Source organism: Lentzea sp. CC55 (genome assembly GCF_021056325.1).
GTDB lineage: Bacteria > Actinomycetota > Actinomycetes > Mycobacteriales > Pseudonocardiaceae > Lentzea > Lentzea jiangxiensis.
The window spans coordinates 1-54993 of sequence record NZ_JAJCXE010000029.1 but is presented as its reverse complement, the minus strand read 5'-3'; the positions used below and the strand labels follow the sequence as shown (position 1 = coordinate 54993).

The 54993-nt window shown below is 69.4% G+C and carries 53 protein-coding genes, 4 tRNA genes and 1 pseudogene; 31 read left to right on the top strand and 27 right to left on the bottom strand.

The window, feature by feature from the left end; translation table 11 throughout:
• Positions 1-10 precede the first annotated feature (10 nt).
• On the bottom strand, positions 11-679 hold the full coding sequence (locus L6E10_RS24585) for a hypothetical protein (RefSeq protein ID WP_236221893.1): 669 nt from the start codon (positions 677-679) through the stop codon (positions 11-13).
• A 5-nt stretch (positions 680-684) separates the two neighbouring features.
• Complete coding sequence (locus L6E10_RS24580; RefSeq protein WP_236221892.1) at positions 685-1062, bottom strand: helix-turn-helix domain-containing protein; 378 nt, start codon at positions 1060-1062, stop codon at positions 685-687.
• A gap of 117 nt (positions 1063-1179) precedes the next feature.
• On the opposite strand from L6E10_RS24580, the gene L6E10_RS24575 reads away from it, so the two are divergent.
• Complete coding sequence (locus tag L6E10_RS24575) at positions 1180-2247, top strand: methyltransferase domain-containing protein (protein ID WP_236221891.1); 1068 nt, start codon at positions 1180-1182, stop codon at positions 2245-2247.
• Positions 2248-2319: 72 nt separating this feature from the next.
• The gene (locus tag L6E10_RS24570; protein WP_236221890.1) at positions 2320-4347 is read left to right on the top strand and encodes an NACHT domain-containing NTPase; all 2028 of its coding nucleotides are present in this window, start codon (positions 2320-2322) and stop codon (positions 4345-4347) included.
• Here the strand turns inward: L6E10_RS24570 and L6E10_RS24565 are convergent.
• From L6E10_RS24565 to L6E10_RS24555, 3 genes are read right to left on the bottom strand one after another with little or no spacing between them, the layout of a single operon-like run.
• A complete protein-coding gene (locus L6E10_RS24565; RefSeq protein WP_236221889.1) occupies positions 4283-6520 on the bottom strand; it encodes an ABC transporter permease in 2238 nt (745 codons plus the stop codon). The two genes, L6E10_RS24570 and L6E10_RS24565, sit on opposite strands and share 65 nt — an antisense overlap.
• Entirely contained in the window at positions 6517-7191 is a 675-nt protein-coding gene (locus L6E10_RS24560; RefSeq protein WP_236221888.1) for an ABC transporter ATP-binding protein, read from the bottom strand. Before L6E10_RS24560 ends, L6E10_RS24565 begins: the two co-directional genes overlap by 4 nt.
• Positions 7188-7712: a PadR family transcriptional regulator gene (locus tag L6E10_RS24555; RefSeq protein WP_236221887.1), complete on the bottom strand. Its 525-nt coding sequence runs from the start codon at positions 7710-7712 to the stop codon at positions 7188-7190. The genes L6E10_RS24560 and L6E10_RS24555 overlap by 4 nt, the downstream gene beginning before the upstream one ends.
• Before the next feature lie 19 nt (positions 7713-7731).
• On the opposite strand from L6E10_RS24555, the gene L6E10_RS24550 reads away from it, so the two are divergent.
• Complete coding sequence (locus tag L6E10_RS24550) at positions 7732-8283, top strand: CGNR zinc finger domain-containing protein (RefSeq protein ID WP_236221886.1); 552 nt, start codon at positions 7732-7734, stop codon at positions 8281-8283.
• Here the strand turns inward: L6E10_RS24550 and L6E10_RS24545 are convergent.
• The gene (locus L6E10_RS24545; protein ID WP_374237435.1) at positions 8256-9512 is read right to left on the bottom strand and encodes a DUF445 domain-containing protein; all 1257 of its coding nucleotides are present in this window, start codon (positions 9510-9512) and stop codon (positions 8256-8258) included. The genes L6E10_RS24550 and L6E10_RS24545 overlap by 28 nt on opposite strands.
• A 239-nt stretch (positions 9513-9751) precedes the next feature.
• On the opposite strand from L6E10_RS24545, the gene L6E10_RS24540 reads away from it, so the two are divergent.
• From L6E10_RS24540 to L6E10_RS24520, 5 genes are all read left to right on the top strand, one after another.
• A complete protein-coding gene (locus L6E10_RS24540) occupies positions 9752-10915 on the top strand; it encodes a pyridoxal phosphate-dependent aminotransferase (protein ID WP_236221885.1) in 1164 nt (387 codons plus the stop codon).
• Positions 10916-11011: 96 nt separating this feature from the next.
• Positions 11012-11542 (top strand): RNA polymerase sigma factor, encoded by a 531-nt coding sequence (locus L6E10_RS24535; RefSeq protein ID WP_236221884.1) that lies wholly within the window; start codon positions 11012-11014, stop codon positions 11540-11542.
• Positions 11539-11898 (top strand): hypothetical protein, encoded by a 360-nt coding sequence (locus L6E10_RS24530; RefSeq protein WP_236221883.1) that lies wholly within the window; start codon positions 11539-11541, stop codon positions 11896-11898. The genes L6E10_RS24535 and L6E10_RS24530 overlap by 4 nt, the downstream gene beginning before the upstream one ends.
• Entirely contained in the window at positions 11895-14144 is a 2250-nt protein-coding gene (locus L6E10_RS40930) for a CHAT domain-containing protein (protein ID WP_236221882.1), read from the top strand. Before L6E10_RS24530 ends, L6E10_RS40930 begins: the two co-directional genes overlap by 4 nt.
• An 810-nt stretch (positions 14145-14954) precedes the next feature.
• The gene (locus L6E10_RS24520) at positions 14955-15809 is read left to right on the top strand and encodes a hypothetical protein (RefSeq protein WP_236221881.1); all 855 of its coding nucleotides are present in this window, start codon (positions 14955-14957) and stop codon (positions 15807-15809) included.
• Between the two features lie 296 nt (positions 15810-16105).
• Here the strand turns inward: L6E10_RS24520 and L6E10_RS24515 are convergent, their stop codons facing one another.
• Positions 16106-17548, bottom strand: a complete 1443-nt coding sequence (locus tag L6E10_RS24515) for a PLP-dependent aminotransferase family protein (RefSeq protein WP_236221880.1) — start codon at positions 17546-17548, stop codon at positions 16106-16108.
• A 61-nt stretch (positions 17549-17609) separates the two neighbouring features.
• Between L6E10_RS24515 and L6E10_RS24510 the strand changes: the two genes are divergently transcribed.
• Positions 17610-18263, top strand: a complete 654-nt coding sequence (locus tag L6E10_RS24510; protein ID WP_236221879.1) for a YitT family protein — start codon at positions 17610-17612, stop codon at positions 18261-18263.
• On the opposite strand, the gene L6E10_RS24505 is transcribed toward L6E10_RS24510, so the two are convergent.
• Positions 18214-18741, bottom strand: coding sequence for a Clp protease N-terminal domain-containing protein (locus L6E10_RS24505; protein WP_236221878.1), 528 nt, complete (start codon positions 18739-18741; stop codon positions 18214-18216). The two genes, L6E10_RS24510 and L6E10_RS24505, sit on opposite strands and share 50 nt — an antisense overlap.
• Positions 18738-18947 carry a helix-turn-helix domain-containing protein gene (locus L6E10_RS24500; RefSeq protein ID WP_236221877.1) on the bottom strand — a complete coding sequence of 70 codons (210 nt, stop codon included), beginning with the start codon at positions 18945-18947 and terminating at the stop codon, positions 18738-18740. The genes L6E10_RS24505 and L6E10_RS24500 overlap by 4 nt, the downstream gene beginning before the upstream one ends.
• A gap of 61 nt (positions 18948-19008) precedes the next feature.
• On the opposite strand from L6E10_RS24500, the gene L6E10_RS24495 reads away from it, so the two are divergent.
• Entirely contained in the window at positions 19009-19719 is a 711-nt protein-coding gene (locus tag L6E10_RS24495) for a protein phosphatase 2C domain-containing protein (RefSeq protein ID WP_236221876.1), read from the top strand.
• A 46-nt stretch (positions 19720-19765) separates the two neighbouring features.
• On the opposite strand, the gene L6E10_RS24490 is transcribed toward L6E10_RS24495, so the two are convergent.
• From L6E10_RS24490 to L6E10_RS24470, 5 genes are all read right to left on the bottom strand, one after another.
• Positions 19766-19839, bottom strand: a tRNA-Phe gene (locus L6E10_RS24490).
• Between the two features lie 14 nt (positions 19840-19853).
• Positions 19854-19927 (bottom strand) — tRNA-Asp (locus L6E10_RS24485).
• A 38-nt stretch (positions 19928-19965) separates the two neighbouring features.
• Positions 19966-20038: transfer RNA gene (locus tag L6E10_RS24480), tRNA-Glu, on the bottom strand.
• 149 nt (positions 20039-20187) lie between these two features.
• On the bottom strand, positions 20188-20817 hold the full coding sequence (locus L6E10_RS24475) for a ScbR family autoregulator-binding transcription factor (protein ID WP_236221875.1): 630 nt from the start codon (positions 20815-20817) through the stop codon (positions 20188-20190).
• Positions 20818-20942: 125 nt separating this feature from the next.
• Entirely contained in the window at positions 20943-21188 is a 246-nt protein-coding gene (locus L6E10_RS24470) for a hypothetical protein (protein ID WP_236221874.1), read from the bottom strand.
• Positions 21189-21341: 153 nt separating this feature from the next.
• On the opposite strand from L6E10_RS24470, the gene L6E10_RS24465 reads away from it, so the two are divergent.
• From L6E10_RS24465 to L6E10_RS24450, 4 genes are all read left to right on the top strand, one after another.
• Positions 21342-21605 carry a hypothetical protein gene (locus tag L6E10_RS24465; RefSeq protein ID WP_090094546.1) on the top strand — a complete coding sequence of 88 codons (264 nt, stop codon included), beginning with the start codon at positions 21342-21344 and terminating at the stop codon, positions 21603-21605.
• Between the two features lie 55 nt (positions 21606-21660).
• Positions 21661-21867, top strand: a complete 207-nt coding sequence (locus L6E10_RS24460; protein ID WP_236221873.1) for a heavy-metal-associated domain-containing protein — start codon at positions 21661-21663, stop codon at positions 21865-21867.
• Complete coding sequence (locus tag L6E10_RS24455; RefSeq protein WP_236221872.1) at positions 21864-24047, top strand: cation-translocating P-type ATPase; 2184 nt, start codon at positions 21864-21866, stop codon at positions 24045-24047. Before L6E10_RS24460 ends, L6E10_RS24455 begins: the two co-directional genes overlap by 4 nt.
• Positions 24048-24279: 232 nt before the next feature.
• On the top strand, positions 24280-24582 hold the full coding sequence (locus tag L6E10_RS24450) for a hypothetical protein (RefSeq protein WP_236221871.1): 303 nt from the start codon (positions 24280-24282) through the stop codon (positions 24580-24582).
• A gap of 94 nt (positions 24583-24676) precedes the next feature.
• Here L6E10_RS24450 and L6E10_RS24445 read toward each other — a convergent pair whose 3' ends face one another.
• Positions 24677-24880, bottom strand: a complete 204-nt coding sequence (locus L6E10_RS24445) for a cold-shock protein (RefSeq protein WP_030477903.1) — start codon at positions 24878-24880, stop codon at positions 24677-24679.
• A gap of 324 nt (positions 24881-25204) precedes the next feature.
• Here L6E10_RS24445 and L6E10_RS24440 point away from each other — a divergent pair, with 324 nt between their 5' ends.
• Positions 25205-26377: an Ig-like domain-containing protein gene (locus tag L6E10_RS24440; RefSeq protein ID WP_236221870.1), complete on the top strand. Its 1173-nt coding sequence runs from the start codon at positions 25205-25207 to the stop codon at positions 26375-26377.
• Here L6E10_RS24440 and L6E10_RS24435 read toward each other — a convergent pair.
• Positions 26374-27189 carry a glutamate ABC transporter substrate-binding protein gene (locus L6E10_RS24435; RefSeq protein WP_236221914.1) on the bottom strand — a complete coding sequence of 272 codons (816 nt, stop codon included), beginning with the start codon at positions 27187-27189 and terminating at the stop codon, positions 26374-26376. The two genes, L6E10_RS24440 and L6E10_RS24435, sit on opposite strands and share 4 nt — an antisense overlap.
• 82 nt (positions 27190-27271) lie before the next feature.
• On the bottom strand, positions 27272-28084 hold the full coding sequence (locus tag L6E10_RS24430) for an oxygenase MpaB family protein (RefSeq protein WP_236221869.1): 813 nt from the start codon (positions 28082-28084) through the stop codon (positions 27272-27274).
• On the opposite strand from L6E10_RS24430, the gene L6E10_RS24425 reads away from it, so the two are divergent.
• Together L6E10_RS24425 and L6E10_RS24420 are read left to right on the top strand one after the other, a co-directional pair.
• Positions 28083-28529 carry a PPOX class F420-dependent oxidoreductase gene (locus tag L6E10_RS24425; RefSeq protein WP_236221868.1) on the top strand — a complete coding sequence of 149 codons (447 nt, stop codon included), beginning with the start codon at positions 28083-28085 and terminating at the stop codon, positions 28527-28529. The genes L6E10_RS24430 and L6E10_RS24425 overlap by 2 nt on opposite strands.
• Before the next feature lie 86 nt (positions 28530-28615).
• Complete coding sequence (locus L6E10_RS24420; protein ID WP_236221917.1) at positions 28616-29134, top strand: hypothetical protein; 519 nt, start codon at positions 28616-28618, stop codon at positions 29132-29134.
• On the opposite strand, the gene L6E10_RS24415 is transcribed toward L6E10_RS24420, so the two are convergent.
• Genes L6E10_RS24415 through L6E10_RS24405 form a run of 3 tightly spaced genes read right to left on the bottom strand, consistent with a single transcriptional unit; the run spans position 29131 to position 36018 of the window.
• A complete protein-coding gene (locus tag L6E10_RS24415) occupies positions 29131-33567 on the bottom strand; it encodes a DNA repair ATPase (RefSeq protein ID WP_236221867.1) in 4437 nt (1478 codons plus the stop codon). The genes L6E10_RS24420 and L6E10_RS24415 overlap by 4 nt on opposite strands.
• Positions 33564-35489, bottom strand: a complete 1926-nt coding sequence (locus tag L6E10_RS24410; protein ID WP_236221866.1) for a flotillin family protein — start codon at positions 35487-35489, stop codon at positions 33564-33566. Before L6E10_RS24410 ends, L6E10_RS24415 begins: the two co-directional genes overlap by 4 nt.
• 1 nt (position 35490) lies before the next feature.
• Positions 35491-36018, bottom strand: coding sequence for a hypothetical protein (locus L6E10_RS24405; protein ID WP_236221865.1), 528 nt, complete (start codon positions 36016-36018; stop codon positions 35491-35493).
• 91 nt (positions 36019-36109) lie between these two features.
• On the opposite strand from L6E10_RS24405, the gene L6E10_RS24400 reads away from it, so the two are divergent.
• Both L6E10_RS24400 and L6E10_RS24395 read left to right on the top strand, forming a co-directional pair.
• Positions 36110-36907 (top strand): LLM class F420-dependent oxidoreductase, encoded by a 798-nt coding sequence (locus L6E10_RS24400; protein WP_236221864.1) that lies wholly within the window; start codon positions 36110-36112, stop codon positions 36905-36907.
• 11 nt (positions 36908-36918) lie between these two features.
• Positions 36919-37827 (top strand): GTP-binding protein, encoded by a 909-nt coding sequence (locus L6E10_RS24395; protein WP_236221863.1) that lies wholly within the window; start codon positions 36919-36921, stop codon positions 37825-37827.
• Between the two features lie 5 nt (positions 37828-37832).
• Here L6E10_RS24395 and L6E10_RS24390 read toward each other — a convergent pair whose 3' ends face one another.
• Positions 37833-38852 (bottom strand): serine hydrolase, encoded by a 1020-nt coding sequence (locus L6E10_RS24390; protein WP_236221862.1) that lies wholly within the window; start codon positions 38850-38852, stop codon positions 37833-37835.
• The gene (locus L6E10_RS24385; RefSeq protein WP_236221861.1) at positions 38849-39967 is read right to left on the bottom strand and encodes a serine hydrolase; all 1119 of its coding nucleotides are present in this window, start codon (positions 39965-39967) and stop codon (positions 38849-38851) included. The genes L6E10_RS24390 and L6E10_RS24385 overlap by 4 nt, the downstream gene beginning before the upstream one ends.
• Positions 39968-40228: 261 nt before the next feature.
• Between L6E10_RS24385 and L6E10_RS24380 the strand changes: the two genes are divergently transcribed.
• A tRNA-Lys gene (locus tag L6E10_RS24380) sits at positions 40229-40304 on the top strand.
• A 74-nt stretch (positions 40305-40378) separates the two neighbouring features.
• Here the strand turns inward: L6E10_RS24380 and L6E10_RS24375 are convergent.
• Positions 40379-40606 (bottom strand): hypothetical protein, encoded by a 228-nt coding sequence (locus L6E10_RS24375; protein ID WP_308102869.1) that lies wholly within the window; start codon positions 40604-40606, stop codon positions 40379-40381.
• 227 nt (positions 40607-40833) lie between these two features.
• Between L6E10_RS24375 and L6E10_RS24370 the strand changes: the two genes are divergently transcribed.
• From L6E10_RS24370 to L6E10_RS24360, 3 genes are all read left to right on the top strand, one after another.
• A complete protein-coding gene (locus L6E10_RS24370; RefSeq protein ID WP_236221860.1) occupies positions 40834-41163 on the top strand; it encodes a hypothetical protein in 330 nt (109 codons plus the stop codon).
• 923 nt (positions 41164-42086) lie between these two features.
• Positions 42087-43004: a DUF6346 domain-containing protein gene (locus tag L6E10_RS24365; RefSeq protein ID WP_236221859.1), complete on the top strand. Its 918-nt coding sequence runs from the start codon at positions 42087-42089 to the stop codon at positions 43002-43004.
• A gap of 223 nt (positions 43005-43227) precedes the next feature.
• The gene (locus L6E10_RS24360) at positions 43228-43959 is read left to right on the top strand and encodes a hypothetical protein (protein WP_236221858.1); all 732 of its coding nucleotides are present in this window, start codon (positions 43228-43230) and stop codon (positions 43957-43959) included.
• 460 nt (positions 43960-44419) lie between these two features.
• On the opposite strand, the gene L6E10_RS24355 is transcribed toward L6E10_RS24360, so the two are convergent.
• Entirely contained in the window at positions 44420-45862 is a 1443-nt protein-coding gene (locus tag L6E10_RS24355) for an MDR family MFS transporter (protein ID WP_236221857.1), read from the bottom strand.
• Between the two features lie 229 nt (positions 45863-46091).
• Complete coding sequence (locus L6E10_RS24350; protein ID WP_236221856.1) at positions 46092-47054, bottom strand: NAD(P)-dependent alcohol dehydrogenase; 963 nt, start codon at positions 47052-47054, stop codon at positions 46092-46094.
• A gap of 157 nt (positions 47055-47211) precedes the next feature.
• On the opposite strand from L6E10_RS24350, the gene L6E10_RS24345 reads away from it, so the two are divergent.
• On the top strand, positions 47212-47907 hold the full coding sequence (locus L6E10_RS24345; RefSeq protein WP_236221855.1) for a hypothetical protein: 696 nt from the start codon (positions 47212-47214) through the stop codon (positions 47905-47907).
• On the opposite strand, the gene L6E10_RS24340 is transcribed toward L6E10_RS24345, so the two are convergent.
• Both L6E10_RS24340 and L6E10_RS24335 read right to left on the bottom strand, forming a co-directional pair.
• Positions 47872-48348 carry a DUF6328 family protein gene (locus L6E10_RS24340; RefSeq protein ID WP_236221854.1) on the bottom strand — a complete coding sequence of 159 codons (477 nt, stop codon included), beginning with the start codon at positions 48346-48348 and terminating at the stop codon, positions 47872-47874. The two genes, L6E10_RS24345 and L6E10_RS24340, sit on opposite strands and share 36 nt — an antisense overlap.
• 209 nt (positions 48349-48557) lie before the next feature.
• Positions 48558-49238, bottom strand: coding sequence for a DUF4241 domain-containing protein (locus L6E10_RS24335; RefSeq protein ID WP_236221853.1), 681 nt, complete (start codon positions 49236-49238; stop codon positions 48558-48560).
• Between the two features lie 122 nt (positions 49239-49360).
• Between L6E10_RS24335 and L6E10_RS24330 the strand changes: the two genes are divergently transcribed.
• From L6E10_RS24330 to L6E10_RS24300, 7 genes and pseudogenes are all read left to right on the top strand, one after another.
• Positions 49361-49882, top strand: coding sequence for a macro domain-containing protein (locus L6E10_RS24330; protein WP_236221852.1), 522 nt, complete (start codon positions 49361-49363; stop codon positions 49880-49882).
• Between the two features lie 76 nt (positions 49883-49958).
• Positions 49959-50216, top strand: a pseudogene (locus L6E10_RS24325) (tRNA-dihydrouridine synthase); the annotation flags it as partial.
• 117 nt (positions 50217-50333) lie between these two features.
• A complete protein-coding gene (locus L6E10_RS24320; protein WP_236221851.1) occupies positions 50334-51743 on the top strand; it encodes an AAA family ATPase in 1410 nt (469 codons plus the stop codon).
• Positions 51740-52390: a DUF4276 family protein gene (locus tag L6E10_RS24315; RefSeq protein ID WP_236221850.1), complete on the top strand. Its 651-nt coding sequence runs from the start codon at positions 51740-51742 to the stop codon at positions 52388-52390. The genes L6E10_RS24320 and L6E10_RS24315 overlap by 4 nt, the downstream gene beginning before the upstream one ends.
• A gap of 42 nt (positions 52391-52432) precedes the next feature.
• Positions 52433-53557 carry a tRNA dihydrouridine synthase DusB gene (gene dusB / locus L6E10_RS24310; RefSeq protein WP_374237419.1) on the top strand — a complete coding sequence of 375 codons (1125 nt, stop codon included), beginning with the start codon at positions 52433-52435 and terminating at the stop codon, positions 53555-53557.
• Positions 53550-54002 carry a hypothetical protein gene (locus L6E10_RS24305; protein WP_236221849.1) on the top strand — a complete coding sequence of 151 codons (453 nt, stop codon included), beginning with the start codon at positions 53550-53552 and terminating at the stop codon, positions 54000-54002. The genes dusB and L6E10_RS24305 overlap by 8 nt, the downstream gene beginning before the upstream one ends.
• Positions 54003-54143: 141 nt before the next feature.
• Positions 54144-54989: a GGDEF domain-containing protein gene (locus L6E10_RS24300; RefSeq protein WP_236221848.1), complete on the top strand. Its 846-nt coding sequence runs from the start codon at positions 54144-54146 to the stop codon at positions 54987-54989.
• Positions 54990-54993: the final 4 nt, after the last annotated feature.

The window sequence follows — 54993 nt, the reverse complement described above, 5'->3', positions numbered from 1 at the left end:
CCTCAGCGCGTCACTTGGTGGTGTCCGGCGTGGTCTTCTTCGCGGCCGGGGTCGTGGCGGTGGTGGTGGCGCGAGTCGCCGCCGGCTTGCGCGGCGCGGTGCGGGCAGCGGCCTTGCGGGTGGTGCTGCGGACCTCGTGCGCGGCCTCGCCACCGACCTCGACGATCTCCTCGGCCAGCTTCTCGGCGGCGTCCTCGACCTCGTGGGCGACCTTCTCGCCGACCGAGCGGGTGCGGCGGGTCACCTTGCCGAGGACGTCGTCCGCGAGCACCTTGGCGTCGGCGGCGGCGGTCCCGGCGCGCTTCTGCGCGGCCCCGACGGCCTGCTCGACCTGCTCCACGGCCTGCTTGAGCTGCGGCTGGGCCTTGATCTGCTCCAGCGTCTGCTCGCCCTGGTCGGCGAGGTAGGTGTACAGGTTCACCGCGGAGGCGGTGTAGGCGTCGACCAGCTTCTTGAGCTCGGCCGGCTGCAGCTTCTCGCGCAGGTCCTTGAGCTCGGCCGGGAGGTCGACGCCCTGGGTGCGGGCCTCCTCGGCGCGATCCTTGGCCTTGCCGAGGGCCTCGACGACCGCCTTGGCGGCGAGGTCACCGGCACCGAGCGCGGCGAGCAGCGCCTGGCGTGCGGCGTGGGCGGCCTGCTCGGCGCCCTTGCGAACGTCGTCCTGGGTGAGCTTCGGCATGGGGATCAGTCCTCCTGTTGTTTGGCGGAGTTCTCCCGCCTGAAAGATTCGTAGACGTCGAGCAGCACCTGCTTCTGCCGCTCGGTCAGATCGGTCGCGGCGACGATGGCGTCCGCCAGCGCACCGCCTTCGCGTTGCTGGAGGATCCCGGCCTCGACGTAGAGCGCCTCGGCCGAGATGCGCAGCCCCTTGGCGATCTGCTGCAGGATCTCCGCGCTGGGCTTGCGCAGTCCTCGCTCGATCTGGCTCAGGTAGGGGTTGGAGACACCCGCCTGCTTCGCCAGCTCCCGCAAGGAGATCTTGGCGGTGTTGCGCTGCTCGCGGATGTACTCACCGATGTTGCGGCCGAGGTCCGCGACTGCTTTGTCGATGGACTTGTCCACTGTTCCCGCTCCCGTTCCTCGTGCCACCGACCACGTTAGCGAGGAGTGCTAGCAGTTGCAAGCACCCTGCTAGCAACCGCTGCGTGGGCTCCGCCACAGGGCTACCGTGGAGGCGACATGGACGACGCCGGGGCTTTGCGCGCCGAGCTGGCGGACCAGCTGCTCGGCGACGGCGTGCTGCACGAACCCAGGTGGCTCAAGGCTTTCCGGGAGGTGCCGCGGCACGAGTTCCTGCCGCGCTTCTACCGGCGGCGGCGCGACGGCGACTGGGAGGTGATCACCTCCGAGCACCCGGACTGGCTCGGGCTCGTCTACTCCGACCACGTCTGGGTTACCCAGTTCGACGGCGACGACACGGTGACCGGTGGCACACCGACGTGCTCGTCGAGCATGCCCACGATCATGGCGATCATGCTGGAGGCACTGGACGTCCGCCCAGGGCACCGGGTCCTCGAGGTGGGCACCGGCACCGGCTACAACGCCGCTCTGCTGTGCTACGCCGTGGGTTCGGAGAACGTGACGACGGTCGACGTGGACCCGAACCTCTCGCGGCGAGCGCGGGAACGCCTGCACCGCAACGGTTTCCACCCGGTGTGCGAGACGGCTGACGGCGCGCTCGGGCACCCGGGGCGGGCACCGTTCGACCGCTTGCTGGCCACCTGCTCCGTCGCGACCGTGCCGCCCGCCTGGCTGGAGCAGACGAGACCCGGCGGCCTGGTGGTCACGACGCTGCACCGCCCGATCGGCGCCGGGCTCGTGCGCATCACGTCGAACGGCGACGGCACCGGCGAGGGCCGCGTGCTCGGCGAGGACGGGCGGTTCATGCCGTTGCGCGCGCACGCCCGGCCCCCGGCGCTCGCCGGGACCGGCGCGTTCGACCGGCGCACCACCACCCTGCGGTTCCGGACCGTCGCGGACCCGGCCAGCCCCTTCGAGTTCTTCGCCGGAACGGCCCTGCCGGGTGTGGCGGCCGGACGGGACGTGCTCGCCCATCCGGACGGTTCCTGGGTGCGCCACCACGGCTCGCACGTCGACCAGGGCGGTCCCCGCCGGCTGTGGGACCTCGCCGAGAACGCCGTCGCCGAGTGGCACGACCTGGGCGAACCCCGCCGCCACGACTTCGGGGTCGCCATCGCGGCCGACGGCACGTTCCTCACCCTGGGCGGCCTGAGGTGGCGGCTGTGATCAACAACGAAACGTCACGACACGGGTCACCGAACCGACTTCACACGGATGCGGTGCGTCATGATGCGACGCATGTCCAGATTCCGTCAGCAGGCGTTGCTGACCGGCTGCGTGCTGACCGCGCTGCTCACCGCGGCCGGGCTGTTCGTGACCGACGACGGCATCAACCCGGACCTGTGGCTGGTCGTCCTCGCGGTGGCGTTCCTGGGCTTCCTGGCGCTGCTCGACCCGTGGGTCCGGCGCAGGCACAACGCCGAGCTGAGCACCGACGAGCACCTCGACGCGGCCCGCCGGGCGCTCGCCACCGGCCTGCAGGCGCAGTGGAACGAGGAGGTGCACTCGCGCGGCCTCACCGATCCGGACGTGCTCGACCTGCACTGGGTCGCACCGGAGCTGGACGTGAGCGACGAGCCGGCCGCGCCGCCAGGACGCAGCGACGCCGTGGTGCGCGCGTTCTCCCGGCAGGTCAACCGCCGCATGGTGTTCATCGGCGAGGCGGGCACCGGCAAGACGACGGTCGCGATGCTGCTGACGTGCGGCTTGCTCGACCGCTACGACGGCGGCATGCTGCCCGTGCTGCTGCCCCTGTCGACGTGGAACCCGGCGGTCGAGGACATCCGCACGTGGCTCACGCGCAGGCTCTACGAGGACCACCCCGCGTTGCGCAACACCGAGCTGTACGGCAGCTACGCGGGTGACCTGCTGGTCGAGCAGCACCTGGTCCTGCCCGTGCTGGACGGCCTCGACGACCTCCCCGCGCACCAACGCGCGGACGCGCTCGCACGGATCTCGAAAGCCTTCGGCGCGAACCGCCCGCTGGTGCTGACGTGCCGCAGCGCCGAGTACGCCCAGGCCGTGCACCAGGCCGGTCCGCTGCCCGGCGCGGACGTCGTCGAACTGGCCCCGCTCGACCTGGAGGAGGTCGCCGCCTACCTGCGGGCGAGCGCCGACAGCTGGGCGGCGGCCCGCTGGGAGCCGGTGTTCATCCAGCTGCGCGGGGAACCGGACGGCAGGCTCGCGGACGCCCTGTGCACGCCGCTCACGATGTGGCTGGCCAGCATCGTCTACTCCGACAGCGAGGCCGAGCCGACCGAACTGCTCGACCGCGCCCGGTTCCCCGACGCGCGGGCGATCTCCGACCACCTCTGCGACGAGCTGGTGTCGCGGGCGTACGGGAACAGGGCGTTCGCGCACCACGCCAGGGCCACGCAGGTCTGGCCGCGCGACCGTGCGCGCAAGTACCTCGAGTTCCTCGCCCACGAGATGCGCGAGCGGGGCATCCGCGAGCTCGCCTGGTGGGAGCTGCGCCGCTCGGTGGGCAGCACGTGGCTCGCGGTGCTCGGCGCGCTGGTGCTGGGCGCGATCGGCGGGTTCGGCGTCGCCTGGCTGATGGCGTACTCGATCACGCCGTCGCTCGCCCCGATCACCGGCCTGGTCGCGGGCATCGGCGTCGGCGCGGCCGCCCTGACGGCGTCGCAGGAGCGCAAGGCCAAGCCGCGCCTGGGGATCTGGCGCAGCCTGCTGCTCGTGCCCGGCGTGCTCGGGCTCGCCGCGGGGCTCGTGTTCGGTGCGCTGTACGGGCTTTCCGCCGGTCTCGTCGTCGGCCTGGGTCTCGCCGTGGCCATCGCGCTGCGGTTCGCCCTGTCGAGCGCCACCGAGCTGTCCCAGGCTTCCAGTCCTCAGTGGACGATGTCGCGCGACAGGGTCGCGGTGTGGACGGGATCTCTCGTGCTGGCCGTGGTGTTCGGTTCCGCGGCGGCGCTGGTGTTCGGTCCCGCCCAGACCGGCATGGTCGGGCTGGGGCTCGCGTCCGGGCTGATGCTCGGGTTCGCGCTCGCCGTGCTGCACCTGCGCTGGTGGTGGTTCACCGTCGCGCGGATCTGGCTGGCGCTGCGCGGGAAGCTGCCGTGGGAGCTCATGGTCTTCTTCGAGGACTCGCGCAAGCTCGGCGTGCTCTGCCGGGCGGGGGCCTGCTACCAGTTCCGGCACGGACTGGTGCAGGACCGCCTGGCGGAGCACGAGGCGACGGCGCGGACTACTCGGTCCGCAGGCCAAGTGCTCCGGTCGCCCTTCGCAGCGAAGGCAGAGTCAGAGCGGTGACCAGCACGACCATGCCCACCGAGATGCCGGTGACGATCCCGATACCCGTCCAGTCGTAGGCCACCTCCCCGTCGAACACCCGTGTCACCAGGACGCCCAGCAGGATGCCGGTGCCCACCGACACCACCGTGGAAATCACCAGCGGGATGGCGTTCTGCCACACGAGCGACCGGGCGAGGGTGCCGCGCGGCACGCCGCTCGCCGCCATGACGGCGAGCGGACGGCGGCGTTCCCGCACCTGCTCCAGGCCCACGACCAGCAGCGACGCCCCTGCGAGCAACAACGTCAGCAGCGCGGCCGCGTACAGCGCCCTGCGCACCGCGAAGAACACCTGCTCGATCTCGGCCGAGTCGTCCTGGCCGACGTAGTAGCTGTACACCCGCCAGGAGTGGAACGCGATGGCGTTGCGCGCGTGCTCCGCGGCGTCCGGCAGCGCCGTGTCCAGCTCGGCCTGCACCTCGGTGGTCGCCTCGGCGAGGCTCATGCCCCTGGCCGCGGCCGGGGTGAGGTAGAGGCCGGGGCGGCTCCCCGCCGACGGCTCCAGCCTGGGCACCGTCCAAGGGCTGTCGCTCTTCTCGATCCCGAGCACGTCGCCTGCCTCGGCGTTGTCACGGCTCTCCTCGGACGGCACGATGAAAGCCTTGCCGTCCGAGCAGTCCGGGACTTCCGCCACCGACTCGAGCGCGGCACACGAACCGACTGCGATGGCGACGTAACCGTTGTCGGGCAACGTCCCATAAGCGCGCGTCAGTTCCTGCACGCTCACCACTCCCGGCGCCTTGGCCAGCACGCCGGTCAGCTCCGGGACGTCGACGGCCTCGTGCGCCAAAACGGCGAGGTAGCGGTAGTTCGCCTCCGCCGCCTCGTCGGCCCTCACCTCGTGCTCGACGCCCGCGAGGGTCATCTGCAGCGTCACGGTGCCGGCGAGCACCACCGCCACCCCGCCGACGACCCGCGCCGCCGTGCCCGCGTCGAGCTGCAGACGGCGCACCGCCAGCTGCAACGCGGGCGTGGCGCCGCGCATCCGGTGGACGACCCGTTCGACCAGCCACGGCAACAACACCGGGATGGCGAACATCAGCAGCACCACGCCGGCCACGATCGGCCACTGGGCGGGCTCCGACGTCTCGTCGACCTTGCCGAACTGGCTCGCCAGCAGCGCCGCACCCGCCAGTGCCGGGAAGACCCGCCACCACAGCCTGCGCCGCACGGGCTTCTGCTCGCGCACCACGCCGAGCGGTTCGATGATCGTCCGGCGCATGGCGAACACCGAGGTCAGCACGGCCAGCACCGGCACCGCGACACCGACGGTGAGCGTCAACGGCAGCGTCGGCGTGAGATCGGCCGGGAACACCGCGAGCTCGGGGATCGGGATGTCGTCGGCGAACGGCCGGAGGGCGAACATCAGCCCGAACCCGATCACCAGTCCCACCAGCGCGCCGGCCAGCGCCTCACCGGACGCGATCAGCCGAACCCGGACCGCACCCGCGCCGACCAGCCGCAACGCCGCCAGCCTGCGATCGCGCTGAGCCGCGGCGAGCCTGGTCGCGACGCCGACGAAGACCAGCACCGGGAACAGCAGCACGACCGCGCCGACGATGCTGAGCATCGACAGGATCGGCGGCAGGCCGCCGGCGGGGCCCGTCCTGCCGAACGCGTGGACCCGGTTGCCGGAGCTCGGCTCGATCTTCCCGTCGCCCGCGAGGAACCGCAGGTCCTGAGGCCCGTCCAGGCCTTCCTCCGCGAACGTTCCGATGATCTTCTGCGGGAACCGGGGCCGCAGCAGCTCGCCTTCCGGACTCGCCAGCAACGCCGCGAGCCGGGGCGACACGAAGATCTCGCCGTCGGCCGGCAACCGCTGCACACCGGGCGGCTTGGGTGCGTCCGGCGTGAGTGCGCGCACGTAGTCGCCGCTGATGTGGTGGGAGCGGAACGGCATCGAACCGTGCTCCAGCAGCAGCGGCGCGGGCCCGGCGCCCTCGCTGACGACATCGCGTCCGTTCCCGCGCAGTTCGCGGTTGCCGAACGCCGTCGGGATGGACGCGGCGAGCAGCAGCACCGCCACGCACATCCCGATGCCCACACCCTGGAGTGCGAGCCGCACCCAGGACTTCCGGCCACCCCCGACAGCCAGCCGGACGCCCAGGGCGAGGTCGCTGAGGACGCGGTTCACCTGACGAACTCCACGTCCCGCGACCGGCCGTCGCGCACCACGACCTCGCGGTCCGAGTACGCGGCTACGCGCGGCTCGTGCGTGACGAGCACGACCGCGGCACCGGTCTCCCGTGCGGCCGTCGTGAGCAGGTGCATCACCCGCTCGCCGTTGAGCGAGTCGAGCGCGCCGGTCGGTTCGTCGGCGAAGACCACCTTCGGGCCGGTGACCAGCGCACGGGCGATCGCCACGCGCTGCCCCTGACCGCCGGAGGTCTCGCCGGGCCGCTGGTCCGCGACCCCGTCGACCTCCAGCTTCGCCATCCACTCCCTCGCGGCCCGTTCGGCGTCCCTGCGCTTCACGCCGCTCAGGCGCAGCGGCAGCGCGACGTTCTCGAGGCAGGTCAGCTCCGGCACGAGCTGGCCGAACTGGAAGACGAACCCGAACTCGGTGCGCCGCAACTCGCTGCGGACGCTGTCGGACATCGCGGTCAGCTCGCGGTCGCGGTAGGTCACCGTGCCGGAGTCCGGCGGCAGGATGCCCGCGACGCAGTGCAGCAGCGTGGACTTGCCGGAGCCGGACGGGCCCATCACCGCGACGATCTCGCCCGCGCGGATGGTGAGGCCGGCGCCTTCGAGAGCGCGCGTCCTGCCGAACGACTTGTGCAGGTCCTGCGCGACCAACAGGCTCATTTCGCGATCTCCTCGGCGAGTTCGTCGAGGCGCGCCGCGGTCAGTTCGAGCCACCGCAGGTCGGCTTCGAGGTGGAAGAGCGCGAAGTCGCAGATGAGCTGGTCGGCGAGGTCGCCGTTCGACTTGCGCCGGGTGAGGTCGCGCATCGTCGCGAGGTGCGCGGACCGTTGCGCGTCGAGCACCTCCGTGGCGCTGCGCCCGGACAGCAGGGCCAGCACGACCTTGGCGTACAGGGTGTTCTGGAGGTACGGCTCCGGCTTCTCGGGGGTGCCGAGCCAGCGCTCCACGTCGGTGACGCCGGCGTCCGTGATCGCGTACCGCTTGCGCTCCGGACCGTCGCCCGCCTCCACGCCCGCCTCGGTCACGAAGCCGTTCTTCAGCAGCCTCGACAGGGTCGAGTACACCTGCCCGTAGTGCAGCGGCCGGTCCTGGCCGAAGCGCTCGTCGTAAGCGCGCTTGAGGTCGTAACCATGCCGTGGACCGCGTTCCAGCAGCCCCAGCAGTGCGTGTCCGATCGACATGGGAGGCACTATACACACGATGTATACACCCGGTGTATTCCTCGTTGTCCTGACGCGCAACCGCCGTGACGCCTACAGTGGTGGGGTGACTGGTCTGACTGTCGGCTGGGATCACGACGTCGAGCTGCTGCTCGACTTCCTGAACACTCGACACGTACTGGACAGTGAAGCCTCCTGGCGCGCGTGGGTGACCGAGCGCGGCCTCGGGCGGAGCAGCGAAATCGCGAAGGCGCGCGCGGCCCGTGCGGCGCTGCGGTCGTCCATCGAGGGGTCGTCAGGGCCCCAGACGGCAGCGGGCGTCGTCCACATCGAGCTCACCGACGGCGTTCCGGTGCTGTCGAGCTCGGACGCGCTGGGCGCGGTGCTCGCCGCGTCCGCCCGCCTCGCGGTGCTGGGTTCGTGGGAACGCTTCAAGATCTGTCCGGCCGATGATTGCCAACGGGCGTTCTTCGACCGTTCGCGCAACCGCTCGCGCACCTGGTGCTCGATGCAGGTGTGCGGGAACCGCGAGAAGGCCCGCACCTTCCGAAAACGCTCCCGGGCTCAGAACAGCAGGTTGGCCACGGTGTAGATCACCAGGCCGGCGAGCGCGCCGACCACGGTGCCGTTGATCCGGATGAACTGCAGGTCCCTGCCGACCTGCAGCTCGATCTTGCGCGAGGTCTCCTCCGCGTCCCACCGCTCGACGGTGTCCGTGATCAGCGTGGTGATCTCCGCGCGGTAGTTGCCGACCACGTACCCGGCGGCCTGCTCCAGCCAACCGTCGACCTTGGCCCGCAGCTCCGGGTCGTCGGTCAGGTTCGTGCCGAGCGTGACCAGCCCCTGCGTGACCCGCCTGCGCAGCTCGCTCGACGGGTCCTCGGCGGCGTCGAGCAGCATCTTCTTCGCCGTGCCCCAGGCCGAGCTGATCACCTTCTGCACGTCCGGGTGGTTGATGACCTGCTGCTTGACCTGCTCGGCCTTCTGCATCGTCGACGGATCGGTCTGCATGTCGGCCGAGAACTCGATCATGAACTGGTCCACGGCCAGCCGCATCGGGTGGTTGACGTCGGTCTTCACCGCCCACGCGAAGTTGACCAGCTCGGTGTAGACCTTGTCGCCGAGCATCGCGTCGACGAACCTCGGCGACCACGTCGGCGCGCGGTCCGTGACGATCAGGCTGACCTTGTCGTAGTTGTCGCGCACCCACTCGTAGGCGCGGTCGCACATGAGGTCGACGAGCTTGTGGTGCGCGCCGTCCGTGAGCACCTGGTTGAGCAGCTTGCCCAGCGGCGGTCCCCACGGCTTCTCCGTGACGCGCTTCACGATCGCCTGCTCGAGGACGGCCTGCACCTCCTCGTCCTTGAGGACCGTGATCGCGCCCTTGAGGACGTTCGACAGCTCGGTGGTGATCCGCTCGGCGTTCTCCGGCTGCTTGACCCACGCCCCGGCGCGCTGCGCGATGCCCGCCCGGCGCAGCTTGTCCTGCACGATCTCGGGACTCAGGAAGTTGACGCCCACGAAGTCCCCGAGCGTCTGGCCGAACATGTTCTTGCGCTCGGGGATGATCGCGGTGTGCGGGATCGGCAGGCCCAGCGGCCTGCGGAACAGCGCGGTGACGGCGAACCAGTCCGCCAGCGCGCCGACCATGCCGGCCTCCGCGGCGGCCCGGACGTAGCCCACCCAGGCGCCCTCGAACAGGTGCGTGCCGAAGAAGATGACCGTCGCGCCTATCAGGAAACTCGTCGCGACGAGCTTCATCTTGCGCAGGTCGGTGCGCTTCTGCTGGTCAGCGGCGGTCAGTTGCTCCACGGGGTCCATTGTCCGTCAACTTCTCGACCTGGGGGCCGCGCGAGCGCGCGGTTCGTCGAGATCACGTTCTCCGTCCGCCACCGGCCGCGGTGGCCGGGCCGCATCGACCGGCCGCCTCGGGCAGTTGGTCCGGGCACGCTGACAGGTCGTCCAGATCGACACGACCCTCGTCGTCGCCACAGTGATTTGTCCCGGCGTCACCGGGCCGGGCTTCCCTCGGCGCGGGATTCGGGTGAAGATCCTGCGTTGTGCGGGTACCAGCGCTAGTTCACCGGTTGCAGCCGTTCACGTCGACCATCTTCGCGGAGATGACGGCGCTGGCCGTGCAGCACGACGCCGTCAACCTCGGTCAGGGCTTCCCCGACACCGACGGTCCGGCCTCGATGCTCGCGGCGGCCCAGTCGGCCATCGCGTCGGGCGTGAACCAGTACCCGCCCGGTCCGGGCATGCCGGTGCTGCGCCGTGCCGTGGCCGCGCACCGCTCGCGGTACGGGCTCTCGTACGACCCGGACGCCGAGGTCCTGGTGACCGTCGGCGCGACCGAGGCGATCGCGGCGTCGTTGCTGGCGCTGGTCGAGGCCGGTGACGAGGTCATCCTCATCGAGCCCTACTACGACTCGTACGCGGCGTCCGTGGCGATGGCCGGGGCGACGCGCGTGACCGTGGGCCTGCGCGAGGACGCCTCGGGGCGGCTCGCGCTGGACGTGGACGCCCTGCGCGCGGCCGTGACGCCGCGGACGCGGGCCGTCCTCGTCAACTCGCCGCACAACCCCACCGGCACCGTGTTCCGCTTGGAGGAACTCCAAGCGATCGCCGCGTTGTGCGTCGAGCACGACCTGCTGGCGATCACCGACGAGGTCTACGAGCACCTGGTGTTCGACGGGCTCGTCCACATCCCGCTGGCCTCGCTGCCCGGCATGGCGCAGCGGACGCTGTCGATCTCCGGCGCCGGCAAGACGTTCAACTGCACGGGCTGGAAGATCGGCTGGGTCTGCGGGCCCGCCGAGCTGGTCTCGTCCGTGCGCGCGGCCAAGCAGTTCATGACCTTCGTGGGCGGGGCGCCGTTCCAGCCCGCCGTCGCCCACGCCCTGACCGCCGAGCTGGACTGGGTCGGCGAGTTGCGGGACTCGTTGGCGTCGAAGCGCGCGCGTCTGGCCGAGGGGTTGCGTGCGGCCGGTTTCGAGGTGCGGTCGTCTGAGGGCACGTACTTCATCTGTGCCGACGTACGGCCGTTGGGATACACGGACGGCCTCGCGCTCTGCCGCGACCTGCCCGCCCGCATCGGCGTCGCGGCCGTGCCGGTCCAGGTGTTCACGGACCGCCCGGACGACTGGAAGCACCTGATCCGCTTCGCGTTCTGCAAGCAGGACGCCGTGATCGACGAAGCCGTGGAGCGCCTCCACAAGCTTTAGTTGTCCACAACTGTGGATGAGTTCGTCCACAACTGTGGACAAATCACTTTCGGGTGAGGCGTGGAGCCTCGGCACCGGAGTTCGACTCCAAACGGCATGGACTCGAACACGGAGGTTCTCCACGCCTGGCACGCCGGCACCGGCGGCTGGGACGCCCTGGTCGACCGCTACTCCCGGCTCGTCTGGTCGGTGCCCAGATCGTTCCGCCTGGCCCACGCCGACGCCGCCGACGTCTACCAGTGCACGTGGCTCTGCCTGGCAGAACACCTGAGCAGGATCCAGCGCCCCGAGCACCTCGGCACGTGGCTGGTCCGTACCGCCACCCGCCACTCCATCACCGTGCTGCGCACCCGCGGCCGCGAGGTGGCGTACGACCTGTGGGAGCCGGAGTCGACGCTGCCCGCGCCCGACGAGGTGGCCATCACCAACGACCGGCAGCGGCGGCTGTGGTCGGCGCTGATGACGTTGAACGAGCGGTGCCAGCGGCTGCTGAGGATCGCCGCCCACAGCCCCGAGCTGAGTTATGCACAGGTTGCCGCCGCCCTGGGGATAAAGCTGGGGAGCGTTGGTTCCACGCGCACCCGGTGTCTCGCTGAGCTGCGGCGGAAGGTGGAGGGCCTGCGATGAGGGACCCGCTGCTCGACGAGCTCGCCGCCCTGTTCGGCTCCGACACGCCCCCGCCCGTCCCGGCCCCGCGCCCGACCGGCCTCCGCCCGATGCGGGCTGTGGACGAACCGGTCCGCGGCCCCTCCCGCCAGCTCGTCTTCCACGCCGGTGCCGGCCGCCTGCACCTGCAGGTCGACCCCGGCCGCCTGACCGGGCTGCTGGACGACAGGGGCGTCACGGTCGAGGTCCACTCGCCGGCGGCCGTCCTCGTGCTCCGGCCGGACGCCGAGGGCTGGTTCCGCACCGTCATCGGGTCCGGGCCGGTGTGCGTGGCCGTGCCGGAGCTGGGGCTGACGACGGGCTGGTTCGTCGCGTGAGCGCCAGCGCCGACCCGCGGGCCACCATCGCGGCGACCGAGGTGCGCGGCACCAAGGCCCAGCGCGCCGATGCCCTGCACGACCTCAGCGTCGCCCACGTCGAGCTCGGTCACCTCGACGTCGCTGCCCGGTTCGCGCGGCGCGGGCTGCGGCTGACCGGGGAGGCGCGGTTCCACCTCGCGCTGGCGTGGATCGACCTCGACCGCGGCCGGCGCAGGCAGAGCCTGCGGCACCTCGACCTCGCGACGCCCCACCTCCGCGGTGGCGAGCTGGCCAGGGCGCGGTGCCTGCGCGGGCTGCACCTCTGCCAGACGGCCGAGCCGCGGCTCGCGGTCGCCGAGCTCACGGCGGTCGTGAGGGAGCTGCGCCGGTACGGCGACGAACGCTGGCTGGCCAACGCCTTGATCGGGCGCGGGATCGCCCGGTGCAACGCCACGCAGCTCGCCAGGGCCGAGGCCGACTTCGCCGCCGCGCAGACGGTGCTGCTCGCCATCGGTGAGCAGGGGCGGGCGGCGATGTGCCTGCACAACAGGGGGTTCGTCGCGATGCTCGCGGGCGACCTGCCGCTCGCGCTCCGCCGGTACGAGGAGGCCGCGAAGGCCGGACTCGACTCGGCGAGCAGGCCGGAGGCACTCGTCGACCGGGCCGAGGCGCTCCTCGCGGCCGGGCTGACCGCCGAGGCCCGCCGGGTGCTGGCGCCCGCGCTCGAGCTGCTGCGGCGGTGCAACCGGCACGTGCCCGAGCTGGCGGTGCTGAGCGCGCGATGTGCGTTGCGCGACGGGGATCCGGGGCCCGCTCGCGCACTCGGCGGCTCGGACCCGGAGTTCATGCTGGCCGCCGGGCAGCTCGACGCCGTCGCGGCGCACCGGTTCCGCGGGCCGGTGCGGACGCGGGCGCTCGGGTGGCTCGCCCAGGCCCGCAGATCGGACAGGAGAGGTGCGCTGGCGGCGTGCCGGGCGGGGCTCAAGCTGCTCGACGAACACCACGGCGACTGGCCGCGCCGCGCACTGACCGGGCACGCCCTCGGCCTCGCCCGCACGGCACGGGAGGTCCTGCACTGGTCGGAGCGGCACCGCGCCTCGACGCCGTTGCCCCCCAACGAACCCGAGCTGGCGAAAGCGCTCACGAACCTGAGGCGGGCGAGAGCCTTCGGCCTGCCGCTGGAAGCCCTGGAACGAGATGTCCGCAGGCTCACCCTGGCCGGCGCCCAACGCGGAAAACGTGCGGCCACAGCGGATCCGGGTCTGCCGCTGGTCAGCTTCATCGTCCACGAGGGACGGATGACGGCGGTCACCCTGGTCGGCGGCCGTGCCCGCATGCGCGAAGTCCGGGACGCCGCCGACCAGGTCAGCACGGCCAGGCTGGCGCTGAGGGCGGGTCGCACCGCCACCACCGACCTGCTGCCGGAGGCCGACGAGGTCGTCGTGGTCCCGGACGGCGTGCTCCACGACATGCCGTGGGCGGCGTTCGGCCGGACGGTGCACGTCCTGCCCTCGCTGGGGCACTGGCGGACCGGGACGCCCATCGGCGGCCACCGGGTGTGGGTGAGCGGGCCGAAGCTGCGGAACGAGGCGAAAGCACTCCAGCGGGAGCACGGCGGCAGGGTCACCGCGCCCACCGTGGAGGCGGCGCTGGCCGGACTGGAAGGCGCGGGCATCGCCCACATCGCGGCCCACGGCCACGTCCACCCGGGCAACCCGCTGTTCTCCCACCTCGACCTCGCCGACGGCCCGCTGTACGGCTACGACATCGCCCGGCTGGAGAACCCGCCGGAGGTCGTCGTCCTGTCGGCCTGCGAGTCGGGGCTCGCCCGCGCGTTCCTCGACGCCGGCACCCGAGCCGTGATCGCGAGCGTCCTGCCGGTGCCGGACGCGCGGGTCGGTGCCGCCATGGCCGAGGTGCACCGCCGGATCGCCCACCCCGCCGACGCCGCCAGGGCCGTCGCGCACCTCGGGTTCAGCTGCTACGGCACCGGGACCAGGGTGGCGGCGTGCAGCGCGGCCGCGAACGACGTGCCGGTGCAGAGGAGCTGGCACGTGCCCACGGTCGCGGGCACGTCGACGCCCGGGACGACCACGTCCACCCACGGCCCGTGCCCGGAGAACTCGTCGGGGGTGCCCACCGCCGTCACCGCGGGCAGCGCGGCAGGCCACCACGGGCGCGCGGAGCCGCCGTTGCCCGCCGCCGCGACGACGTTGCCACCGCAGGAGGCCAGCACCGGCGGGCACGTGTCGTCGAACGAGTAGGTGCCGGACGCGACCAGCACCACCGGCACGTCACGGGTGGCGTGCAGGCTCGCCGCGAGGGTCAGGTCGTCGCCGAAGCCGGTAGGGGTCAGCACCGGGAACGGGCGCACCGCGGCGCCGTGGTGTCGCAGCACTCCGGCGACCAACGAGCCGTGCGGGGCGTCGAGAGAGGTGTCGAGCAACGCGACCGTGCCCTCACCGAGCAGGTCCGGCAGGCGCTCACCGACGACCGGGCGGGAGGTGCCGATCATGATGGGGCACGAGAGGTGCACGTGGTTCGGGCTCGCGCCGACCTCCACCGCGATATCGGCGACACGGTCCCGTTCGGACGCTTTCAGGTACATGCGGACGGCATCCGCGACGAGTTCCTCGTGCGAATAGACCCCTCGCAAACGCTTGCGCACAGCGTGTGCGTCCGTCGGCAGGACCACCAGTTCCCCTGAACGGAGCAAGCACTCGTTCGGCCCCGCCGGATCATGCACCAGTACGGGGCCGAGCGCACGCGACGCGTGATCGGCCAGCTCAGAGAGGCTGTTCACTTGAATGGGCGCGTCCACATCGGACACCATCCCGCGCCGCGAAGCGGTCCACACGGGACCAAGGCGCAAAGTCACTCGATCCGATGACGACACTGACGGTGTTCGCACCTGATCAGGGCGACACGGACAGCCGCACGGAACCGCCCTTCCGGGTGTTTAGCGCCGAGTTTGTTCGCAAAGCGACTCTCCGGTGCTAGACATAGCCGTACGTCGACCTCTGACGGCGCTGTGGCGTTGGCGGCGACCTGCACGGTGGACGGGTGGTGATCCTGTGGCGAGTGGTGGAGCTGGCGCACTGCTGCTGCGGGCCGCTGCGCTCGGCGGGCTGACCGCCGCCGCCTGGCTGCTGGGCGGGACGTCCGCGTCCGCCGAGCCGGAGCAGCCCCCTGCCGTCGAGATCACCGTCGAGACCCCCGCGCGGGCCGAGCACCCGGCGCGGGCCGAGTTCGCCTCGCCGGTGGAAGTCTCCGCACCGGCCCAGGCCCTGGCGCTGTCCGAGGACCCCGCCGCGTGGGTGCAGGCGTTCACCGCGTCGGTCGTCGAGAAGCACCAGCCGGCCGAGTTCGTGCCGCTGGTCGCCACCAGGCCCGACGAGGACGAGCCCTGGGAGGAAGAAGACCCGGGCCCCGTGCTCGACTTCAGCGGCGGCTCGCACGGCGACGTGCGGTCGGGTTCCATCTCCAACGAGGCGCCGCCCGAGGTGGTCCAGGCCAAGGCCCAGCTCCGCGCCGCCAGGAAGGCAGCGAGGCTCGCCGCCGCGCTGCCACCACCGCCCGCCCCTCCGGCGCCTCCGGCCCCCGTCGTCGTGACGAAGACGGTCGTGCCGCTGCTGCCCGACCTCCCGGCGCCCGCTCCCGTGAAGGCGGAGCCCGCGCCGGTCAGTGACCTCAACTGGTCCACCCCCGGACCCGACGTGCCGCGGCCCGCGCCGCAGCCCGCACCCGTGGTCGCCACGGCCTCCGCGTCGTCCGGCCACACCGACAACTCCGGCGGCACGCGCGGCGTGCTGGCCTTTCTGACGTCGCACGACTCGCTCTTCCCGCCCACCACGTGGTCGGTCGAGGAGCGTCGCGACGGCACCTCTCCGGGCAGTGTTCCCGGCCTTCCCAGCACGTCACCCGACTGAGTCCGACAGGACAAGTCTGCCCTCTGCGCGATTTGTGACCGTTCAGTTCCGTCGCGCCAGTAACTCCTCCTGCTGATTCCCGTTGTACGCAAGGAACCCCAGTCTTCCTGACCTGCCAACCGCGCCCTGGCAGGTCGGGTCTGGTCCGAGTGCCGCGCTGCCCCCGCAGTCTCGGACCACACGGGAAACCTGCGGACGGGGGACGTCAATCCCTGGGACGTTCCCCGCCGCAGGCCTCTCGTTGGCAAGTTCGTCGGCCCGGTCTCCACCGCTGCGGGAGACCGGGCCGACGTGTCTCACGCGACGGGCAGCGACAGGTCGCCGTCCACCGGAAACCCCGTACCGGCAACGGAAGCAGCCACCACACCCAAACGGCCCACCGCCTCGCGCAGCACTTCGGGCGGCTGCGTGTACGGCACTCGGAGCATCTGCTCGCACCCCCCGTGCACCGCGAACCGGGGACCGGGGACGAGCCGCAGGCCGTGGTTCTGCGCGACCACCGCGACGCGGGTGCTGATCGGCCCGTCGAGCGCGCACCAGATGCCGAGCCCACCGGCCGGCACGTTGAAGCTCCACTGTGGACAATGCTCGCGCAACGCCGCGACCGCCACGTCCCGCTGCGCCCGCGCCTCCTCGCGCCGTTGCCGCAGAACCGTCTCCGGAGACTCGAGCAACGCGGCCAGCACCAGCTGCTCGAACACCGGCGTTCCCAGGTCGATCGCGGCCCGCGTCGACAGCAGGCGGTGCACGAGGTCCGCGGACGCCCTGATCCAGCCTATCCTCAGCCCACCCCAGTGCGACTTGCTCGCGGACCCCAGCGTCACGACGGAGTCGCCGCCGAACGCGGCCAGCGGCGGCGGCGCCGGCGAGTCGTCCAGCGCGAGCTCGACCAGCGTTTCGTCGACGACCGAGGGCGTGCGCGTCCTGCGCAGCACGGCCGAGAGCTGCTCCCGCGTCTCGGACGACATGCGCAGTCCGGTGGGGTTCTGGAAGTCGGGGATCAGGTAGGCCAGCCGGGGACCCGCCTGCCGCAACGCCGCCTCGAACCCGTCGACGTCCCAGCCGTCCGCCAGCATCGGCACGGGCACCGGGAGGCCGAACGACGCCCGCACGGCCTCCAGCGCGTTGGGGTAGCTCGGCTGCTCCACCAGCACCCGGTCACCCGGCCCGACGAAGAGCCGCAGCACCAGCGCCCACGCGTGCTGCGCGCCCGAGGTCACCACGATCTGGTCGGGTGAGGTCGGCAGGCCCCTGGCGGTGTACCGGTCGGCGATCCGCTGCCTCAGGACCAGCAGTCCTCGCTCGTCGTACCCGTGGGACGCGAGGTGCTCCGGCATCTGGCCCATCGCGAGCTCCATCGCGAGCCGCACCGACGGCAGCGCGGGAGGCGCGGCGCGGGACAGGTCGATCATCCCGTCGTCGGCGACACCGGTGATGCCGCCACCGCCGGCCCCGACGGGCCCGTTGATCCACGACCCCGCCCCGCGCCGCGACTGGACGACCCCCTCGGCCCGCAACTGGTCCAGCGCTGCGGAGATGGTGGTGCGGCTCACAGGCAGCGCCTCGGTCAGCTCGCGCTCGGACGGCAACCGCGTCCCGACCGGCAGCCGTCCGTCCGCGACCAGCAGTTTCAGCGCCGCGACGAGGTCCACGACGCACTGCCTCGGCCCGCCGCGACGCCACTCACCGAGCAGCCGGGCGAGGCGGGCACCGGATATACGTCCACCTGGTGGGAGCATGAAGCCAATTATGACGAATTGGCTATGGATTACCAGGCCAATCCAGGCGCAACATGGCCACATGGCCTCCACGACCGCACTCCACCAGGTCTCCGTCCGGATCTCACCCGCCCGCCGCCTCCCGCAGCTCTTCGCAGGGCTGTGGCTCTACGGCGCGAGCATGGCGTTGCAGATCCGCGCGACGCTCGGCCTGAACCCGTGGGACGTGCTGCACGAGGGCCTCACGAAGCTCACCGGTCTGAGCTTCGGCCTGATCACCGCCATCACCGGCGTGCTGGTGCTCCTGGCGTGGATTCCTCTCAGGCAGAAGCCCGGCGTCGGCACGATCGCGAACGTCGTGCTCATCGCGATCAGCGTCGACGTGACGCTCGCGATCCTGCCCGCACCGGAAGGACTTCTGCCCAGGATCGTGTTCCTGACCCTGGGCATCGTCCTCAACGCCGTGGCGTTCGCCGCGTACGTCGGCTCCCGGCTCGGACCGGGCCCGCGCGACGGTCTGGTCACCGGGTTCTGCCGCCGCACCGGCATCTCCCTGCGCCTCACGCGGACCGCGCTCGAGGTGCTCGTGCTCGGCACCGGCTGGCTGCTCGGCGGCACGGTCGGCATCGGCACGGTCCTCTACGCGCTCGGCATCGGCCCGCTCGCGCAGCTGTTCCTGCCCGCGCTCACCTGGCGCGAGCGCTCGCGGCCCGCTTGCGGATCTCCGCGTACGTGACGTCCCGCTCGTTCAGCACCTCGGCCACGATTCCCCCGCCCTGCAACAGAGCCAGCAGGACGTGCTCCACACCCAGGTAGTTGTGGCCGAGGTCGCGGGACTCGCGCAACGAGTTCTCGAGCGCCTTCTTGAAGTCCGGTTCGAGCGGCATGCCGAACCACCGCCGACGCGGACCCGGCCGCAGCACACCCCTGCCGAGCGACTGCTCGACCGAGTCGATCACCTGGTCGACGTCGATCCCCAAGCCCCGCAACGCTTCCGCGTCGGCCTTGGTCAGCCCGCCCTTGCGCCGGTACTCCCGGAACGCCGCCTCCAGCTCGCCGCGCGGCAGGTCGAACCCGGCCAGCACCGGCGCGTCGAGCAGCGCGAGCATCAGGTGCTCCACACCGACCTCGGCCGCGTGCACCTCTTCCGCCTCCCGCACCGCGGCCTTGACCGCCTCACGGGCTTCCTTGGTGAACCGCTCCGCGATCATCATCGCCCCCCGTGCTTCTTGTGGACCGCCTGGCGGGAGACCCCGAGCTCCGCCGCTATGTCCTGCCACGACCACCCCTGTGCCCGCGCACTGCGGACCTGGGCGGACTCCAGGTGTTCCAGCAGTCGCCGCAACGCGCTGACGGCCCGCAACCCGATCTTCGGGTCGCGATCCCCAGCCGCTGTGGCGAGATCCGTCGCTTCCGTCATGCTGTCAACGTACGTTGACAATCGCGGTTCGTCAACCGAGGTTGACACGTACGGTGGGCTCGTGAAGATCGAGACCGCCGAGCAGGGTGCTCCGGGACGAGTCACCGAGGACCGGATCAGGGTCCTGCCCAACGCCGTCGTCGTCCTCGACGGCGTGACGTCGCGAACGAGGCCGCCGGATCGCAACGGCGGTTGGTACGCGACGAAGCTCGCCGACGAACTGGCCCGCCTGATCAACGACGCCGACCCGTTGACCGACATCCTTTCCCGATCCATCTCTCACCTCGTGGAGGAGCACGGCCTCGTCGCCGGCGACTCCCCGTCCTCGACCGCGGCGGTCGTGCGCTGGAACGACGACACCGTCGACGCGCTCGTGCTGTGCGACACCCCGGTGGTCGCGTTCGGACGGTCCACACGGGTGCTCGAGGACACGCGGCTCGAAGACCTCCGGCCCGACCCCGACATCCTCCGGTGGAAGAACAGGACCGGCGGCTACTGGGTCGCGGAGGCCGATCCCGAGGCGGGACACCAGGCCCTGACCGCCTCCTGGCCCCGCGCGGAGGTCACGAGTGTGATCGCTCTCACAGACGGTGTCTCCTGTGGAGTGTCGCAGTACGGGCTCTTCGGCTGGGAGGCCCTCGCGGAAATGCCGCTGGGCGAAGTGCTGGACCGAATCCGCGAAGCGGAGCGCGGTGATTCGGAGCACAAGCGGTGGCCGCGCTTCAAAACACACGACGACCAGGCGATCGCCCGAATCAGCTTCACCGCATGACGAAAGAAGCCCCGCAGAGTTCTGCGGGGCTTCTTTCGAAGAAGGATGGCCAGGGGCGGGGTCGAACCGCCGACCTACCGCTTTTCAGGCGGTCGCTCGTACCAACTGAGCTACCTGGCCATGAGAAGAGAAAGCGACCCAGACGGGACTCGAACCCGCGACCTTCGCCGTGACAGGGCGACGCGCTAACCAACTGCGCCACTGGGCCTTGCTCTTGCAGATCTTACAGTACTGCATTTTACTGCGTGCCCCCAACGGGATTCGAACCCGCGCGACCGCCTTGAAAGGGCGGGATCCTAGGCCGCTAGATGATGGGGACTAGCTGGTCTCTGGAAGCATCGTAAGCATATGCCATAGGTCCGCGCACCTCCAAAACGGGGGTCCTACTTATGCGCTGACCTGCTCGAACATGCTCTAGGGCCGGATCGGCCAGATCAACAAATGCCTGCTCAGGGCCTGTCGGGCCGTTCACGCGGGTTCGGACGCAGTTTGTGATCCAGGCAACTCCCAGCGCTCAGATGCGACGCAGGGCAGCACGTGGCCCAGGACTTCGCGGATCCGCTGGGGGAAGTCCGCGCACGCCGTCGTCGTCGAGGAGATCAGCCGCGAGCCGAGGGCCGCGCTGCACAACGTCCGCGCGACGGACTCGGGATCGACGCCCGCACGGAGGTCGCCCCGCTCCGCCGCCTCGAACAGGTACCCGGCGACGACCTTCTCCCACAGCTCGTGGGTGCCGGGGACGCCGGGATGACCGATCTCGCGGTCGGCGTTGAGCCGGACGCCGGCGCGCAGCACGACGTCGGCGGACATCCGGTCGGCGGATTCGGCGAACATCCCGCACAGGGCGCTCAACGGGTCGGCGCCGCGTTCGCGCCACGACTCCCGCATCCGGGCCCACGTCTCGCCCTGCCGCTCGACGAGGACGTCGGCGACCGCTTCCTTGGAGGAGAAGTGGAAGTAGAAGGCGCCCTTGGTCAGCCCGGCGCGCGCGAGCACGGCGGTCAGCGACGTGCGCTCGTAGCCGAGCCGGTCGAACTCCTCCGCGGCGGCGTGGAGGATCGCCTCCCGCGTCGCGACCGCCCGGTCCTGCTGGGGCATGGGCTCAGGTTAGCCGTTGCCGCTAAAGAGACCCGTGGGTATGTTTCGAGATGCGGCCCTGTCCCGCAGGCGCGCTCCGGGGGGTGCGCGCCTGGAGTCAGGGCCGCATTCGCGTACCCATCACCTCACCGCTGCACCGGAGGCGTCGCGCCGTCCTCGCCCGGTGAGAGGCCCAGCATGTCGAGCAGCATCCGGCAGTCCTCGGCGCCGAGGGCGCTCCGCGCGACCGCGAGCCTCGCCCGGTGGACCTGTTCGTCGGAGATCCGCGAGGGTTCTCCGCTGCGCTGGGCCGGCACGCTCGGCCCGCCCTGCCGCGACATGCCGTCGTCCTGCGTGAACAGGAACTTCCGAACTTCCAATGACCCGCTCATGAGCACCCTCCCCGACTTGAGGTTGGCGCGAGGCTAAGCGACCTGGGACAACGGCCGCAGCCCCCCGCAGAGTGATTCCACCGACACCCAGCGTCACTTTCCGTACAGGTGCGGCGGCTGCCTCGTGGGGAAGCGACAAGGGATGATGGACCGATGACCGACCCCACGCCGCAGCCTTCCCCCGAACCGGAGGGCCAAAACGCGTCCCAGCCGGCTCCCCCGCAGGTCGACCAGGAGGAGATCCTGAAAGCGATCAGCGGCATCGACGTGAGCGCGATCGAGGCCGACATCGAGTCCGCCTTCGGTTCCCGGATGGCCGAGCTCGACAAGATGCTCGAGGGCCTCGACGAGCTGGTCAACAAGATCGAGAGCGACATCCAGAACCTGGACCAGCCCAAACCCGAGAGTCCTCAGTAGACCCTTTACCCCAGGGGGGTATAGACTCGGAGCCCCGTACAGAGAAAGGGCTCTCATGTCCGTCACTGCCACCTACACCGTCACCGGCATGACCTGCGGCCACTGCGTCAGCTCGGTCACCGAGGAGCTGGGCGAGGTCGCCGGCGTCACGGGCGTCGACGTCGTCCTGGAGACCGGCGCGGTGACCGTCACCAGCGACCGCGAGCTCACCCGCGACGAGGTCGTCGCCGCCGTGACCGAGGCCGGGTACCAGGTCGCATGACCACCACCGAGCCTCGTCACGTCGAGCTCAGCATCAGCGGCATGACGTGCGCTTCCTGCGCGAACCGCATCGAACGCAAGCTGAACAGGCTCGACGGCGTCTCCGCCACCGTGAACTACGCGACCGAGAAGGCCAGCGTCCAGTTCCCGGGAACGCTGCGGGTGGACGACCTCGTGTCGACCGTGCGGGCGGCGGGCTACGACGCCGAGGAGCCGCAGCCGGAGGCTCCCGAGGTGGACGAGGCCGGTGAGCTGCGGCTGAGGGTCGTCCTCGCCGCGGCGCTCGGCGTGCCGGTGATCGCGTTCTCGATGGTCCCGGCGTGGCAGTTCCCAACCTGGCAGTGGGTGTCGCTGGCGCTGGCGAGCGTCGTCGTGTGGGTGTGCGGCTGGCCGTTCCACCGCGCGGCCGCCGTCAACGCACGGCACGGCGCCAGCACCATGGACACCCTGGTGTCCATGGGCGTCACGGTCTCGTACCTGTGGTCGCTCTACGCGCTGGTGTTCGGCGAGGCCGGGACGATCGGCATGCGGCACGAGTTCAGCCTCCTGCCGCGTCCGACCACCTCCGGCGACATCTACCTCGAGGTCGCGGTCGGCGTGACCGTGTTCCTGCTGCTCGGCCGCTGGCTGGAGGCCCGGTCGAAGCGCAGCGCGGGCGCGGCCCTGAGGGCGCTGCTCGCGCTCGGCGCCAAGGACGTGGCGGTGCTGCGCGACGGCGCGGAGACCCGCGTGCCGATCGGCCACCTCCGGGCCGGCGAACGGTTCGTGGTCCGTCCGGGTGAGCGCATCGCCACGGACGGCGCAGTCGTCGACGGCAGCTCGGCCGTGGACCGCTCGATGGTCACCGGCGAGTCGGTGCCGGTCGAGGTCGGCGAGGGCGACTCCGTGGTCGGCGGGACGGTCAACGCGGGCGGGCGGCTGGTCGTCGAGGCCACCTCCGTCGGCGCGGACACCCAGCTCGCCAGGATGGCCCGGCTGGTCGAGCAGGCCCAGACGGGCAAGGCGGAGGTGCAGCGACTGGCGGACCGGGTCTCCGCGGTCTTCGTCCCCGTCGTGGTGCTGATCGCGCTGGCGTCGTTCGGCGCGTGGCTGCTGGCCGGACGTCCCCTGGAGTTCGCGGTGACGACCGCCGTCGCCGTGCTCGTGATCGCGTGCCCGTGCGCGCTCGGCCTCGCGACCCCGACGGCGTTGCTCGTGGGCACCGGCCGCGGCGCCCAGCTCGGCATCCTCGTGAAGGGCCCGGAGGTGCTGGAGTCCACGCGCCGGGTCGACACGGTCGTGCTGGACAAGACCGGCACCGTGACGACGGGCCGGCTGACGCTGGTCGACGTCGTCGCGGCGGACGGCCTGTCGCGCGACGAGGTGCTGCGGTTCGCGGCGGCCGTCGAGAACGCGTCCGAGCACCCGATCGCGGCGGCGGTCGTGCGCGAGGCAGGAGACCTGCCGCCGGTGTCGGACTTCGCCTCCACGGACGGCGTGGGCGTCAGCGGTGTCGTCGAGGGACGGCGTGTCACCGTCGGCCGGGTGCGGGACGTCTCCCTCCCCCGGGAGCTGGCCGAGGCCGCGGTCGCCCACACGACTCGGATCGTTGTCGCGGTTTCCTTCGACGACGAGGTCGTCGGCATCATCGCCGTGTCCGACGTCGTGAAACCGACGTCCGCACAAGCGATCCGCTCGTTGCGGGAGCTGGGCCTGCGCCCGGTCCTGCTGACCGGTGACAACGCCGCGGTGGCCGCCGAGGTCGCCGCGGAGGTCGGCATCGACGAGGTGATCGCCGAGGTCCTGCCGGCCGAGAAGGTCGCCGCTGTCCGGAATCTCCAGGCACAGGGCCGAGTTGTGGCCATGGTCGGCGACGGCGTGAACGACGCCCCGGCGCTCGCGGCCGCCGACCTCGGACTGGCCGTCGGAACCGGGACCGATGTGGCGATCGAGGCGAGCGACCTGACCCTGGTGCGCGGCGACCTGCGGGTGGCGGCGGACGCCATCCGGTTGTCCCGCAAGACTTTGGGCACCATCAAGGGGAACCTCTTCTGGGCGTTCGCCTACAACGTCGCTGGACTCCCGCTCGCGGCGCTGGGACTGCTGAACCCGATGATCGCGGGGGCCGCGATGGCCTTCAGCAGCGTGTTCGTTGTTACCAACAGCTTGCGACTACGGGGTTTCCGGTCAACGGCGGCCTAAGAACTTCGCGGCGAACTCTCCCCAAGGCACCGTGCGCGTGCAACAATCCAAAAGCTGACACACCCCCGGTCAGCGCCTGTGGAGATCCCCTCCGGCCCCCGCGTTCCTCCCCCTGGCGCGGGGGCCTCTCCGCGTCCGGACCCCGCAGTCGTCCCGGACCGGAGACCCACACCTGGGGGTGACCCGGGTCACAGATGTTCTGCTTCCGTGACCGAGCCGTTATCGTGTTCCGGTGCCTATCGGATCCCTCGGACGCTCCAAGTCCGGCCGCCACCGCCCCGCGGACGAACCGCAGGCGGAGACGCTGCCCGACGAGGAGCTGACCTCTTACCTGGCAGCCCTGGCCCCGGACTCGGACAACGAGACCACCGCGTCGGGCTTCGGCAGCGCTCAGGTGTACCAGCTGCGGTTGCAGCTCATGGCCAACGAACAGCTCAAGGAGCTCGCCGCGGAGCGCCAGACGTCCCCGCAGGCACTCGCCACGGAGTGGGTCATGCAGCGCCTGGAGTGGGAAGCGCGTCAGCGCGGCCACTAGACCGGCGCGGTGCACGAGCAGAAGCGGAGAAGGACCCTCGACCGAGCCCGGTCGAGGGTCCTTCTCACGTACGGCAGTTGCGGCGTCTTGCTGATCAGACCGCGCGGACGTTCTGGGCCTGCGGGCCCTTGGTGCCCTGGCCGACCTCGAACTCCACTCGCTGGTTCTCCTCCAGGGTGCGGAAGCCCTGACCCTGGATCTCCGAGTAGTGGACGAAGACGTCAGCGCCGCCGTTGTCCTGGGCGATGAAGCCGAAGCCCTTTTCGGAGTTGAACCACTTGACAGTGCCCTGTGCCATGAACCTGCCTCCATCGCAGGAAAGCTTGGGGCTGCACCGTGCAACCCCGGCCGTCCCGGGGGCGTTCGGCGGACTCGCTGAGAGCGCACCGCACGCCCGCGTGTCGTTCCGCGAGCGTGTGAAGCACGAACACAGAAACCACGGCCTGCGCGGGTCAGCCTAACGTGTGATTGGTCATAGCACTACTGGTCATTACCGGCCGGTTCACTGCTTCAACAGGGGTAAAGCCGCTGGTCCGAGCGGGTGATCGCAATGCCCGACGCAACGTGTTCCACCCCCTGCGCGTCTTCTCTGCGTTGATCGAGGGGATCTTGGGGAGAGCACGTGATCCGGCCACTGGTTTTGGCTTTGCTGCTGGGCTTGACCGCCTGCAGCGCCGCACCTGACACACCTTCCGGCGCCTCGTCGGCGACCGCGCCGGCCGAGCAGGAGAAGGCGGAGGCGGCGCTGACCGTCACGCCGGCGTCGGGTGAGGGGATCAGCCCGGCCGGACCTTTCCAGGTCGCGGTGACCGGAGGGTCGCTCACCGCCGTGGCGCTGACGGGCGCGGACAACCGGGTGGTCAAGGGGGAGCTGACCGCGGACCGGTGGGTCGCCACCGAAGACCTGGGCTACGACAAGGTCTACACGTGGTCCGGCTCGGCGAAGGGCCGGGACGGCGCGGAGGTGCCGGTCAGCGGATCGTTCCGCACGGTCAAGCCCAGCAAGCTCATCAGCGCGAAGCTGAACGTCGGCGACAACCAGACCTACGGCGTCGCGATGCCGCTGAAGGTGACCTTCAGCGCGCCGGTGCAGGACAAGGCGTCGGTCCAGAAGGCCATGACTGTCAGGACCTCCGTGCCCACCGAGGGCGCGTGGGCCTGGCTGTCCGACACCGAGGCGCACTGGCGGCCGAAGGAGTACTGGAAGCCGAGCACCGAGGTCTTCCTCGACGTCGACGTCCACGGCGTGCCGTTCGGCGGGGGCGCGTACGGCAAGAGCGACGTGCACGCGCAGTTCAAGATCGCGGACCGTGCGCTGGTGGCCAAGGCGAACACGCAGACCAAGCGGTTCGAGATCTACCGCGACGGCGTGCTGCTGCACGACTTCCCGGCGTCCTACGGCATGGAGGACGACCCGCGCGCCGTCAGCCGCTCCGGCATCCACGTGGTGCAGCAGAAGGAAGCCTCGCGACTGATGACCAACAGGACGTTCAACTACGAGAACATCCCGGTCACCTGGGCCGTGCTGATCTCCCAGAACGGCGAGTTCGTGCACGAGAACAACGGCACGGTCGCCAAGCAGGGCAAGGAGAACGTGTCGCACGGCTGCGCGAACCTGTCCGGCCCCAACGCCAAGACCTTCTACGACCTGACGATGGTCGGTGACCCGGTCGAGGTCACCGGCTCGACGATCCAGCTCGGCGCGGCCGACCCGAGCGGTGTCGCTCCCGGCGACTACTGGGAGTGGACGATCGACTGGGCGACCTGGACCAGCAAGTCCGCCGCGACGCCCTAGGACTTCTCGGTGATGGTGGGTGGTTGCGGGATCTCGTACCCCGACGGACCGACGTTGCGTTCGAGGGCCCGCTTCCACTCACCGCTCGAAATCATCTTCTCGATGGCCTTGTTGACGGCGTCACGCGATTCGTCGTCCCCCTTGGGAACCCCGATGCCGTAGCGCTCCTTGGAGAACGGCTTGCCGACGAGCTTGAGCAGCTCGGGGTTCTCCGCGGCGAACCCGGCGAGGATGACCTCGTCGGTCGTGACGGCGTCGACGTTGCCCGCCATCAGCGCGATCACGCAGTCGGAGTACTGGCCGTACTCGACGATCTGCACGTTCTGCGCGAAGTCCGTCTTCACCTTCTGGGCGGACGTGGAACCCTTGACCGAGCACAGCTTTCGGCCGTTCATGGTCTCCGGACCCTGGATGGCCGCTTCGGTGTAGCGCACCAGCATGCCCTGGCCCGTCTCGAAGTACGGGCCGGCGAAGGCGACCTTCTCCTTGCGGGCGTCGGTGATGGAGTACGAGGCGACGATCAGGTCGGCCTCGCCGCTCTCCAGCATCGCCTCGCGGGCGGCACCGCGGGCTTCCTTGAAGGTGATGCCGGTGTCCTTCACCCCGAGCTCGTTCGCCACGTACTTGGCGACGTCCACGTCGAAGCCGACGTAGCGGCCGTCGAGCCGCCGCTGGCTCAGGCCCGGCTGGTCGTAGCGGATGCCGATGGTCAGCTTTCCGGAGTCGGCACGTCCGATGACTGTGCTGGCGTCTCCGCTCCCACAGGCGGTGGCGAACACCGCAACGGCAGTCAGGAGCGCGGCACGACGGATCACGACAGGCCTTCCGGGGGTGGTGAGGATTCGTGCGCAATGCTACGGACCTGCGGCGATGATCAACTGTGACGTATGACAACTACGGGAGCCTCGACCGGCTCGGCGTCACATGCTTCCCGTGGCGCTCGATCGCACGCTTCAGATGACCGGGAGGAGCGAGCCTCCTGATCCTGCCCGGTACCAAAAGCGCAGCTCGACGCATGATCTTGAGCCACAGGTCCGCGTGCGCGTAAGGCGCGCGGCCGTGCAGTTCCAGGGCCCAATCGGGCAGCACGGAGTAGGCCAGGTGGCCCACCAGAACGCGGTAGAGCGGGAGGCCGTGCCGGACGAAACCCCGCACCGGCGGGCCGTGCAAGAAGGTGTAGATCACATCGGAATCGGTCGTTCGTGCCAAAACAGGACGCATCCGCTCGAAGTACTCGTCCATCTGGCGGCGCGTCCCCGGTACTTCATCCGGGTGCAATCCGACCAAAGCCGCGGCGGATCGCTGCTCGGCGTAGTAGAGGTCCTTCTGCCGGTCCGACAGTCCGTACCCCGCACGGTCGAGAACTGTTTCGAAGCAGTAAACCTCCGAGCAATGCACCCACAACAACAACTCGGGCTCGTCGACGCGGAACGACCTGCCGTCGACGACGCCGCGGAGGCTGCGGTGCGTGGCGCGGACCCGTGCCGAGGCGGTGGCGATTTCCTCGTCGGTGCCGTAGACGCCGAGCCCGACGAAGTCCGCGGTGCGCTTGAGCCTGCCGAGCGGGTCGGCCTGGAAGTTGGAGTTCTGCACGACACCGGCGACCGCCCTGGGGTGCAGCGCCTGGAGGTAGAGGCTCGCGATCCCGGCGATCCACATCGTCGGGTCGGCGTGCATCTGCCAGCTCACGGAATTGGGATCGGGCATGCGGACATCGTCCCGCCTCGCCAGGATGAAGGCCATGGACCTGGACCAGGCACGGGAAGTGCTCCGCAGCCAGCACCGCGCGGTGTTCTGCGCGCTGAAGCCGGACGGGACGCCGTCGATGTCGCCGGTGCTCGTCGCGCTGGACGACAACGGCGACGCGCTCGTCTCCACGCGAGCCACGGCGTACAAGACGAAGCAGGTCCAGCGGAACCCGCAGGTGTCGCTGTGCGTGCTGCCGGACAGCTTCTTCGGCCGCTGGATCCAGATCAACGGCACCGCGACCGTGGTCGAGCTGCCCGAGGCGATGGACCTGCTGGTCGAGTACTACCGGACGATCTCCGGCGAGCACTCCGACTGGAACGACTACCGGGCCGCCATGGAACGCGAGCAGCGGGTCGTCCTGCGCGTTTCGCTGACCAGCGCGGGGCCGGACAAGACAGGTTGACGATGAATCGGTAACACCGTTAGCGGGCGCAACGATTCCACGGGGACGGCTGCTACCGGGCAGGCGGACCCTGGGGAGCGAAAGCGATGACTGGTGTCAGACGCCGCGGCCACTTCTCGGCCGCGGCGGCGGTGATGGGCGCTGCCCTGATCGCGGCGGTGCTCGCGGCACCGCCGGACAAGCCGGTGGACATCCGCCTGGTCGCCCCGCCACCGCTGCCTCCCGAGGTCGTCACCGCGACCGCCACGACCACCGTCTCCGCGATCGGTGCGGTCGAGCACGCACCCCCTCCTCCGCCGCCGCCCCCGCCGCCCCCGCCGCCTCCGCCGCGCGGCGACGCGGGCCCGCCGCCGCCCCGGCAGGAGCCGCGCCAGCCTCCGCCTCCGCCTCGGCCCGGCAGGCCGAAGCCGCCGAACGTCTTCGACCTGCTGCGCTGCGACGCGGAGTACTTCGAGGACGACGACTTCAACCGGTGCCTGGAGTGGACGTTCGACGCCGCGGGGTTCTGCGACCTCCTGGAGAAGCACAACCTCGATCCGGTCGACGTGCGCGGGCCCGGGGGCCGGCGCTCCGACCGGTTCGAGATCAAGTGCGACGAGCGCTAGGAGCCCTTCAGCTCCCGCAGCCTCGCGAGGTTCGCCTCCGCGAGCCCGCCGAGCAGCTGCGCCTCGCCGAGGTAGTGGTCGTCGATCAGCGCCTCGACCTCGTCGTCGTTCATCGCCGGCACGACCCGCGCGGCCATCCTGTTCATGTTGCGGTAGCTGCCCTGCAACAGGAACGGCTGCTCCGACGGGTTCGCGGCCGAGGCGATGTAGGCCTGGTTGACCTTGAGCACCACCTGCTGGACGCGTTGCAGCTTCCGCACGACCGACAGCATCCGCTCCAGCTCGACGGTCTCGTGGTCGTGCGCGACGCTCTCGCCGTTCGCCAGGCGCACCAGCGGTTCCACGTCGACGCCGTTCAGCGTCGGGTTCGACCCGGACGCGTTCTCCAGGTAGCTCAACGCGAAGAGCGCCTCGCGGCCGGACAGCACGTCGCCGAGGTTCCACACGTCCGCGCGGTTCGCGAGCATGTCGGGGACCCGGAAGGCGCGGCCGGTCTCGGTGTACGGGTTGCCCGCCATCGACACGGCGAAGCGCTTGCCGCGCAGGTCGAACGTGCGTGCCTCCCCGCCCCAGACGCCGTCGACACGTCGCTGGGCGTCGCACAGCGAGATGAACTTCTGCAGCAGTTCCGGTGAGGTGTGCTGGACGTCGTCGAGGTGCAGCAGGACGTTGCTGCCGAGGGCGAACGCGAAGTTGATCCGCTCGACCTCCTGGCGTGCGGTGGCGTTCGGTGCCTCCCGCGGGTCGAGCGAGGTGACGCCGGTTCCCAGCGCCGGGCCGTTGACCTTGACGAACACCATGCCCAGCCGGTTCGCGACGTACTCCACGAGCGTCGTCTTGCCGTAGCCGGGCGGGGAGATCAGCATGAGCAGGCCGGTGCCGTCGTTCAACTGCTTGGAGAGGTTGTCGCCGATCAGCGGCAGGTAGACCTCGTTGAGCAACCTGTTGCGCACGAACGTGTTCAGCACTGCGGGGCGGTAGTCGTCGAGCCGGAGCGCACGGCGCTCCTCCGCCAGGAGCTCGTCGCGCTTGCGCTGGTAGGCCCGGAAGGCCGGCACCTGCTCGGTGGCGAACGTCCTGAGCCTGGCGAGGGTCTCGTCCAGGCGGACCTCCATCGTCCGGTCGTGCACGCGGGGGTGCGTGCCGAGCAGGCCGGTGACGGTCTCGGTGAGCGACGCGCTGGAGTCGTACCGCGGCAGGTCGGTCAGCAGGACGGCGACGACCTCCGGGAACTCGGGGCAGTCCTCGTCGCCGAGGAACGCGCTCAGCCACGCCTCGATCAGGTCGCGGTCGTGCAGATCCTCGGTCACGACCGCGCGGAACCTGTCGATCACCGCCCTGGCGGCCTTGCCGGTGACGAACCCGGTGGGTTCGCAGGCGAGTTCCTCGAACAGGTACTCCGCGGCCAGGTCCGGCAGGCCGAACTGCGCGCAGAGCTCCGGGATGCCGTGCGTGCCGCCGAAGATCGTGCGGGCGCGGGCCAGCGACTCGGCCTTGCGCGCCCACACCGCGCGGTGCTCCTCCCGTTGCGCCGCCCAGAAGAGCTGAGCCTCGGCACGGGCGGCCGGCGGGTACCTCAGCAGACCGGCGCCGGCGTGGAGCCGTTGCAGGACAGCGAGGATCTTCTCTGCGTCGTGGTCGTGGACGCCCTTCTCGTAACCCTCGTCGTAGCGTTCGGCGGCCGCGTTCACCACGTCGGTGCGGCCTTCGGCCAGCAGGCAGCCGGCGAGGTGTTCGGAGCGGTACACGTCCTGGGTCTCGCTCACGAGCAGCTGGTCCCAGAACGGCCTGGTCTCCGCGAACTCCTGGTCGGTGACCTCGCTGCGGTAGTCGGTGCCGGTGATCGCGTAGAACAGCCGGCCGTCGCGCGGCACCAGGGTGAGGTTCATCGGCTCGGTCGTCACCGGGAAGCGGTGACGACCGAGCACGATCGACGCGCCGTCGTACAGATCGGCCCGGTCGCGCAGTGCCCGGCCTCCCTCTTGCCGGGCGTCGCGCAGACCCGCGTCGAGCTCGCCGGCCCGGACGTCGCCGAGCTCGCGCAGCTGTTCGGCGACCGCGCGGACCTTGGCGACCATCGGGTCGCCCGCGAAGTACGTGTTGATCTCGTCGGCCGAGGTGAGCTTGCCGACGCGGCGGCGGATCGTGCCGAGAACCCGTTCCGCGGACTGGACGAGCCGGTCGGCCTTCCTCGCCCGTTCGTCGAGCAACGTCTGCTTGCGGGCGGAGAACGCCTCGTAGACGTCCGTGCGCTTGGCGTCGACCTGGGCGAGGAAGTCGTCGAACTCGCCGAAGCGCGACTCCAGGTTCTCGAGCTGCAGCAGCAGGCGGCCCAGCTGGTCGTCGCAGCGCTGCGGGGTGTCCGCGACCGCGAGCGCCCCCGTGACGGCCTGCCCGAGCAGCGCGAACTCCGCGGCGAACTCGGCACGGCCCTCGGCGCTCGCGAGCTGCGCGCGCCGGCCGTCCACTGTGGCCCGTGCGCGGTTGACCGCGGCCAGCACCTCGCCGATGCTCGCCAGGATCCGCGTGCGCGTCGTCGTGTCGGCGGCGTCCAGGGTGCTGACGACCTCGGTCAGCACCTCCAGCCCGGCCTGCTGCTGCGCGAGCCGGTCGCGCAACGGCTTCGCCTCGGCCGCGGTCCTCAGCTCCGCGGCGGCGATCCCGTCGATCTCCTCGTGGTACCGGGCGAAGGCGTTCTCGCCGCTGAGGAACGCGACGGCTCGGCGTGCGGACGCGCCCAGCTCCTCGACCAGCTCGGCTTCGCGCCGGTCGACGTCGTCGAGGTCGACGTACCTCAGGTCCTTCAGCGTGATCAGCCGGCCCTGGGCGGACCTCAGGTCGGCCAGCAGCCGCACCCACTCGTCGGCGCTGCGCGGCGCGGCCGACCTCGCGAGCCTGATCAGGCTCGCCAGTTCCTCGGACGCCGCGCGGAGCTGACCGGCCGCGTGCTCGGTGAGCGTCCGGACGGCCTCGAACTCGTCCAGCACCTGCTCGGCCGTGGCGCGCACGGCCAGGACGTCCTGCTTGAGGCCCAGCTCGTCGAGCCAGTGGACGTTGTCGACCACCCTGGTGCACAGGGCGATCAGCCCCTCGAACACCGGCGCGCTCGGCGTCATCTCGGCGCTCATCCTGGTGATGGACAGGCAGTCCGAGATGCCGCGGACGAGTTCGGCGTTGCCGATGCGGGCGAGCGGACCGGCCTGGTTGGGCAGCACCTCGACGGTCGTGAACGGCGTGCGCCACACCTGCATCGGGTGCACGCGCACGGCTTCCGAGCTCGTCTCGCGGAAGACCACCAGGGTGCCGTCGGCGAAGAGCGAGTAGCCGTGGCAGGTGATGGGCGTCGCGACTTCCTTGCGGATCACGTTGTAGGGCAGCAGGAGGCTGCGGCCCTCGCGGCGGGCGTGGAAGACGTAGAGGACGTCCTCCCCGTTCGCGGACCGGACGACCCGCTCGAACTCCAGCTCGCCGGTGTCGACGTCGAACGTCTTGTCGGCGCCGGTGACGAGGTAGTAGCCGCCGGGGAAGATGATCCCCTGGTCCTCCGGCAGTCGCCGGCACGCCTGACCGATGCCGTCGAGCCGGGTGACGGCCTTGGTGCGGGTGTTGAAGACCAGGTGCCGGGGTGCGGTCTCCTTGTACGGCAGGATCCTGAGCAGGATCAACGGGCCGACGCGGGCGTAGTGCACCTCCGCGTCCGCGAGGCTCTGCAGCGGTTCGTCGACGGGCTCCTCGTAGACGCCCTCGCCGGTCTCGGTGTTGTTCTCCACCTTGACCGTGAGCGTGCCGCCGACCGTCTCGACGAAGACCTCGCCGTCGATCGCGATGTGCGGGTGCCGGCCCAGCACGTGCTGCTCGCGGGTCGTCTCGACCCACGTGAAGTCGTGCGAGGGCGGGAAGACGTGGTCGCGGTCGCCGCGGTTGTCGACGTAGGTGACGGTGCCGTCGACCTTCACGTCCCATCGCAGGACGCGGATGTCCTCGAGCCGTGCGCCGGTCTGGAAGACCGCGAGCAGCCGGGACTCGACCATTCGCAACTGGAGCAGCCGCGTCTCGCGGTAGTACCGGTACAGCTCGGCGAAGTCGTTGCGGAACCTCGGGTCCTGGAGGAACGGTGCTTCGACCGTGGCGAAGTCCCGGCCGTGCACCGCGAAGACGTCGCCGACCGCCGTCTCGGGCTTGAGGCCCATGAAGACGTTGTAGCCGAACAGCATCACGTCGCCGAGTGCCACGATGTCGCGCGGCACGCAGTTGTTCTCGGTGCGGATGCGTTCGGTGGCGACGAGTTCGAGGGCCGTGCTGCCGAACGTCTCGACGCGCCGGTCGTTCAGCGCCTCGGTGCCGCGGGCGAGCCCGGCGGCCTGCTCGGCCAGCCGGGCCCGCAACACCTCGTACGTTCCGGCGTCCAGCCCAGGAGGGGTGGCTGCCGTCATGCGTTCTGGCCGTTGTTCTTGGCCATCTGGGTCAGCGCGATCGCCGCGGCGATGTTCTGCGCGTCACCCGTGGTGAACGAGCTGAGGATCTTGGTCAGGTCCTCGGGGAAGCTCTGCGACCCGTCCATCCACTTCGAGCCCAGCGCCTGCACGACGTCGGAGTTGCCGACGAAGCTGTCGACCTGCTTGCCCGCGGTGATGGAAGCGGCGATCTTGTCGAAGAACATCGTGTCGCCACCGACGATGTCGATGTCGGCCTTCTCCAGGCCGGCCGCGAGGACCATCGCCTGGGCCTCGGCGATCTGGCGCTGCACGTCGATGCCCTTGAGGCGGATCTCCTTCTCGGCTTCGAGCCGCAGGCGGTACTCCTCGTGCTCGCGGGTGGCGGTGTCGAGCGCGGCCATCGCCTCGGCCTTGTGCGACAGACCTTCCGCCTCGCCCTTGAGGCGTTCCCTGATGCCCTCGGCGTCGGCGAGCGCCTTCTCGCGGTCGACCACGGCCTCGGCACGGCCGAGCGCCTCGGACGCGACGGCGTCCCGTTCCTTGACCAGTGCGTCCGCGAGGCCTTTCGCGGCGGCCTCGGCCTGCGTGCCCTCGGCGAGGCGGATCTTGGCCTGGGCGTCGAGGTCGGCGGCCTGCTGGCGCGACTCGGCGAGCACGACGGCCTCGCGGGCCTTGTGCTGCGCGGCCTGTTCCGCGGCCTCGGCGGCCTTGATGTCCTTGACCAGCGACTCCTGCGCCTCGGCCTCGGCGCGGATCACGATCTGCTGGCGCTCGCGCTCGGCCTCCTCGACCGCGCGCAGCCGCTTGATGTTCTCCTCCTGCTCGGCCACCGTCTTCTCGACGGCGACCCGTTCGCGCACCAGGTCGGCGATCGCGCGGCGCTCGTGCTCGAGCTCCTTGTCCTTCTCGATCATGCGCAGCGCGGTCTCGCGTTCACGGGCGATGACCTCGAGCATGCGGTCCTTCTCGATGCGCTCGGTCTCGACGGCGATCACGCGCTCGCGGTTCTTCTCGGCGACGGCGATCTCGCGGGCCTTGTTCTCGGCTTGGATGCCGAGCTGCTCCTCCGTGCGGATGAACGCGGTGTTGGCCTTGAGACGCTCCTCGGCCTGCACCTTCTGGGTCTCGGCCTCCTGCTGGGCGCGGGCGGTCTCGATCTCGCGGCGCTGCTTGATCTCCGCGTCGGCCTGGCGCCGTTCGAGTTCCAGGATCGCCTCACGCGCGCTGACGTTCTGGCGCGTGATCTCCTTCTCCTCGTTGCGGGTGAACTCGTTGGTCCTGACGTGCTCGATCGCGGTCAGCTCGGTGATCTTGCGGATGCCCTGCGCGTCCAGGATGTTCGCGGGGTCGAGCTGCTTGAGCGGCGTCTGCTCCAGGTAGTCGATGGCCGCGTCCTCGAGGCTGTAGCCGTTGAGGTCGGTGCCGATGACCTGCACGATCCGGTCGCGGAACTCGTCGCGGTGGGTGTAGAGGTCGACGAAGTCGAGCTGCTTGCCGACGGTCTTGAGCGCCTCGGAGAACTTGGCGTTGAACAGCTCCTGCAGCGTCTGCTCGTGGCTCGCGCGCTCGGTGCCGATCGCCTGCGCGACCTTGATGACGTCCTCGACGGTCTTGTTGACCCGCACGAAGAACGTGATGCGGATGTCCGCCCGGATGTTGTCCTTGCAGATCAGGCCCTCGTTGCCCGCCCTGCGGATCTCGATGGTCTTCACCGAGATGTCCATCGTCTCGCACCGGTGCAGCACCGGGAGGACGACCGTGCCCGTGAAGGTCACGTCGACCTTGCGCATCTTGGAGACGATGAGCGCCTTGCCCTGCTCGCACTTCTTGAAAAGTCTGCTCAGCGTGATCAGCGCCAGGACCACTACTACGACGATCACGGCGATCAGCACGATCAACCCCGTCGAGATCGCACCCATGTCAGCCCCCTGTGGTGATGTCCACGACCCAGAAGAACTCGCCTTCGGTGTCGTAGTCGAAGATCAGCGCGGTCTGGCCCGCCTTCAGTTCGGTGCTCTGCGCCGCACGCACCTGCACGACCGCCGTGCCGCCGTCGTCGGCGGTCACCTCGGCCTGCCCGTAGTTCTCGGTCACCCTGGCCGTCCGGACGACCGCCGTGCGGCCGACGAAGTCGTTGCGGGACGCGGGTTTCTCCGGCCTGGTCCAGTTCCTGACCGGAATCAGCACGATCTTGGTGAGGAGTGCGCCCACGAGCAGCGCGGCGGCGAGAACGGCGTAGCGCAGCGAGCCCTCCGGCGTGAGCACCGTGCCGACCAGCGCGGCGAACCACGTGATCACGACGAACAGCGAGATCGAGATCGGGAGCACCGGGGCGTCGAAGTCCAGTCCCACCAGCGCCACCGTGAGCCAGTACGCCAGCACCACCAGCAGCAGCAGGCTGAACAGCACCGTCGGGAACGCCACCGCGGCAGCCAGGAACTCGGCCATCTCCACCCCCTCTTCGCCACTCAGATGCGCGAAAGTCCGAATCCGTTGCATCTGCGGGAATGATCGACGCAGATCGATCGTTGCGCCGGTCATGGACATCGGGGTGCAGGGACTCAACATCGGTGACACGGCTCGACCGGACGAGACGCGGCGACTGGCCCAACTGGCCGAGTCGCTCGGCTACCGCTCGTGGTGGGCGTCGGACCACGTGGTGCTGCCGTCACCGCGCGTCGACCCGTCACCGTCCGAACCGGACACCGTGATCGTCGACCCGCTGGCCCACCTCGGCTACGTGGCGGCGGTCACGTCCACGATCGAGCTCGCGACCGGCATCGTGATCCTGCCCCAGCGCAACCCGGTGGTGCTTGCGAAGCAGGTGGCGTCGCTCGACCTGCTGAGCGGCGGCCGGTTCACGCTCGGCGTCGGCGCCGGGTACCTCGAGCCGGAGATGACGGCGGTCGGGGTGCCGTTCGACGACCGCGGCAAGCGGACGGACGAGTACCTGGACGCGATGGACCAGCTCTGGCACGCGCCCGCACCGTCGTTCTCCGGCCAGTACGTGTCGTTCTCCGGTGTCGACGCCCACCCGCGGCCGTCGAACGTGCGCGTGGTCGTCGGCGGCCACAGCCCGTCGGCGTTCCGGCGGGCCGTCACCCGCGCGCAGGGGTGGTTCGGCATCGGTACGCCCGACGAGATCCGCGGCCACCTCGCCCGGTTCCCCTCGCGGCCCGACGGCTTCCGGATCAGCGTGTCCGCGCAGGTCCCGCTGACCGCGGCGGTGGTCCGCGAGTACGAGGACCTCGGCGTCGACGAGCTGGTGATCTACCCGCCGATCTTCGACGGCACGGTGGACGAGGTGTTGCGGAGGAACGCGGAGTTCACCGGCTAGCCTGGGACGTCGTGATCCCCGTTGTCGTGCTCGCCGGCTTCCTCGGTTCCGGCAAGACCACCCTGCTCAACCACCTGCTGCGCACCTCCGGCGGCACGCGGATCGGCGTCGTGGTGAACGACTTCGGGCGGATCAACATCGACGCGTTCGCGGTGTCCGCGCAGGTCGACTCGATGGTGACGCTGTCGAACGGCTGCCTGTGCTGCGCCGTCGACGGCTCCGAGCTCGACTCGATGCTCGAGAAGCTGGCCTCGGCGGACCTGGACGTCATCGTGATCGAGGCGTCCGGGCTCGCCGAGCCCGCCGCCATGGTCCGCATGGTGCTGCAGGCGCCCGGTGTCTCGTACGGCGGGCTGATCTACGTGGTCGACGCGGTGGAGCTCGGCGCCGTGCCGCACCTCGAGCGCGACCTCGCGCTGGCCGACCTGGTGGTGCTGAACAAGGTCGACCGGGTCTCGTCGTTGCCGTCGCTGCCCTGCTCGGCCCCGGTGCTCCCCGTCACGTACGGGCAGATCGACCCGGCGCTGCTGTTCGAGGTGCGGCCGCCGGACACGGGACCGCGGCAGCTGTCGTTCGACGACCTGGAAGACCACTCGACGCACGCGCACGCCTCGTACGACAGCGTGTCCTTCGAGTGCGACGAGCCGCTGCACCCCAAGCTGTTCATGGACTTCCTGAGCGCCCGGCCGGAAGGCCTGTTCCGCGCCAAGGGTTTCGTGCGGTTCCCCCTCGGCACCTTCATGCTGCACACCGTCGGCGCGTACGTGTCGTTCACCCCGGTCGACGAAGCCCCGACGCAGCTGGTGCTGATCGGGGCGGGCATCGATCCGGAGTCGCTGACGGACTGGCTGCTGGCGTGCGTCGCGGACGGACCGGTCACCGAGCAGGACATGCTCTGGGTGCTTCGATACGCCCGCTGACGTCGCTACTTCTTGCAGAGCGCGGTGTCCACGACGTCGAACACCTGCTGGAACTTCTTCGCGGGGTCGTCGCCGAACGTGCCGGGCAACGCGGTGAGCGTGATCGCGGCCGACTTGCCGCCGTCCGTCGCCCCGCCCAGCGACGCCCACCCGTGGATCGAGCCGCCGTGGCCCCACCAGACCCCGCCGCAGCTCAGCTCGGTGCTCTCCAGGCCGAGCCCGTAGGCGCTCTTCTCGTCCACCGCGACGGTCTTGCGCATCTCGTCGAGCTGCGCCTTCGGCAGCAGCTCGCCCCCGAGCAGGGCCTTGAAGAACTTCGCGACGTCCCGGGGCGTGGAGACCATCGCACCGGACGCCCACGCGGCGGACGTCTCCATGTCGGTCGCGTCGACCACCTTCGACTTCGGGTCGAGCAGGTCGCTCAGCGCGAAGGCTTGGGCGTGCCGGCCGCGGATGCGCTGCTCGCCCTGCCCCGGCCAGTAGGTGTCCTTCAGACCGGCCTTCCTGATCACCCCGTCGAGCGCCTCACCGACCGGGCGTCCGGTGACCTTCTGGATCAGCAGGCCGGCCACGACGTAGTTCGTGTTGCTGTACCCGTACTTCTCGCCCGGCTGGAAGCTCACCGGCTGTGCGAGCGCGGCGTCGAGCAGTTCGTGCGGCGCGAAGTACCTGTCGCGGACGTCAGCGATCTTCGGGACGCCGACCTGGATGACGTAGTCCGGCAGGCCGCTGGTGTGCTGCAGGACCTGGCGCACGGTGATGCGGCGGTCCGCGACGTGCGGCACGAACCGGTTGACCGGCTCGTCGAGCGAGACCTTGCCCTCCGCGACCAGCTTCAGCGTCGCGACGGCCACGAACGACTTGGTGATGCTGCCGATCCGCACCTGCCCGCCGAGCGGCGCGTTACCTCTCGCGAGGTCGCGGCCGTGCACGTGGGCCTCGACCCCCGGCGTGCCGTCCCGGACGATCTGGTCGAGCTGCTGCGGAACGAGAAGCGAAAGCGCCGCGACGGCGGCGGCGATCACTTCGCACCGCACAGGGCGGCGTCGACCGAGGCGAGCACGGCCTCGTGGGCCGCGTTGGCCTCTTCGGGCGTGTCCTGGAACGTGCCCGGCAACGCCGTGACGGCAACGGAGAACGCCCGGCCGGACTCGGTGACACCACCGCGCGTCTCGTAACCGTGGATGTCACCACCGTGACCCCACGAGCGCCCACCGCAGGACAGCGGCGCACTGGCGATCCCGAGCCCGTACTCGACACCCGGCCACATCTCGCCGGCCGTGTCGACGGTCTTCTTCATCTCGTCGAGCTGCGCCTTCTTCAGCAGATCGCCCTTCAGCAACCCGCGGTAGAAGGTGTTGAGGTCCTTCGTCGTGGAGATGATCTGCCCCGCGGCCCAGCCCCAGCTCGGGTCCATCTCGGTGACGTCCTCGATGCCGTTGCCCGTCTTCGAGTACCCGCGCGCGTGCTTGCCCTTGATGGTCTCGTCACCGACACCGGGCCAGTAGGTGTCCCGGAGGTTCAGCTTCTTGATGATCCGCTGCTCCACCTGCTCCGCGACCGGCCGCCCGGTCGTCTTCTGGATGAGCAGCCCGAGCAGCACGTAGTTCGTGTTGCTGTACTTGAACTTCGCACCGGGCTCGTTCGTGACGGGATGCGCGTTGCCGACGTCGAGCAGCTCACGCGGTTCGAAGTAGCGGTGCCGCAGCTCCTCGAACTTCTCGAGGCCGAGGTAGTTCGTGTAGTTTGCGAGCCCGCTGGTGTGGTTGAGCAGCTGCCGGACGGTGATCCGATCGTCCTTGACCGCCTTCGGCAGGTAGTGGTTGATCGGCTTGTCGAGCTCGACCTTGCCTTCCCCGACGAGCTGCATGACCACCGCCGCCACGAACGCCTTGGTGTTCGACCCGGCCCGCACCTGCCCGTTGCGCGGCACCGGCACCCGCTTGCCCAACTCGGCCGTGCCCGACACGTAGTGCGTCGTCCTGCCGCCGTCCTCGGTGACCGTGGCCAGCGCCGCCGGGAACTCGTGCTGCTTGGTGAGCCCGTCGAGCTGCTTCTGCACCGTGGTCGATGGCGCGGCCGTGGCCGTCCCGGTGAACAGCATGGCCGTCGCCAGAACCCCTACCAGCGTCTTCTTCATCTCTGCCTCCCCTTGCCGTGGTGAGGACAGACTTCCAACCGAGGGGGTGCCGGCGCAGTCGCGCACGCTTCCGTCCTTGGGGTGGAGCAGGCTCTACCTCCTGCCCCTGGACGTCGTTCCGCGGTGGTCGGGGCCTTGCCTGGCGTGGCCGATGCCAGCCAGTCGCTGTGCAGCGCTCGTTGGCTGAGCTCGCGCCCGTCTGCGCCAGGCGGGCAACCCGGAGGACATGCGGAGGGGGAGATCGGTAGGCTGTGCCGGCGAGGGCTGCTAGCTCAATTGGCAGAGCAGGAGACTTTTAATCTTCGGGTTCAGGGTTCGAGTCCCTGGCGGCCCACCAAACCCCCAGGTCACAGGCCTGGGGGTTTCGCTTTGTCCGGGTCTCCCCACACTTAACCCACACAAAACCGCTGGTCATTCAACTTCGCCGTCTTCCGGCTGATCTTCTTTTGGCTCTCCGAGCGCGTCCTCCAGGGCGTCCGCAGCCCGCCGGTCGACCAGCTTCCGACCCATGTAGGTGTCCTGCGTCATGGACGGCCGTGCGTGGCCGAGCTGGTCCGCGACCTGCCGCGCGGAGAGCCCCGCCTCATCAAGGCGCCGCCGCTGGCGACGCGTGCGGTCTGGCGCTGCACCAGCATCCATCCCGGCACTCCCGGCATCCGCTTCGCTCCGCCGGTCGGCCGGGCGGCGCTGCGCGCCGTCCTCCAGCCTTGCCCCAACCGACGCACTTACCCATAGAGCAATGCCGGCCAGCAGCTCCCTACGAGCGCCGTCAGGGTCACCGCGGACTGCTGGTCCTGGCGCTCGACTGCCGCGACGGCTACGCCGCCTTGCCACCGAGTAGGGGCCTAACCTCGTAGGGTTGAGGCGTGGCCACGAGCAGCGACAGGACGAGCGATTCACAGGCAGAGAGTTGGGAGCTCAAGCTGGAAGACCAGCTTGTCGGGACGCTGACCTTCGAGGCGCAGGACATGTTCTGGTCCGACTGCCGTTTCCACCCTGGCCCAGCATGGGAAGACTTCCGCCCCCTCAACGACCGCTCCAGAGAAGCCTGGCGTCGCGGCGATCTGGAGGCAGCCCGCACAGCCGATGACGCGATCATGACCTCAGGACTCGTGCTCGTGCCACTCAAAGGTGGGGCACCTATCACGCCTGTCATGGTTCGGGTCGAGGGCGACATGGCCCGCTTCCGCTTCTGATTCAGGCGCGCGTGGCAGCACCGAGATGTGCCATCAGCGGCAGAGACCTGATGAGCACCAGGCCGAGTTATCCCAACGCCGCGAGCATGACAACAGCCGGGGACGTCATGTAAGGCTGGAACGAGTGCCTTGACCCAACGCCACCAGCCGCGTTCAAGGCTCAGTGTCGGGATGACGGTAGGGGTGCGGGCGGCTCCAGAAGACCAAGATCAACCCATACCTAACCCTCACAAAACGACGACAAACGTCGAGATGCGACTGTCCACAGTGTTCAGATTAAGACCGCATCCGCGCAGGTAGCGAGCGCTGTCGAGGAAGATCGACGAAAACGCCAAGCGAGTGCTCTTACTCTTCGGGTTCAGGTTTCGAGTCCCTGGCGGCCCACCAAACCCCCAGGTCACAGGCCTGGGGTTTCGCATTTCAAGATCGCTGCCACGCCTTTGACACGCTCTACCCCTCTGACCCTCAAGCTGCGGCATCGAGCGGACCTCCTGGGCCTTCGGCTCTCGTCAGCGTCTCGTTCCGGCGTGCCGAACGCTGCAAACAGGAGTAGCCCTTCTACGTCGTCGTAGTACTCGCCGTCGTCGTGCTGCGCCAGGGCTGTGCTCCGGCGGCCATTGCTCGAGATGATGAGCAGGAACGGCAGCAACCGCTGGACGAGGGCTCTGGTCGGTGAGTGGGCGAGGTCCGGCGCCTGTGGAGGTCCGCGCGCTCGTCGGCTGTCACCAGGTCGCGTTAGACAGTCTCAAGACCGCTTCCGCGGAGTTGGTATCCGAGTTCGGAATGAAAGCGACCAGGGAAGTCCATCAAGTTCCGTGACTGGGAAGATGAAGGCAAAGACAGCGGTAGCTGCAGATATGGCGAGGCCTGGGAGCTGAAGAAGTGAAGAAGCAGGACGAGAAGCTCAAGGAAGCCAACGGCGGATGAAAGCCGTCCGCATCCTGCACCGGATCTTCGCCTTCCTGGTCATCCCCGTCCTCGGGTACCTGCTCGGAGCGACGATCTTCAACTACTTCTCGGACAAGGTCGAGACCGAAGACCTGAGCGAGGCCAGCCACGTCATCGTCGCCACGTCGTGCGATCGGCATGGCCCTGTGACGCTGCGCGGCTTCGGCTGGGTGTACGAGTGCCGCGCCACGGTCACGAACAAGGTCAACGGCAACGTCGTCACCACGACGGCGCGAGGCTTTCTCCGTCCCGAGCTCATCGGCAGGCAGGTGGCTGGTGAGGGGTTCAACCGCGGTGACTTGCAGCCGGTGCGCCCCTACGCGGGGTGGGGCATGGTTCTGCTTCTGCCGTTCGGCATTCTCTGGTTCTACGTGTACATCGCGGTCGCGTGGCGGTTGTTGCCGGAGCGGCGCAAGTCGCGCCGCAAGCCTATGCGCTACCAACGTCCTGACAGCTCCACGGAACCTGATCGCGCGGTTCGTGTCTTTGCCGGGCGTCGACGGGTGTGGCTGTTCTTCGTCTTTCTGCTCGGGTGTGTTGGTGTCTTCGTGTACAACTCGTCGGCGTTTCAGGGCGACGCCGTCGCGACAGGTGCAGTGGTCGGGGCCTGGGCTCTGGTCGTCCTCGTCATCGCCGCCGTCGCGTGGCGGTTGGTGCGAGGACCGATGATCGCGATCTCGCCCGACGGCCTGGAGTGGCGCGGCGCGCAGCTCAGTTGGGCTGAGATCCAGGAGGTGCGGCTGACCCGTCGCCAAGTTCTGATCATCCAGCCTCGCAACGGTGATGCTGTGCGGATCGGCAGGTTCGGCACCGAGCAGGCCACCCGCATCCACGTGGCAATTGGGCAGTTCAGCCAGGCGACGTACGCCCGCGAGGACATCAGTAGCGCATGAGTTCGGTCTTGTTCGCCGACCCGGAATGGGGCTCGTGTCGCCGGCCGAGCGCGCGAGCATCCTCGATCAGGTTCGACTGAGGCCGAGCGTGCGTCGGACGCGGCAGTCCACAGTGCTCGGTGCAAGACCACATCTGTGCGATGAGTGGACCTGTTGGTGAAATCGCGTGCGAGCGCGGGTGTGTGCCAAGTACGGTGCGCTGGACCAAAAAGGGGGGTGCGGCATGACGAAGCTGAACCAGATCATCGCGGTGGAGAAGAGTGTCAAAGGGGGCACGCTTCGGGACCTCACCGACGCGCACCACGGGCTGCAGAAGCCCGCGTTGCTGGCCGGTATCTCCCGGACGTACCAGCCGAAGGACGAGGACGGCGAGGTGTTGCCGCCGGAGTCCACCCGCGTGCAGGTGAAGGCCGAGGACGTGCTGCGCAGGACGGCGGCCGTGATGACCCGGCTCTTCGACGTCACGGCGACCAAGGACTGGGCCAACTGCGTTGCGAAGGCCGACGTGGTGGTCGACGGGCGGACGTTGCTGCGTGACGTGCCTGTGTCGTACCTGCTGTTCCTCGAGAAGCAGCTGACGGACCTGCACACGTTCGTGAAGAAGCTGCCCTTGCTCGACGCGGCGGAGGACTGGAGCTTCGACGAGTCCGCCGACTACTGGCGCACCGAGCAGGTTCGGACGATCCGCACCAAGAAGGTGCCGCGCAACCACGTCAAGGCCGAGGCGACGGAGAAGCACCCGGCGCAGGTCGAGGTGTACTACGAGGACATCCCGGTGGGGTACTGGACCACGGTGAAGTTCTCGGGTGCGCTGCCGGCCCGGCGGGTCAACGAGCTCGTCGACCGGGTCGAGAAGCTGCAGCACGCGGTGAAGTTCGCCCGGGAGGAAGCCAACAGCCTCGAGATCACCGACCAGCGCGTCGGTGACGTGGTCTTCGACTACCTGTTCCGGTAGCGTCCACAGACTCCCCCGCTGGAGCGCGGGGGTGCGCTCCCCGCACGTGGGAGCGTGAAAGCTGAAACTGAACGTCAGCCTGAACCACTCGGTGAAAAGTGGGGGTTCGAATCCCTCTCCCGGCACTCGCAGGCCGGGGTGGCCCAATCGGTAGAGGCAAGCCGGGATCAAGCTCAGACTCTCGCTCCAGGTTCAGCATTTCCGCCGAACGCCAGATCGCTCGAGCACGGACAAGACTCGCCGAGGTGCAGGTTCGAATCCTGCTGGCCGCTCTCGTGCGGCCGTAGCTCAACGGAAGAGCGCGGCGACCTAAGGACTGATCCGGCTCTTAAAAGTCGCTGGTGTGCGCAAATGGGCGGCAACCCGGGGCCCTGGACTGGACATGTCCGGGGCCCCACCTGCCTTTCCCGGCACGGCGAGAAGCCCCGGACCAGGAGATCCGGGGCCTCGAAGTGGTGTCTCAGTGGCCGGCGTGGCCGGAGTCGCTCGTCCTGCTCGGCAGGAGCGCGGCGACGACGATGGTGACCACCGCCAGGGCGGTCGCGACCACGAACGCCAGGCGCATGCCGCTCAGCTGTGCCGCGGACTCGGCGGCGCCTTCGGTGACCAGCTGACCCGCTCGGGCGGACATCACGGTCACCACCAGGGCGGTGCCCATGGCCGCCGCCACCTGCTGCAGCGTGCCCAGGATCGAGCTGCCGTGCGGGTACAGGTTCGGCGGGAGCGCGCCCATGCCCAGGGTGAAGATCGGGGTGAACATGGCCGCGAGGCTCACCATCAGCAGGGCGTGCAGGCCCAGGACCTGCCAGTACGGCATGGTCATGGAGATCTGGGTGAAGCCCGCGAGGGAAGCGACCAGGCCGATGGAGCCCGGCAGGACCAGCGGGCGGCTGCCGAAGCGGTCGTAGAGCTTGCCGACGGTGGGGCCGAGCAGGCCCATGGCGAGGCCGCCGGGCATGAGCAGGAGGCCGGTCTGCAGCGGGGAGAGCGCCCGGATGTTCTGCAGGAAGAGGGGCAGCAGCATCATCGCGCCCATCATCGCCAGGAACGCGACGCACATCAGGGCCAGCGAGAGGCCGTAGGTGCGGTGGCCGAGGGTGCGGAGGTCCATCAGCGGGGCGCCGGTGCGCTGCAGCCTGAGCTGGCGGACCACGAACACCGTGACGGTGGCCGCGCCGGCGAGGACGATGCCGAGGGTGGGGCCGAGGTGGGAGTCGCGTTCGCCGAAGAGGCTCAGGCCGTAGACCAGGCCGCCGAAGCCGAGTGCGGCCATGACCGCGCTCAGCCAGTCCAGCGAGCTGACCTCGGGCTCACCGATGTTCTTGAGCTGCCGCAGGCCGAAGTAGGTCACCGCGCCGGCGATCGGGAGGACCGCCACGAACAGCAGGCGCCACGAACCGAGCTGCAGGATCAGGCCGGAGATGGCCGGGCCGAGGGCCGGCGCCACGGAGATCGCCAGGGTCACGCTGCCCATGACCCGGCCGCGGTCCCGTTCGGGCACGACGGTCATCAGCGTGGTCATCAGCAGCGGCAACATCACGGCGGTGCCCGCGGCCTGCACGATGCGGCCGAGGAGCAGGACCGGCAGCGACGGTGCGACGGCGGAGATCGCGGTTCCGGCGATGAAGACGCCCATCGCGATCGCGTAGCTCTGACGGGTCGTGACGCGCTGCATGAACCAGCCGGTCACCGGGATGACGGCGGCCATGGTGAGCATGAACGCGGTCGACACCCATTGGGCGGCCTGTTCGGTGACGTGCATCGACTCCATGAGGCGCGGGATCGCGTTGATCATCAGCGTCTCGTTGAGGATCACGACGAACGTGGCGAGCACCAGCAGGCGCACCACCAGGGGTGTCCGGCCCGCCTTCGCGTCCGGTCGGTCTTGGATCGCAGCAGTCATGTCAGTGACCCTCACTAGGTTTCTGGCAGTCGCGTCGCGGCCAAGGCCGCCGGCGTCACCCGTGACACCGGTGGAGACCGGCAGATCAGGTGGAACTCATCGATGAGCCCGAGTGTTCCTCATCTCCGCGGCGGTCTCACCTGAATTCCGCCCCCGGCGGATCAGGTGCTTGCCCGTCTACCGGCACGTCGAACAGCGAGAGCGGGAATCGACACGGATCCGACCGGTTTCAAGAAGTGACCGCTATCACGACATTGCCGCGTTTGTGACCGGCATCGACATAACGGTGCGCAGCAGCGATGTCACTCAACGGGTACGTGCGGTCGATGACGACGCGCAGTTCGCCGGACTCCAGCAGCGCGCTGACGAACGGCAGGGTCGCCCGCTTGTCCACGGACATGCCGGCGACGACGCGCTTGCCGAGGAACGCCGTCCCCCACGCCCAGAGGTGGTTCGCCAGGCCGGTGGTGGGGAGGTACTTGCCGCCACGGCGCAGGGCGCGGCGCGAACGGCGGAACGACGACTTGGTCACCGTGTCGAACACGACGTCATAGGTGTCCAGGTCGTCGGTGAAGTCGCGCTCCGTGTAGTCGACCACCTCGTCGGCGCCCAGTGACCTCACCAGCTCGACGTTCGACGGGCCGCAGACGGCGGTGACCACGGCGCCCAGGTGCTTGGCCAGCTGGACGGCGTAGGTGCCGATGCTCCCGGAGGCGCCGTTGACCAGCACCCGCTGCCCCGGCCGGACACCCGCCCTGTCGCGCAGGAAGAACAACGCCGTCGTGGCGCCGTCCACGGCCGCGGCGGCTTCGGCGAAGGTCACGCTCTCCGGCTTCCGGCACAACGAGCCTTCGGCGGGGAGGCGGACGTACTCGGCGTGGCCGCCCACCGAGAAGCCGGTGAACCCGAAGACCTGGTCACCGGGGCGGAACCGCGTCACACCGGAACCGGCGGACTCCACCACGCCCGCCACCTCGAGTCCCAGCGTGCGCAGCCGGGGACGCGGCCGGCGCAGGCCGAGGACCACGCGACCCCACCGGGGTTCGCCGCGGCGCATCGCGCACTCGGCCGACGTCACGGTGGTGGCGTGGACCTTGACCAGGACGTCGCCCCGGCGGAGCGCCGGCACCGGCTTCTCCACCACCTGGACGACGTCGGGCGGACCGAAGCTCGTGTGCACGGCGGCTCTCATGCGACGACGGTAGGGACGGCCGGAACCGTTGCGGAGCAACGGATCCGGGAATCAGGGAGAAAGCAGGGTGCCACCTAGGGGTCGGACCACGGGCCGAGAGCCATCTCGGACCGCGGGCCGATCCGCCGGACGCGCGGCGGTGACAACGTCGTCCGGCATGAGGTTTCCGAACGGGTGGGTCGGTGGCACGGCGCTGGTCGCCGGCCCGGTGTTGCTGCTGGCGGGAACGCTGTTGCGCTCGCCGTTCCACTTCTTCTTCCCCGACCAGTTGCGCGCGGTGGCCGAGCACCCGGCGTTGATGCGCGCGGCCTACACGGCTTTCCTGGCGGGCACCGTGGTCCTGTGGGCCGCGGTCGCCCGGCTCGCGCACGGGATCGCGGAACGCGCACCGCGGTGGGCGGTCTGGGGTGGCGTCCTCGTGACGGTCGGGCTGTTCGGGCGGACGTTCCACGCGGGCGTCGACCAGGCGGCCTTCAACGCCGTGGAGCACCTCGGGGTCGACCGGGCGACGGACCTGGTCGCGCAGGGGTACGGGGAGCTGCACCTGTTCAGCTACCTGAGCTTCACGATCATGTGCGGCTGGTTCGTGCTGGCGGTCGGGGCGTACCGCGCCGGGGTTCTCGGCGTGGTCAGGGCGGTGGCGCTGGCGTCGACGGGACTGCTGCCGCTCGGCGTGCTGAAGGGGACCGACGTCCTGTCGGTCGCCGGAACGATCGGGCTGTGCGTCGCACTGGTGCCGCTGGGGATCAGGACGATCCGCGAGCAACCGCGCCCCACGAGGAGGGGCGTGCTGACGGCTGTCCCGGTGGCCGTGGGGTTAGGGCTCCTCGCCGTCCTGAGCACGCTGGGATGACGCGAACGGCAGCACGAACCACAGCCCGGTGAAGATCGCGAACGCCAGGCCGCCGACCACCAGCGCGGGCCAGCCGCCGAGGACGACCTCCGCGAGCAGCAGGACGGTGCCGGTCATGGCCAGGGCCAGGAAGGCGAGTCCGACGAGCGCGAACGTGTTGCCCTGGCTGACGACGTCCTCGCGGCGGCCCTGCCGGAACAGCATGCGGTGCCACGCGGCGGGAGCGGTGAGGAACGCGACGGCCACCGCGGCGCACAGCACCGTGACCAGGTGGGTGATGCGGATGTACGAACCGACGGTGACGTACTTCTCGGTGAACGCTATGGAGAGCAGGAAGCCGAACAGGATCTGCACACTGGCCTGCGCCACGCGGAGCTCCTGCATCAGCTCGTTCACGTTGCGGGCGAGTCTGCGTTGGTCGGACTCCTCGGCTTCGCTCACCTCATCCTCTTACCCGCCTTGGAGGGGGCGAAACATCCATTCGGACGCAAAAATGGCTGGGTGAAGCCGTTCTCACCACATCACGAACGACGTACTCGTCCATTGTGGACCGGCAGTTCACCGAACGGCGGTTGCCGCACCGCGAACACGCGCACACCCGCCCGGCGGTGTTGCCCGCGCCGGGCGGGTGGGCCGTCGCGGACCTCGGACTAGAACTTGTTGATCACGAAGAAGTCGGTCACGAACGCCACCGGGTCGCCCGCGGTGTTGCGGCCCACCCAGGTCGGGTAGACGCCGTCGCCCCAGCCGGTCGAGAACGCCACGACGTTCAGCCCGGTCCGGGGATCGGCCACGGTGGCCGGGCCGCGCCCACCGCCGACCGCGCTCAGGGCGTCGATCAGGTCGCAGTTGCCCGCCTCGTCGTCGCTCGCCAGCCGGTCGAGCGCCGGGGCGGCGGACAGGTCGAAGAACGCGCCGGTGCTCGACTTCACCTCGTAGCCGAACTCCGGCATGACCGGCAGCATCGGCACGTGCTCACCGGGCAGGACCGCCGGCCGCCACGAGTACGCGGGCTCGTCCCGCACCGTCACCTTCGCCGCCGCGACGCGGTAACCCTGGCGCAGGTCGGGGAACCCGTCGCCGTCGAGGTACGACACCAGCGAGACCGACACCGGGTAGCTGCCCGGCTCGACCTCGTCGGTGAACGCCTCCGCGTCCTCCGGCCACAACACGAACGGGTCCGCCGCCACCAGCCTGCCGGTCGGCAGGGCCAGCTCACCGGCCTGCTGGACGGTGACGACCTGCTGTTCACCGCCGCCGGTCGGCCTGCCCACGGGCCCGTCCACGAAGAACCGCTCGAACCCGGACCTGATCAGTGCAACCGCCCCCATGCCGTCGACCACCTCCAGGGGCATGTTGGCAGAAGCCCCCGACACCCGATCGGGGCACCGGGGTGTTCGCCGTCCGTGAAGACCCCCTTCCGCGCAACGGATCCGCTGCCACGCTGGTCAGCATGGAAGAGATCGAGCTGGTGCTGGGCGACATCACCCGGCAGCGAGTCGACGTCGTCGTGACCGCGGCCAACGAGTCGCTGCTCGGCGGCGGCGGGGTGGACGGGGCGGTCCACCGGGCGGCCGGGCCGCGGCTCGCGCGGGCCGGGGCGGAGCTGGCGCCGTGCGCACCGGGACAGGCCGTGGCCACACCCGCGTTCGACCTCGCGGCGGTCAGGCACGTGATCCACACCGTCGGGCCGGTCTGGGAGGGCGGCGGCCACGGCGAGGACGAGGTGCTCGCCGCCTGCTACGTCCACTCGCTGCGGCTGGCCGCCGGGCTCGGGGCGCGCAGCATCGCCTTCCCGGCGATCGCGACCGGGGTCTACGGCTTCCCGGTGCGCAGGGCGGCGGAGATCGCGACGCGGGCGATCCGGTCGTCGTCGCCCTCCGTGGCCACGATCCGGCTGGTGGCGTTCGACCGGGAGACCCACGACGCGATCGCGGTCACGCTCGGTGAAGATCGCGGCAGGTCAGTGCCGTAACCTGGAGGGCGTGCCCGTTCCCTCCACGCTGAAGATCGGCCCGTTCGCCGTAGACCCGCCCGTCGTGCTCGCCCCCATGGCCGGCATCACCAACGTGGCGTTCCGGCAGCTGTGCCGTCAGTACGGGGCCGGGCTCTACGTCTGCGAGATGATCACGGCACGCGCGCTGGTCGAACGCGACCCGATGACGATGCACATGATCACGTTCGACGAGGACGAGAACCCGCGGTCGATGCAGCTCTACGGCGTCGACCCGCGCAACGTCGGCGAGGCCACGAAGATGATCGTGGACGAGAACCTCGCGGACCACATGGACATGAACTTCGGCTGCCCGAAGCCAACACGCTGACGATCGACCGCATCGAGCGCGCTGGAGTGTCACCGCAGTTTTGCGCGAAGACTTACAGGACATCTGCGATCATGTGTCATCCTTCCACACAGGAGGTCACGGATGCTGACACGGCTTGAAGTTGACGGCTTCAAAAATCTCGTCGACACAAACATCGATTTTGGCGCCTTCACCTGCATTGCCGGAGAGAACGGCACAGGAAAGTCGAACGTTTTTGATGCCATCCACTTCCTTAGTCTCCTAGCCGACAGGTCACTGCTCGACGCAGCTCAAGAGGTTCGTGGAATACACGGCGAACGCACAGGCGATCCACGAGACTTGTTCTGGAACGGCTACAGCGCATCTAATCCGCGACTAAAGTTCGCAGCAGAGATGATCGTCCCCGGCGAGGTCGAGGATGACTTCGGACGCCCCAGCAGACCGACGATCACTTTTCTTCGATACGAGCTTTCCTTGGGATACCAGGCAGCTCGCGGTTCAGAGAAGATCGGACGCCTCACACTACTCGAAGAATCGCTTCAGCACATCAATCTAGGGGACGCGCCGAAACGTCTCCGATTCCCGCACAATGCGGGAAAATTCAGGAAGTCAATCCTGAAAGGCCATCGCAGCGGTAAAGCTTTCATTTCTACTGCAATCGAGAACGATCAACCCGTCATTAAAATCCATCAAGACGGAGGAAGCCGCGGACAACCGAAGCCATCAGCCGCCTATCGCGCCCCAGCAACGGTGGTCAGCACAGTCACAAGCGCAGACGACCCGACGATCCTCGCGGCACGCCGCGAGATGCAGTCCTGGAGGAGGCTCGCGCTTGAGCCTTCAGCGCTGAGAACTTCGGATCGTTATGTCGATCCGCGATCAATGAATGCAAACGGACTCCATCTGCCGGGAACTCTTTTTCGAGTTGCACTCAGCGATGACACCACGGATCCAGAAAACGTTTACGCCAAGGTAACCGGACGACTCGCTGATCTTGCTGGTGTACGTGTTCGCAGTCTTCGTGTTCAAGAAGACGACGCACGCGAACTACTGACTATCCAACTGCGAGAAGCTAGCGGCCTTGAACTTCCCGCAAGAAGCCTCTCTGAGGGGACCCTGCGCTTCCTGGCACTGTGCGTGCTCTTGGAGGATCCAACCGTAACCGGGCTTATCTGCATGGAAGAGCCTGAAAACGGCATACATCCGGCAAACCTCGGAGCCATGGTAAACCTTGTTGAGGATTTGGCTGTAGACCCAAGCGAAGCACCTGGCGTCGATAATCCGTTTCGCCAGGTGATCATCAACACGCACTCACCAGGAATTGTGCAGCTTGTGGATCCCCAGAACCTTCTATTTGCCGATACCGCCATAAAGAATACACCCGACGGAACTAAAGCACATGCTCTACGACTACGCCCAATGGATGGCACTTGGCGCGCAAGCCAGCCCGACGAGGTCCCTGTAACAAAGCTGGACGTGCTTCCATACCTGACCACTCCACCAGGGGTGCAAACTAGCCTGGAGTACGCGTGACGGTCAGCATTCTATTCCTCGGAGAAGGAATAAGCGATAGCGGCCTTGTTCCCCAAGTTGAACTGTGCGCCGCGCGACTCAACATAGAAATCGCCGTCACGGATCCAGACCTAGGCAGGCTACGAAATCCTCCCGGGAATGCTGTCGCGGATAAAATAAGGGCATCCATCGAAATCGGAGGAACCTACGACCTAATTGTTGTACACAGAGACGCAGATCGTGACGGCCATGAAGCGCGCTTTAAAGAGATCAGCAGCGCCGTAGCCGCAACGGCACCTGACACCCCTTTTACCACAGTAATTCCCGTGCGCATGACCGAAGCATGGCTACTTACCAATGAGGAGGAATTGAGGCAGGTTGCCGGAAGTCCCAAAGGCAAAGTCCCACTTGATCTTCCCCATCCCTCCAGGATCGAGACCGTCCCAGATCCCAAGAAGCTACTGAAGGAAAAACTCGCAATTGCGTCCGGCTTGAGCGGCAGGAAACTCAGCAAATTCAATGACCGCTTCTCGCAACATCGCCGCCAGCTTCTCGAACGCCTGGATCCCACAGGTAGCGTATGCAGCGTTCCCTCTTGGAATAGATTCATTAGTGAGCTTGAGGCTGGACTAATGGCGGCCGAGCCAAACAGTAGTCGCAGCGCTTGACAGGTGAAGATCGCGGCAGGTCAGTGCCGTAACCTGGAGGGCGTGCCCGTTCCCTCCACGCTGAAGATCGGCCCGTTCGCCGTCGACCCGCCCGTCGTGCTCGCCCCCATGGCCGGCATCACCAACGTGGCGTTCCGGCAGCTGTGCCGTCAGTACGGGGCCGGGCTCTACGTCTGCGAGATGATCACGGCACGCGCGCTGGTCGAACGCGACCCGATGACGATGCACATGATCACGTTCGACGAGGACGAGAACCCGCGGTCGATGCAGCTCTACGGCGTCGACCCGCGCAACGTCGGCGAGGCCACGAAGATGATCGTGGACGAGAACCTCGCGGACCACATGGACATGAACTTCGGCTGCCCGGTGCCCAAGGTGACGCGCAAGGGCGGCGGGGCGGCGCTGCCGTACAAGCGGGAGCTGTTCCGGCAGATCGTGCGGGCCGCGGTCCGCAACGCCGGGGACATGCCGGTCACCGTGAAGTTCCGCATCGGCATCGACGACGACCACCTGACGTACCTCGACGCGGGACGTATCGCGCAGGACGAGGGTGCACAGGCCGTGGCACTGCACGCGCGCACGGCGTCGCAGCGCTACTCCGGCAAGGCCGACTGGACCGCCATCGCGCGGCTCAAGGAGGCCGTCACGAGCATCCCGGTGCTCGGCAACGGCGACATCTTCAGCGCCCAGGACGCGCTCGACATGGTGGCGCGGACCGGCTGCGACGGCGTGGTGGTCGGGCGTGGCTGCCTCGGCCGGCCGTGGCTCTTCCGCGACCTGCAGGCGGCGTTCCGGGGCGAGCCGGTCCCGCAGGGCCCGAACCTCGGCGAGGTCGCCGAGGTGCTGCGCAGGCACGCCCAGCTCCTCGCCGCCCACGACGGGGAGCACAAGGGCCTGCGCGACCTGCGCAAGCACATGGCCTGGTACTGGCACGGCTTCCCGGTGGGCGGTGACACGCGGCGGGCGTTCGCGATGGTGTCGAGCCTGCAGGAGCTGGACGACCTCATCGGCACGCTCGACGGGAGCGTCCCGTTCCCCGCGAACGCGGAAGGGCCTCGCGGCAGGCAGGGTTCCTCGGCGAAGGTCGTGCTGCCCGAGGGGTGGCTGGACGACCCCGAGGACGCGACGGTGCCGACCGGTGCGGACGTGATGCACTCCGGTGGCTGAACGCATCGCGGTCCTCCTCGTCTCGCTCGCGCTCCTCGCGGGCTGCACCGGCCCGGTCGCGGGCACGGCGAAACCGGCCAGCCTGTCCGACGGCGACCGCGCCCGGTTCCGTGAGTTCTACGAGCGCCTCAACAAGGCGGGGGACGAGGGCGCGTCCCAGCAGCAGAGGCTGCTGAAGGAGACCCAGCACCCGGACTTCCGGCAGAAGACGTGCGACCTGCGGGGCGCCACCGTAAAGGTCGAACCGACGTGGGCCACGCTTCGCACGGATGCCGACTGGGCACCCCCCGGTGAGAAGGCCCACCCGCGCGGGAACGTGTACGTCGTCGCCGTCACGATCACGCTCAGCCGGGACGGCGCGGTGGTGGGCAGCCAGATCGGATCGCTGCACGTGGTGCACCTGGACGGACAGGTGTACGGGTTCGCACCCTGTCTCGGTGGCTGACCAGGTTGCCGGTCTTCCACGCTCACTGGATCGGAGCAGGCGACGGTCAACCGGACGGGGGAAATCCCGCCCCCACGCGCCCTTCTGGCTCAAGCGCCGCCTCTTCGGAGACGACACCTGGCAGGTAAGGAGGTGACCGCGATGACCGCGCTGCGACCCGAGATCGCAGATCCCCAGCCCGACACCGGTGTCGACGAGCAGGGAACCGGGCCGATCACCCTGCACGAGTCCATCGCGACGCTGTTCGCCTCCCGCGGGGAGTGGCGCAAGGCGTACCTGCACCTGCGTTCCGCGCTCGACCTCGTCTACGCGGACCAGATCGAGGAGCCGCACGTCCCGGAGCAGCTGCGCCGCGAGGTCGACAGGCTGCGCCGGGAGCACGCCGAGGCCCGGGAGCAGAGCCTGCGCGACAGCCTCACCGACACCTACAACCGCCGCTACCTCGACCAACGGCTGATGGACCTGCTGACCGAGCACGGGGCGTGCCGGCACGGGCTCGCCATCGCGCTGATCGACCTCGACTGGTTCAAGCAGGTCAACGACACCTTCGGCCACCTGCTGGGCGACCGGGTGCTGCAGCGGGTGGTCGAGCTGCTCCAGGACGGCCTGCCGGAGGGCGCCTTCTGCGCCCGCTACGGCGGTGAGGAGTTCGTGCTCGTGCTTCCCCGCGTGGACGCCGCGACCGCTCTGGAGATCGCCGAGGCGGCCCGGGAACGTGTCGAGCGTCACCCGTGGCACGAGATCGCTCCGGGGCTGCGCGTGACCGTCAGCGCGGGCCTCGCGTACGAGCCGCCCGCCGACGAGGCGCCGGAACGCCCCGCCGTCAGCGCCGAGCAACAGCTCCTGCGCGCCGACAGCCTCCTGTACACGGCCAAGCAGTTGGGGCGCAACGCGGTGGCGTATCGTGCCGACGGACGGGTTCGCCTCGCGGGTGCTGCCTCGGGCAGGCGCGCGATCGCGCAAACACGTGCTCTCGACTACTACTGAGTGA

Coding starts and splice junctions, on each gene's coding strand:
- L6E10_RS24475 (WP_236221875.1), bottom strand. CDS start 20,817: ATGCCCCAGCAGGACCGGGCGGTCGCGACGCGGGAGGCGATCCTCCAC.
- L6E10_RS24430 (WP_236221869.1), bottom strand. CDS start 28,084: ATGCCCGATCCCAATTCCGTGAGCTGGCAGATGCACGCCGACCCGACG.
- L6E10_RS24360 (WP_236221858.1), top strand. CDS start 43,228: ATGACGAAGCTGAACCAGATCATCGCGGTGGAGAAGAGTGTCAAAGGG.
- L6E10_RS24470 (WP_236221874.1), bottom strand. CDS start 21,188: ATGAGCGGGTCATTGGAAGTTCGGAAGTTCCTGTTCACGCAGGACGAC.
- L6E10_RS24300 (WP_236221848.1), top strand. CDS start 54,144: ATGACCGCGCTGCGACCCGAGATCGCAGATCCCCAGCCCGACACCGGT.
- L6E10_RS24415 (WP_236221867.1), bottom strand. CDS start 33,567: ATGACGGCAGCCACCCCTCCTGGGCTGGACGCCGGAACGTACGAGGTG.
- L6E10_RS24330 (WP_236221852.1), top strand. CDS start 49,361: ATGGAAGAGATCGAGCTGGTGCTGGGCGACATCACCCGGCAGCGAGTC.
- L6E10_RS24500 (WP_236221877.1), bottom strand. CDS start 18,947: ATGACGGAAGCGACGGATCTCGCCACAGCGGCTGGGGATCGCGACCCG.
- L6E10_RS24460 (WP_236221873.1), top strand. CDS start 21,661: ATGTCCGTCACTGCCACCTACACCGTCACCGGCATGACCTGCGGCCAC.
- L6E10_RS24425 (WP_236221868.1), top strand. CDS start 28,083: ATGCGGACATCGTCCCGCCTCGCCAGGATGAAGGCCATGGACCTGGAC.
- L6E10_RS24345 (WP_236221855.1), top strand. CDS start 47,212: ATGAGGTTTCCGAACGGGTGGGTCGGTGGCACGGCGCTGGTCGCCGGC.
- L6E10_RS24375 (WP_308102869.1), bottom strand. CDS start 40,606: ATGGATGCTGGTGCAGCGCCAGACCGCACGCGTCGCCAGCGGCGGCGC.
- L6E10_RS24365 (WP_236221859.1), top strand. CDS start 42,087: ATGAAAGCCGTCCGCATCCTGCACCGGATCTTCGCCTTCCTGGTCATC.
- L6E10_RS24585 (WP_236221893.1), bottom strand. CDS start 679: ATGCCGAAGCTCACCCAGGACGACGTTCGCAAGGGCGCCGAGCAGGCC.
- L6E10_RS24575 (WP_236221891.1), top strand. CDS start 1,180: ATGGACGACGCCGGGGCTTTGCGCGCCGAGCTGGCGGACCAGCTGCTC.
- L6E10_RS24560 (WP_236221888.1), bottom strand. CDS start 7,191: ATGAGCCTGTTGGTCGCGCAGGACCTGCACAAGTCGTTCGGCAGGACG.
- L6E10_RS24515 (WP_236221880.1), bottom strand. CDS start 17,548: ATGCTCCCACCAGGTGGACGTATATCCGGTGCCCGCCTCGCCCGGCTG.
- L6E10_RS24335 (WP_236221853.1), bottom strand. CDS start 49,238: ATGGGGGCGGTTGCACTGATCAGGTCCGGGTTCGAGCGGTTCTTCGTG.
- L6E10_RS24405 (WP_236221865.1), bottom strand. CDS start 36,018: ATGGCCGAGTTCCTGGCTGCCGCGGTGGCGTTCCCGACGGTGCTGTTC.
- L6E10_RS24350 (WP_236221856.1), bottom strand. CDS start 47,054: ATGAGAGCCGCCGTGCACACGAGCTTCGGTCCGCCCGACGTCGTCCAG.
- L6E10_RS24550 (WP_236221886.1), top strand. CDS start 7,732: ATGTATACACCCGGTGTATTCCTCGTTGTCCTGACGCGCAACCGCCGT.
- L6E10_RS24320 (WP_236221851.1), top strand. CDS start 50,334: ATGCTGACACGGCTTGAAGTTGACGGCTTCAAAAATCTCGTCGACACA.
- L6E10_RS24385 (WP_236221861.1), bottom strand. CDS start 39,967: ATGAAGAAGACGCTGGTAGGGGTTCTGGCGACGGCCATGCTGTTCACC.
- L6E10_RS24445 (WP_030477903.1), bottom strand. CDS start 24,880: ATGGCACAGGGCACTGTCAAGTGGTTCAACTCCGAAAAGGGCTTCGGC.
- L6E10_RS24530 (WP_236221883.1), top strand. CDS start 11,539: ATGAGGGACCCGCTGCTCGACGAGCTCGCCGCCCTGTTCGGCTCCGAC.
- L6E10_RS24570 (WP_236221890.1), top strand. CDS start 2,320: ATGTCCAGATTCCGTCAGCAGGCGTTGCTGACCGGCTGCGTGCTGACC.
- L6E10_RS24535 (WP_236221884.1), top strand. CDS start 11,012: ATGGACTCGAACACGGAGGTTCTCCACGCCTGGCACGCCGGCACCGGC.
- L6E10_RS24545 (WP_374237435.1), bottom strand. CDS start 9,512: ATGGACCCCGTGGAGCAACTGACCGCCGCTGACCAGCAGAAGCGCACC.
- L6E10_RS24400 (WP_236221864.1), top strand. CDS start 36,110: ATGGACATCGGGGTGCAGGGACTCAACATCGGTGACACGGCTCGACCG.
- L6E10_RS24555 (WP_236221887.1), bottom strand. CDS start 7,712: ATGTCGATCGGACACGCACTGCTGGGGCTGCTGGAACGCGGTCCACGG.
- L6E10_RS24410 (WP_236221866.1), bottom strand. CDS start 35,489: ATGGGTGCGATCTCGACGGGGTTGATCGTGCTGATCGCCGTGATCGTC.
- L6E10_RS24505 (WP_236221878.1), bottom strand. CDS start 18,741: ATGATGATCGCGGAGCGGTTCACCAAGGAAGCCCGTGAGGCGGTCAAG.
- L6E10_RS24355 (WP_236221857.1), bottom strand. CDS start 45,862: ATGACTGCTGCGATCCAAGACCGACCGGACGCGAAGGCGGGCCGGACA.
- L6E10_RS24455 (WP_236221872.1), top strand. CDS start 21,864: ATGACCACCACCGAGCCTCGTCACGTCGAGCTCAGCATCAGCGGCATG.
- L6E10_RS24510 (WP_236221879.1), top strand. CDS start 17,610: ATGGCCTCCACGACCGCACTCCACCAGGTCTCCGTCCGGATCTCACCC.
- L6E10_RS24420 (WP_236221917.1), top strand. CDS start 28,616: ATGACTGGTGTCAGACGCCGCGGCCACTTCTCGGCCGCGGCGGCGGTG.
- L6E10_RS24465 (WP_090094546.1), top strand. CDS start 21,342: ATGACCGACCCCACGCCGCAGCCTTCCCCCGAACCGGAGGGCCAAAAC.